Source organism: Sphingomonas sp. Leaf22 (assembly GCF_001421715.1).
In the GTDB taxonomy this organism is placed as follows: Bacteria; Pseudomonadota; Alphaproteobacteria; order Sphingomonadales; family Sphingomonadaceae; genus Sphingomonas.
Map to the genome: position 1 here is coordinate 57,672 of NZ_LMKP01000005.1, position 48,304 is coordinate 105,975.

General features: G+C 66.8%; 52 protein-coding genes (1 of these 52 running past the window's edge). 23 read left to right on the forward strand and 29 right to left on the reverse strand.

Annotated elements, in window-relative coordinates:
* The 3 genes from ASE70_RS03900 to ASE70_RS03910 form a co-directional block, all read left to right on the forward strand.
* A protein-coding gene (locus ASE70_RS03900) for an efflux RND transporter periplasmic adaptor subunit (RefSeq protein WP_082450629.1) crosses the window boundary here: on the forward strand, window positions 1-865 show its 3' portion. Its footprint begins 278 nt before the window's first position; the window shows 865 of its 1,143 coding nt (coding positions 279-1,143); the start codon falls outside the window, past its left edge; its stop codon occupies window positions 863-865.
* A 3-nt stretch (window positions 866-868) separates the two neighbouring features.
* Window positions 869-4,054 carry an efflux RND transporter permease subunit gene (locus ASE70_RS03905; protein WP_056501585.1) on the forward strand — a complete coding sequence of 1,062 codons (3,186 nt, stop codon included), beginning with the start codon at window positions 869-871 and terminating at the stop codon, window positions 4,052-4,054.
* 120 nt (window positions 4,055-4,174) lie between these two features.
* On the forward strand, window positions 4,175-5,014 hold the full coding sequence (locus ASE70_RS03910; protein ID WP_082450632.1) for a hypothetical protein: 840 nt from the start codon (window positions 4,175-4,177) through the stop codon (window positions 5,012-5,014).
* A 96-nt stretch (window positions 5,015-5,110) separates the two neighbouring features.
* Here ASE70_RS03910 and nadA read toward each other — a convergent pair whose 3' ends face one another.
* From nadA to ASE70_RS03935, 5 genes are all read right to left on the reverse strand, one after another.
* Window positions 5,111-6,106 (reverse strand): quinolinate synthase NadA, encoded by a 996-nt coding sequence (gene nadA / locus ASE70_RS03915; protein WP_055996524.1) that lies wholly within the window; start codon window positions 6,104-6,106, stop codon window positions 5,111-5,113.
* A 174-nt stretch (window positions 6,107-6,280) separates the two neighbouring features.
* Entirely contained in the window at window positions 6,281-6,997 is a 717-nt protein-coding gene (locus ASE70_RS03920) for a DUF4230 domain-containing protein (RefSeq protein WP_056501587.1), read from the reverse strand.
* Window positions 6,982-7,839, reverse strand: a complete 858-nt coding sequence (locus tag ASE70_RS03925; RefSeq protein ID WP_056501589.1) for an MBL fold metallo-hydrolase — start codon at window positions 7,837-7,839, stop codon at window positions 6,982-6,984. Before ASE70_RS03925 ends, ASE70_RS03920 begins: the two co-directional genes overlap by 16 nt.
* Before the next feature lie 126 nt (window positions 7,840-7,965).
* Window positions 7,966-9,582 (reverse strand): M56 family metallopeptidase, encoded by a 1,617-nt coding sequence (locus ASE70_RS03930; RefSeq protein WP_056501592.1) that lies wholly within the window; start codon window positions 9,580-9,582, stop codon window positions 7,966-7,968.
* Complete coding sequence (locus ASE70_RS03935; protein WP_056398396.1) at window positions 9,579-9,947, reverse strand: BlaI/MecI/CopY family transcriptional regulator; 369 nt, start codon at window positions 9,945-9,947, stop codon at window positions 9,579-9,581. Before ASE70_RS03935 ends, ASE70_RS03930 begins: the two co-directional genes overlap by 4 nt.
* Window positions 9,948-10,337: 390 nt before the next feature.
* On the opposite strand from ASE70_RS03935, the gene ASE70_RS03940 reads away from it, so the two are divergent.
* From ASE70_RS03940 to aqpZ, 4 genes are all read left to right on the forward strand, one after another.
* A complete protein-coding gene (locus ASE70_RS03940; RefSeq protein ID WP_082438909.1) occupies window positions 10,338-10,682 on the forward strand; it encodes a hypothetical protein in 345 nt (114 codons plus the stop codon).
* 24 nt (window positions 10,683-10,706) lie between these two features.
* Window positions 10,707-12,059 carry a mechanosensitive ion channel gene (locus ASE70_RS03945; protein WP_056501594.1) on the forward strand — a complete coding sequence of 451 codons (1,353 nt, stop codon included), beginning with the start codon at window positions 10,707-10,709 and terminating at the stop codon, window positions 12,057-12,059.
* Window positions 12,056-12,340 carry a CsbD family protein gene (locus ASE70_RS03950; protein WP_056501598.1) on the forward strand — a complete coding sequence of 95 codons (285 nt, stop codon included), beginning with the start codon at window positions 12,056-12,058 and terminating at the stop codon, window positions 12,338-12,340. Before ASE70_RS03945 ends, ASE70_RS03950 begins: the two co-directional genes overlap by 4 nt.
* Before the next feature lie 75 nt (window positions 12,341-12,415).
* Window positions 12,416-13,225, forward strand: coding sequence for an aquaporin Z (gene aqpZ / locus ASE70_RS03955; RefSeq protein ID WP_056501601.1), 810 nt, complete (start codon window positions 12,416-12,418; stop codon window positions 13,223-13,225).
* A gap of 107 nt (window positions 13,226-13,332) precedes the next feature.
* Here aqpZ and grxD read toward each other — a convergent pair whose 3' ends face one another.
* The 9 genes from grxD to ASE70_RS04000 form a co-directional block, all read right to left on the reverse strand.
* A complete protein-coding gene (grxD, locus tag ASE70_RS03960; RefSeq protein WP_056398467.1) occupies window positions 13,333-13,656 on the reverse strand; it encodes a Grx4 family monothiol glutaredoxin in 324 nt (107 codons plus the stop codon).
* A 32-nt stretch (window positions 13,657-13,688) separates the two neighbouring features.
* Window positions 13,689-13,931: a BolA/IbaG family iron-sulfur metabolism protein gene (locus ASE70_RS03965; protein ID WP_055996542.1), complete on the reverse strand. Its 243-nt coding sequence runs from the start codon at window positions 13,929-13,931 to the stop codon at window positions 13,689-13,691.
* Window positions 13,931-14,254, reverse strand: coding sequence for a DUF1476 domain-containing protein (locus tag ASE70_RS03970; RefSeq protein WP_056398408.1), 324 nt, complete (start codon window positions 14,252-14,254; stop codon window positions 13,931-13,933). Before ASE70_RS03970 ends, ASE70_RS03965 begins: the two co-directional genes overlap by 1 nt.
* 331 nt (window positions 14,255-14,585) lie before the next feature.
* On the reverse strand, window positions 14,586-15,581 hold the full coding sequence (locus tag ASE70_RS03975) for an NADPH:quinone oxidoreductase family protein (protein ID WP_200925594.1): 996 nt from the start codon (window positions 15,579-15,581) through the stop codon (window positions 14,586-14,588).
* Complete coding sequence (leuD, locus tag ASE70_RS03980; protein WP_056501602.1) at window positions 15,544-16,173, reverse strand: 3-isopropylmalate dehydratase small subunit; 630 nt, start codon at window positions 16,171-16,173, stop codon at window positions 15,544-15,546. Before leuD ends, ASE70_RS03975 begins: the two co-directional genes overlap by 38 nt.
* A gap of 126 nt (window positions 16,174-16,299) precedes the next feature.
* Window positions 16,300-17,736 (reverse strand): 3-isopropylmalate dehydratase large subunit, encoded by a 1,437-nt coding sequence (gene leuC / locus ASE70_RS03985; RefSeq protein ID WP_056501605.1) that lies wholly within the window; start codon window positions 17,734-17,736, stop codon window positions 16,300-16,302.
* A 437-nt stretch (window positions 17,737-18,173) separates the two neighbouring features.
* Window positions 18,174-18,809, reverse strand: coding sequence for a CoA transferase subunit B (locus ASE70_RS03990; RefSeq protein WP_056398418.1), 636 nt, complete (start codon window positions 18,807-18,809; stop codon window positions 18,174-18,176).
* 4 nt (window positions 18,810-18,813) lie between these two features.
* Window positions 18,814-19,707: a 5'-nucleotidase, lipoprotein e(P4) family gene (locus ASE70_RS03995; RefSeq protein WP_056501703.1), complete on the reverse strand. Its 894-nt coding sequence runs from the start codon at window positions 19,705-19,707 to the stop codon at window positions 18,814-18,816.
* Window positions 19,708-19,931: 224 nt separating this feature from the next.
* On the reverse strand, window positions 19,932-20,633 hold the full coding sequence (locus ASE70_RS04000; protein WP_082450638.1) for a CoA transferase subunit A: 702 nt from the start codon (window positions 20,631-20,633) through the stop codon (window positions 19,932-19,934).
* A 127-nt stretch (window positions 20,634-20,760) separates the two neighbouring features.
* On the opposite strand from ASE70_RS04000, the gene ASE70_RS04005 reads away from it, so the two are divergent.
* Window positions 20,761-22,413, forward strand: coding sequence for a thiamine pyrophosphate-binding protein (locus ASE70_RS04005; RefSeq protein WP_056501609.1), 1,653 nt, complete (start codon window positions 20,761-20,763; stop codon window positions 22,411-22,413).
* 480 nt (window positions 22,414-22,893) lie between these two features.
* Here the strand turns inward: ASE70_RS04005 and ASE70_RS04010 are convergent, their stop codons facing one another.
* The 3 genes from ASE70_RS04010 to thiS form a co-directional block, all read right to left on the reverse strand.
* A complete protein-coding gene (locus ASE70_RS04010; RefSeq protein WP_056501611.1) occupies window positions 22,894-23,238 on the reverse strand; it encodes a hypothetical protein in 345 nt (114 codons plus the stop codon).
* Window positions 23,239-23,387: 149 nt separating this feature from the next.
* Window positions 23,388-23,570 carry a CsbD family protein gene (locus ASE70_RS04015; protein ID WP_055996560.1) on the reverse strand — a complete coding sequence of 61 codons (183 nt, stop codon included), beginning with the start codon at window positions 23,568-23,570 and terminating at the stop codon, window positions 23,388-23,390.
* An 89-nt stretch (window positions 23,571-23,659) separates the two neighbouring features.
* Window positions 23,660-24,664: a sulfur carrier protein ThiS gene (gene thiS, locus ASE70_RS04020; RefSeq protein WP_082450641.1), complete on the reverse strand. Its 1,005-nt coding sequence runs from the start codon at window positions 24,662-24,664 to the stop codon at window positions 23,660-23,662.
* A gap of 107 nt (window positions 24,665-24,771) precedes the next feature.
* On the opposite strand from thiS, the gene aroQ reads away from it, so the two are divergent.
* From aroQ to ASE70_RS04045, 5 genes are all read left to right on the forward strand, one after another.
* Window positions 24,772-25,206, forward strand: a complete 435-nt coding sequence (aroQ, locus tag ASE70_RS04025; RefSeq protein ID WP_056501613.1) for a type II 3-dehydroquinate dehydratase — start codon at window positions 24,772-24,774, stop codon at window positions 25,204-25,206.
* Between the two features lie 42 nt (window positions 25,207-25,248).
* Window positions 25,249-25,761 (forward strand): acetyl-CoA carboxylase biotin carboxyl carrier protein, encoded by a 513-nt coding sequence (gene accB, locus ASE70_RS04030; RefSeq protein WP_056501616.1) that lies wholly within the window; start codon window positions 25,249-25,251, stop codon window positions 25,759-25,761.
* Window position 25,762: 1 nt separating this feature from the next.
* The gene (gene accC / locus ASE70_RS04035; protein ID WP_056501620.1) at window positions 25,763-27,112 is read left to right on the forward strand and encodes an acetyl-CoA carboxylase biotin carboxylase subunit; all 1,350 of its coding nucleotides are present in this window, start codon (window positions 25,763-25,765) and stop codon (window positions 27,110-27,112) included.
* A 180-nt stretch (window positions 27,113-27,292) separates the two neighbouring features.
* Window positions 27,293-27,628 (forward strand): arsenate reductase (glutaredoxin), encoded by a 336-nt coding sequence (gene arsC, locus ASE70_RS04040; protein WP_056501624.1) that lies wholly within the window; start codon window positions 27,293-27,295, stop codon window positions 27,626-27,628.
* Between the two features lie 533 nt (window positions 27,629-28,161).
* Window positions 28,162-29,745 carry a phospholipase D-like domain-containing protein gene (locus tag ASE70_RS04045; protein WP_056501627.1) on the forward strand — a complete coding sequence of 528 codons (1,584 nt, stop codon included), beginning with the start codon at window positions 28,162-28,164 and terminating at the stop codon, window positions 29,743-29,745.
* Between the two features lie 357 nt (window positions 29,746-30,102).
* Here the strand turns inward: ASE70_RS04045 and ASE70_RS04050 are convergent, their stop codons facing one another.
* Window positions 30,103-30,339, reverse strand: coding sequence for a hypothetical protein (locus ASE70_RS04050; RefSeq protein WP_056400153.1), 237 nt, complete (start codon window positions 30,337-30,339; stop codon window positions 30,103-30,105).
* Window positions 30,340-30,584: 245 nt separating this feature from the next.
* On the opposite strand from ASE70_RS04050, the gene purL reads away from it, so the two are divergent.
* The 4 genes from purL (at window position 30,585) to bfr (ending at window position 34,887) form a co-directional block, all read left to right on the forward strand.
* Window positions 30,585-32,807: a phosphoribosylformylglycinamidine synthase subunit PurL gene (purL, locus tag ASE70_RS04055; RefSeq protein ID WP_056501630.1), complete on the forward strand. Its 2,223-nt coding sequence runs from the start codon at window positions 30,585-30,587 to the stop codon at window positions 32,805-32,807.
* Window positions 32,808-32,817: 10 nt separating this feature from the next.
* Window positions 32,818-34,041, forward strand: a complete 1,224-nt coding sequence (locus tag ASE70_RS04060; RefSeq protein ID WP_056501633.1) for a DUF418 domain-containing protein — start codon at window positions 32,818-32,820, stop codon at window positions 34,039-34,041.
* An 81-nt stretch (window positions 34,042-34,122) separates the two neighbouring features.
* Window positions 34,123-34,293: a (2Fe-2S)-binding protein gene (locus ASE70_RS04065; protein WP_055996590.1), complete on the forward strand. Its 171-nt coding sequence runs from the start codon at window positions 34,123-34,125 to the stop codon at window positions 34,291-34,293.
* A gap of 102 nt (window positions 34,294-34,395) precedes the next feature.
* Complete coding sequence (gene bfr, locus ASE70_RS04070; RefSeq protein ID WP_055996593.1) at window positions 34,396-34,887, forward strand: bacterioferritin; 492 nt, start codon at window positions 34,396-34,398, stop codon at window positions 34,885-34,887.
* A 279-nt stretch (window positions 34,888-35,166) separates the two neighbouring features.
* On the opposite strand, the gene ASE70_RS04075 is transcribed toward bfr, so the two are convergent.
* Both ASE70_RS04075 and ASE70_RS04080 read right to left on the reverse strand, forming a co-directional pair.
* Window positions 35,167-35,574 carry an Hpt domain-containing protein gene (locus ASE70_RS04075; RefSeq protein ID WP_235512302.1) on the reverse strand — a complete coding sequence of 136 codons (408 nt, stop codon included), beginning with the start codon at window positions 35,572-35,574 and terminating at the stop codon, window positions 35,167-35,169.
* A 104-nt stretch (window positions 35,575-35,678) separates the two neighbouring features.
* The gene (locus ASE70_RS04080) at window positions 35,679-36,953 is read right to left on the reverse strand and encodes a NupC/NupG family nucleoside CNT transporter (RefSeq protein ID WP_056400166.1); all 1,275 of its coding nucleotides are present in this window, start codon (window positions 36,951-36,953) and stop codon (window positions 35,679-35,681) included.
* A 131-nt stretch (window positions 36,954-37,084) separates the two neighbouring features.
* Here ASE70_RS04080 and ASE70_RS04085 point away from each other — a divergent pair, with 131 nt between their 5' ends.
* The 3 genes from ASE70_RS04085 (at window position 37,085) to ASE70_RS04095 (ending at window position 39,482) form a co-directional block, all read left to right on the forward strand.
* Window positions 37,085-37,756, forward strand: a complete 672-nt coding sequence (locus ASE70_RS04085; RefSeq protein WP_156347392.1) for a queuosine precursor transporter — start codon at window positions 37,085-37,087, stop codon at window positions 37,754-37,756.
* Between the two features lie 431 nt (window positions 37,757-38,187).
* Window positions 38,188-39,084 carry an acetylglutamate kinase gene (gene argB / locus ASE70_RS04090; RefSeq protein WP_055996602.1) on the forward strand — a complete coding sequence of 299 codons (897 nt, stop codon included), beginning with the start codon at window positions 38,188-38,190 and terminating at the stop codon, window positions 39,082-39,084.
* 95 nt (window positions 39,085-39,179) lie between these two features.
* The gene (locus tag ASE70_RS04095; protein ID WP_056501636.1) at window positions 39,180-39,482 is read left to right on the forward strand and encodes a YggT family protein; all 303 of its coding nucleotides are present in this window, start codon (window positions 39,180-39,182) and stop codon (window positions 39,480-39,482) included.
* Here ASE70_RS04095 and ASE70_RS04100 read toward each other — a convergent pair.
* From ASE70_RS04100 to ASE70_RS04110, 3 genes are all read right to left on the reverse strand, one after another.
* The gene (locus tag ASE70_RS04100; RefSeq protein ID WP_056501639.1) at window positions 39,479-39,679 is read right to left on the reverse strand and encodes a helix-turn-helix transcriptional regulator; all 201 of its coding nucleotides are present in this window, start codon (window positions 39,677-39,679) and stop codon (window positions 39,479-39,481) included. The two genes, ASE70_RS04095 and ASE70_RS04100, sit on opposite strands and share 4 nt — an antisense overlap.
* Window positions 39,672-40,085 carry a hypothetical protein gene (locus ASE70_RS04105; protein ID WP_056501643.1) on the reverse strand — a complete coding sequence of 138 codons (414 nt, stop codon included), beginning with the start codon at window positions 40,083-40,085 and terminating at the stop codon, window positions 39,672-39,674. Before ASE70_RS04105 ends, ASE70_RS04100 begins: the two co-directional genes overlap by 8 nt.
* A 65-nt stretch (window positions 40,086-40,150) precedes the next feature.
* Window positions 40,151-41,020, reverse strand: a complete 870-nt coding sequence (locus ASE70_RS04110; protein ID WP_056501646.1) for a 3-hydroxyacyl-CoA dehydrogenase NAD-binding domain-containing protein — start codon at window positions 41,018-41,020, stop codon at window positions 40,151-40,153.
* A gap of 87 nt (window positions 41,021-41,107) precedes the next feature.
* Between ASE70_RS04110 and ASE70_RS04115 the strand changes: the two genes are divergently transcribed.
* The gene (locus tag ASE70_RS04115) at window positions 41,108-42,169 is read left to right on the forward strand and encodes a DUF1176 domain-containing protein (protein ID WP_056501649.1); all 1,062 of its coding nucleotides are present in this window, start codon (window positions 41,108-41,110) and stop codon (window positions 42,167-42,169) included.
* 83 nt (window positions 42,170-42,252) lie between these two features.
* Here the strand turns inward: ASE70_RS04115 and ASE70_RS04120 are convergent, their stop codons facing one another.
* Genes ASE70_RS04120 through gluQRS form a run of 6 tightly spaced genes read right to left on the reverse strand, consistent with a single transcriptional unit; the run spans window position 42,253 to window position 47,033 of the window.
* Window positions 42,253-43,092 (reverse strand): endonuclease/exonuclease/phosphatase family protein, encoded by an 840-nt coding sequence (locus ASE70_RS04120; protein ID WP_235519582.1) that lies wholly within the window; start codon window positions 43,090-43,092, stop codon window positions 42,253-42,255.
* On the reverse strand, window positions 43,089-44,060 hold the full coding sequence (egtD, locus tag ASE70_RS04125) for an L-histidine N(alpha)-methyltransferase (RefSeq protein ID WP_056501652.1): 972 nt from the start codon (window positions 44,058-44,060) through the stop codon (window positions 43,089-43,091). The genes ASE70_RS04120 and egtD overlap by 4 nt, the downstream gene beginning before the upstream one ends.
* Entirely contained in the window at window positions 44,060-45,316 is a 1,257-nt protein-coding gene (gene egtB / locus ASE70_RS04130; RefSeq protein WP_056501656.1) for an ergothioneine biosynthesis protein EgtB, read from the reverse strand. Before egtB ends, egtD begins: the two co-directional genes overlap by 1 nt.
* Window positions 45,317-45,325: 9 nt before the next feature.
* Complete coding sequence (locus tag ASE70_RS04135) at window positions 45,326-45,892, reverse strand: cob(I)yrinic acid a,c-diamide adenosyltransferase (RefSeq protein WP_056501659.1); 567 nt, start codon at window positions 45,890-45,892, stop codon at window positions 45,326-45,328.
* Between the two features lie 4 nt (window positions 45,893-45,896).
* Complete coding sequence (locus ASE70_RS04140) at window positions 45,897-46,124, reverse strand: twin transmembrane helix small protein (RefSeq protein WP_056501661.1); 228 nt, start codon at window positions 46,122-46,124, stop codon at window positions 45,897-45,899.
* Between the two features lie 9 nt (window positions 46,125-46,133).
* Entirely contained in the window at window positions 46,134-47,033 is a 900-nt protein-coding gene (gluQRS, locus tag ASE70_RS04145) for a tRNA glutamyl-Q(34) synthetase GluQRS (protein ID WP_056501714.1), read from the reverse strand.
* Window positions 47,034-47,089: 56 nt separating this feature from the next.
* Between gluQRS and ASE70_RS04150 the strand changes: the two genes are divergently transcribed.
* On the forward strand, window positions 47,090-47,656 hold the full coding sequence (locus ASE70_RS04150; protein ID WP_055996628.1) for an HNH endonuclease: 567 nt from the start codon (window positions 47,090-47,092) through the stop codon (window positions 47,654-47,656).
* Window positions 47,653-48,099 (forward strand): DUF3291 domain-containing protein, encoded by a 447-nt coding sequence (locus ASE70_RS04155; RefSeq protein ID WP_156355965.1) that lies wholly within the window; start codon window positions 47,653-47,655, stop codon window positions 48,097-48,099. The genes ASE70_RS04150 and ASE70_RS04155 overlap by 4 nt, the downstream gene beginning before the upstream one ends.
* Window positions 48,100-48,304 lie beyond the last annotated feature (205 nt).

Below are 48,304 nucleotides of genomic sequence, written 5' to 3' on the forward strand. Positions count from 1 at the left end.
CGTCGCGCTCAACCACAATCTCGGCGAAGCCGTCGCGCGCGGCCAGACCCTCGCCGTGATCGAAAGCCGTGAGGCGGCGCAGATCAAGGGCGAGGTACAGGCCGCCCGCGCCCGCCTGACGCTCGCCAACAGCAATCTCGCCCGCGAACAGCGGCTGTTTGCGCAAAAGGTCACGCCCGAACAGGATCTGATCGCCGCCCGCACCGCCGCGACCGAGGCGCGCATCGCGTTGACGCAGGCGAGCGCCATGATGGCCGCGACCGGCGGCGGGGGCGGCAGCCTCAACCGCATCGGCATCGTCGCCCCGATCGGCGGACAGGTGATCGCCCGCCCGGTGGTACTGGGTCAGACCGTCGCGGCGGACGCCGAACTGTTCCGCGTCGCCAACCTGTCGCGAGTCGCGCTGTCGCTCAGCCTGAAGCCCGAAGATGCCAGCCGTATTGCGCCGGGTAATGTCGTCACCGTCACCGCGCCGGGCCGCGAAACGACCGCCCGCATCCGCTTCGTCTCGCCCGCGCTCGACCCCGAAACGCGGCTGGTTCCCGCCATCGCCACGCTCGACAACCGCGGCGGGCAGTGGCGGCTGGGCGAACCGGTGACCGCCGCGATCCGCCTGACCGGCAGCGAAGGCACCGGCGCGATCCGCGTGCCGACCACGGCGGTGCAGACCGTCGAGAATCGCTCGGTCGTGTTCGTCCGCACGCCCACCGGGTTCAGGGCGGTTCCCGTCGAACTCGGCACCGCATCGGGCGGCGCGGTGGTCGTTCGCACGGGGCTGTCGGGCGACGAACAGATCGCCACCACCGGCAGCTTCACGCTCAAGGCCGAACTCGGCAAGGGTGAAGCCACCCATGCGGATCACTGATCGATGATCGCCCGTATCGTCGCATGGTCGGTCGCGCAGCGTTGGCTGGTGCTGCTGCTGACCCTCATCGCCACCGCCATCGGCGCATGGTCGCTCTATCGCCTGCCGATCGACGCCGTGCCCGACATCACCAACAATCAGGTGCAGATCAACGTCCGCGCCCCCGCCCTCTCGCCCGAACTGGTCGAGAAACAGGTCTCGTTCCCGATCGAGACCGCGCTCGCCGGCACGCCGGGCCTCGACTATACCCGCTCCTTGAGCCGCAACGGCTTCGCGCAGATCACCGCCGTCTTTTCGGAGGACACCGACACTTATTTCGCGCGGCAACAGGTCGGCGAACGGTTGCAGGGGGTGCAGGAAAGCCTGCCACCCGGCGTCACCCCGGAAATGGGGCCGATCGCGACGGGCCTTGGCGAGGTGTATATGTACACCGTCCGGCTGCAGCACCGCGGCGACGACCTGCACAAACCCGGCGAGCCCGGCCAGCAACCCGATGGCAGCTATATCACGCCCGAGGGCGAACGGCTGGTCAGCGAAGAGGACAAGGCGACCTATCTGCGCACCGCGCAGGACTGGATCGTCACCCCGCTGCTCAAGACCGTGCCGGGCCTCGCCGGGGTCGATTCGATCGGCGGCTATGCGAAACAGTTCCTCGTCGTCCCCGATATCCAGCGGCTGGCGGCGCTGAACCTGACGCTGACCGAGCTCGGCACCGCGCTGGAACGCAACAACAGCAGCGTCGGCGGCGGCTTCGTCGATCGCGGTGGCGAGGGGCTGGCGGTACGCTCCGACGCGCTGGTGCGCAGCGCCGCCGACCTGTCGCGCATGGTCATCGCCACCCGCGAAGGCGTGCCGATCACGCTCGATCAGGTCGCGACCGTGCGGACCGGGCAGGCGGTGCGGATGGGATCGGCGTCCGAAAACGGCACCGAAGTCGTCGTCGGCACCGCGATCATGCGCATCGGCGAGAACAGCCGGACCGTCGCTACCGCCGTCGCCGACAAGCTCCAATCGATCAACGCCTCGCTGCCACCCGACGTGGTGGTGCAGCCGGTGCTCGACCGTACCGCACTGGTCAACGCGACCATCGCCACCGTCGGGAAAAATCTTTCCGAAGGCGCGGTGCTGGTCATCGTCGTGCTGTTCCTGCTGCTCGGCAATTTCCGCGCGGCGGTGATCGCGGCATTGGTCATCCCGATCACGATGCTGCTGACCGGGTTCGGCATGTTGCACGCGGGCGTGTCGGCCAATCTGATGAGCCTCGGCGCGCTCGATTTCGGGCTGATCGTCGACGGCGCGGTCATCATCGTCGAGAACGCGATGCGGCGTCTGGCCGACCGGCAACATCACGAAGGCCGGCTGCTGACCACCGACGAACGGCTCGACACCGTGACGGCGGCGGCGCGCGAGATGATCCGGCCATCTGTTTACGGACAGGCGATCATCATCCTCGTCTACCTGCCCTTGCTGACGCTGTCGGGGGTCGAGGGGCGGACGTTCGTGCCGATGGCGCTGACCGTCATCATCGCGCTCGCCTTCGCCTTCGTGCTGTCGCTGACCTTCGTCCCCGCCATGATCGCGCTGTTGCTGTCGCGCCGGATCGAGGAAAAGGACGGCCGGATCGTCACGTGGCTCAAGGCGCGCTACGAACCCGGACTCGACCGCGCGATGAAGCGCCCGTCGCTGACGATCGGTGCGGGCATCGCCAGCCTGATCGTTGCGCTGCTCGCCTTCACCGGGCTGGGGCAGGTATTCCTGCCGCAACTCGACGAAGGCGATCTGCTGATCCAGGCGCTGCGCATCCCCGCGACCTCGGTCCAGCAGAGCCAGGCGATGCAGGTCCCGATCGAACGGATGATGTCGCGACAGCCCGAGGTGCGCTTCGTCTATTCGAAGACCGGCACCGCCGAACTCGCGTCGGACCCGATGCCGCCCAACGCGACCGACATGTTCGTGATCCTGAAACCCCGGTCCGAATGGCCCGACTCCCGTCTGCCCAAGGCCGAACTGGTCGAGCGGATCGAACACGAGCTGTCGAAGATCCCCGGCAATGCCTATGAGATCACCCAGCCGATCCAGATGCGCTTCAACGAACTGATCGCGGGGGTGCGCGGCGACATCGCGGTAAAGGTCTTCGGCGACGATTTCGACGCGATGAACCGCACCGCCGAACAGATCGCCGGCGTCCTGCGCCAGACGAAGGGCGCGGCGGACGTGAAGGTCGAACAGACGACGGGTTTACCGATGCTCGACATCCGCGTCGACCGCATGGCGATGGCGCAGCGCGGCGTCACCGCGCAGGACGTGCAGGACGTCATCACCGCCACCATCGGCGGGCGGCCATCGGGCGTGATCTTCGAAGGTGACCGGCGGGTGCCGATCGTCATCCGCCTGTCCGACAGCCAGCGCGCCGACCTGCAACTGCTGGAGCGCGTGCCGGTGCCGATCGCGGGCGGCGGCAGCGTACCGCTGTCGAGCGTGGCCGAGATCCGCGTCGTCGATGGACCGAACCAGATCAGCCGCGAAAACGGCAAGCGCCGCGTCGTGGTGCAGGCCAATGTCCGCGGCCGCGACGTCGCCTCGGTCGTCGCCGATGCGCAGGAGGCGATCGCAGCAAAGGTCCGGCTGCCTTCGGGCAGTTATCTGGAATGGGGCGGTCAGTTCGAAAACCTCGCTTCCGCCACCGCCCGGCTGAAACTGATCGTCCCCGCCTGTTTCGTGCTGATCCTGTTGCTGTTGTACGGCGCGCTGCGCTCGGTCCGTGACGCGGCGATCGTGTTCACCGGCGTTCCCTTCGCGATGGTCGGTGGCGTGCTGCTGCTCTACGCGCGCGGCATCGATTTCTCGGTGTCGGCGGCGGTCGGTTTCATCGCGCTGTCGGGGATCGCGGTGCTCAACGGGCTGGTGATGGTCAATTCGATCCAGCACCTCGCCGCCGGCGGCCTGGCGCGGGCGGAGGCGGCGCGGACCGGGGCGATGCTCCGCCTGCGGCCGGTCGCGATGACCGCGCTGGTCGCCAGCCTCGGCTTCGTGCCGATGGCCCTTGGATCGGGGGCGGGGGCGGAGGTGCAGAAACCGCTCGCCACCGTCGTCATCGGCGGGCTGATCTCCGCCACGCTGCTGACGCTGTTCGTTCTGCCGACGCTCTATGCCCGGTTCGGCGAACGGCGTGGCATGGCAAATCCCTGACCATTTTCGGCGCGCCGGCACCCCCCGGCGCGCCGATTAGTCGGAGCAGAACGAAAAATAATGGAACCAACATGCCAGTAGCAGTTGGCAACCGAATATAATGTTGCGAGTTTGCTCGCCATGACGACGCAATCCCCTGATATCGCCGACGTATCCTTTACGTCGCGCCTGCTCCCTCTGGTTTGCGCCTGCGCACAAATCCTCACCCCCCTGCTGCCGATGATCGGCATCGGCCGGACGATCGGCGAACAGTCGAACGCCGTCCGCACGCTGGTCACGCCGGCCGGATGGGCGTTCGCGATCTGGGGGGCCCTCTACACCGGCACCCTGGTGTTCGCGCTGTATCAGGCGCTGCCCGCCCAGCGCGACAATGCGCTGATCGCCCGGTTGCGCGGCCCCGCCGCCGGCGCGTTCTTCGGCAACGCGCTATGGGCCGCCTATGTGCAGGTCGCCGGCCTGGGCGTGCCATCGGTCGCGATCATCCTGTTCACGCTGCTGTGCCTGCTCAAAAGCTATCGCATCCTCGCCGCATGGCCATCGGGCTTCACCACCGGGGAGCGGTGGTGCGCGGTCCTGCCGCTGACCGCACTGGCCAGCTGGCTGACCGTCGCGTCGATCGTCAACATCACCGCGACGTTGCGCGCGCACGGCGTCTATTTCGGCGGCGAAACGCCGTTCATCGCTGCGGCGGTGGTGGTCGTCGGTGGCGCGATCGCCTCGGCGGCACTGGTCGCCGGCCGGGGTTGCCCGCCCTATGCGCTGGTCTTCTTCTGGGCGCTGTCGGCGATCTGGGGATCGGGCGGCCAGCGATCGGCGCTGGTCGCGATCGGCGTGGTGATCGCCACGCTGCTGGTGCTGATCGGCACCATCACCGGCCTGCGCAATGGCGGCTTCGCCCATTGGCTGGGCCGCGGGGTGCCGCGCGCGACGGACGAAATCCGGAACCGGGCCCGCGTGTGAATCGCGACCGCTCCCGCACCGGCGGGGGTAGCCGCCGGCCCGTACCGCCGATGGCATGACGACCCGGCATCTGGCACCCGTGCCGCTACGCCGCCGTCACCCCGCGCGCAGCGGTCCCAGATCGCCCAGCCCCACCGTGCCGCTGGCCATCGCCAGCATCCGGTCGAGCGATACCTTGGCCCGCTGGCGCAAGCCCTCCTCGATCTCGATCCGCGGCGACAGGTCGCGCAGCGCGATATAGAGCTTCTCCAGCGTGTTGAGCGCCATATACGGACAGATATTGCAGTTGCAGTTCCCGTCGGCACCCGGCGCGCCGATGAATTGCTTGTTCGGCAACGCCTTTTCCATCTGGTGGATGATGTGCGGCTCGGTCGCGACGATCAGCGTGTCGCCGGGGAAGTCGGCGGCATAGGCGAGGATGCCGCTGGTCGACCCGACATAATCGGCATGGTCGAGGATGATCGCCGGGCATTCGGGATGCGCCGCGACCGGCGCGCCGGGATGCTGCGCCTTGAGCTTCAGCAGCTCGGTCTCGCTGAACGCCTCGTGCACGATGCAGACGCCCGGCCAGAGCAGCATGTCGCGCCCGGTCTTGCGCATCAGATACCCGCCCAGATTGCGGTCGGGACCGAAGATCACCTTCTGATCGGCCGGCAACTGCGCCAGAATCTTTTCGGCCGACGACGACGTCACGATGATGTCGGACAGCGCCTTCACCTCGGTCGAACAGTTGATGTACGTCAGCGCGATATGGTCGGGATGCTTGGCCCGGAACGCCGCGAACTGGTCGGGCGGGCAGCTGTCCTCCAGCGAACAGCCGGCATCCATGTCGGGCAGGATCACCGTCTTGTCGGGCGACAGGATCTTGGCCGTTTCCGCCATGAAGCGCACGCCGCAAAATGCGATGACATCGGCATCGGTCGCCGCCGCCTTGCGGCTGAGGTCGAGGCTGTCGCCAACGAAATCGGCGAGGTCCTGAATCTCGGGACGCTGGTAATAATGGCCGAGGATGACGGCATTGCGCTCACGGCGCAGCCGGTCGATCTCGGCCAGCAGGTCGGTGCCGGTGGGCATTTCGGTGCGCGCGTTCATTGTCGTCTCCTGTGAACCTGCCCGTAGGTCGGTCCCGACCGCACCGCAAGCGGCACGTCCTCCCCTCCCTGACAAGGGAGGGGTCGGGGGTGGGTCGGCCCGCGAGGGAACGGAAAAGCTCTACAACCGGTCTACCCACCCCCAACCCTCCCTTGTCAGGGAGGGGAGCAAACGTCACCGAAGATTGGCGACGACCTCGGCCGGGTCCGCCGAAACATCCCAACGCTCGTTGTTCCGAACCGCCCGTTCGGCCGGAAAGGTCACCACGACCCGCACATTCCGCTCGCCCGCCGCCGCCAGCGGCGCGGCCAGCAACCGGGCCAGCCCGGCGCGGGCCATTTCACGCGCCTGCGCCAGCCGCTCGGGACTGCGCGCCTCGCGTTCGGCGCGCGTTTGTGCCACCGACGACACGCGCTGCGACAGCGCCGCCGCCGCCTCGCGCGTGACGTACAACCCGTTGGTCTGAATCAGCGTCCGGGCCGCTTCGTCGACGTTCGGCCGCGCGACTGTTAGCTCGGGCGCATCGACCACCAGCGTCCGGGTATCGGCCGACCAGCTCAACTGCCCGTCCCCGATCCCGCCGACATCGACGAAATAATCGACCGAATATGGCATCTTGACCACCTGATCGGATCGCAGCCAGCCAAAGCCGCGCACGTCGCTCGCCGTCGCCTGCAACGTGCCCGACAGCGACGCGACCTTCAGTGCACTCGCCCCCGACAACCGCGCGGTGATGATCCGCGTCACCGCCTGTCCGCTGTCCGGCTCGGTCGTGACGGTATAGCGCTCTTCATAACGTTGCCACAGCAGCCAGCCGCCGACCGCCAGTGCCAGCAGCACGACGACTGCGACGACCAGCCGCAGCGCCTGCGGCCTTACCTGCGATGCCATGCCTCGCCCTCCTGCCGCACCATTCCCCGCCGCTCCATATCGATCAGATGCGCCAGCACCGACCGCTGCGCCGCACCGACCAGCCCCGGTGCCAGTCCGACATACATGCCCGCGACCATCGCCGGCACGTCCTGCGTACCGCGCTCGATCGCACGCAAAATCTGTCCCTCGCGCTGCTTACGATGGCCGAGCATACTGCGCACCAGCCGCTGCGGCGTCGCGACCATGTCACCGTGCGCCGGGTAATAGACGCGGTCGTCGCGGTCGAGCAGCTTGGCAAGGCTCGCCATGTAATCGCCCATGTCGCCATCGGGCGGCGACACGATCGTCGTCGACCAGCCCATGACGTGGTCGCCACTGAACAGCGCACCGCTTTCGGGCAAGGCAAAGGCGAGGTGGTTCGACGTATGGCCCGGCGTCGCCACCGCGACCAGCGTCCACCCGTCGCCCGCCACCGCCTCGCCATCGGCCAGCACCCGGTCGGGGCGATAATCGATGTCGAACGCCGCATCCGAACGCGGCCCTGCATCGTCCATCGTCAGCGGCGCGCAGCCGATGATCGCCGCGCCGGTCCGCTCGGCCAGCGGTGCCGCGCCCGGACTGTGATCGCGGTGGGTATGGGTACACAGGATCGCGGCGACCTCTCGCTTGCCGACCGCCGACAGGATCGCGTCGAGATGGACGTCGTCGACCGGTCCCGGATCGATCACCGCCACCACCCCCGTGCCGCCGACCACGAAGCTCTGCGTGCCGCTATGGGTGTAGGGCGAAGCATTGCGCGCCAGCACGCGCGTCACCAGCGGTTCGAGCGGCTGGGCGATACCGGGGGGAAAGTCGGCCATTGCTTCGGCAGATGGCGGTGCCCCCCCGGTTATGCAACCGCTGCAGACGATATGGGGACCGGCCCACGGTAAAGCGGCCGGTCCCCTTTCCACCGAACGAACGGGGCAGGACGTTCGGGGAAGCGGTTAATCCTTGTCATCCATCTCGGCCTGCAATTCGGTCATGCCTTCACGAATGCCAGCCACGGCTTCCCGGCGCTGCTCGGCCGAGAGGCTCAGGTCGGCATCGATCGACACGAGCGCCGCCTTCAACCCCGCCATTGCCGCGCGCAGGCCGGAGGCGGCCGCCACTGCCGCCTGGCGCTCGGCATCCGCACCCTGTACCTCGGCACGGATGCCGGCGGTCGCCGCCCGGCGACTGGCGGCTTCGGCCTGACGCTCGGCAAAGGCGGCGGAGCGCTCGGCAAACGCTGCGTCGCGGGCGGCGAAGGTCGCGATCTGCCGCACCCGGTCCTTGCAGACGATGATTTTGGTCCGCCCGTTCTCGGTACGGGTGATCGTGGTCTCGCGGTTGCCGCCGGGCGTGGCGCCGATGCCGCAATTGGCATTGGCGATCTCGGGAATCTCGGTCAGGCTCTCGCTCAGCACCTTGTCGTCCTCGCCGATCTGACGGATCACGATCTTGCGGACCTGCCCGTCGCGAACCGGGGAGACGGGCGGCACCGCGACTGGCCCAGCCGGCCCAGCCGGAAGCGCAGGCTGCGCCGGGGCCGCCTGTGCCGGCACGATCGCCGCGACCGGGGCGAGCACCGCCGCCGCCTTCTCCTCGACTGCTGCGATCTCGACGCCGGTCGCATCCTCCATCTTGCCGCGCAGCGTCTCGGCCGCCTGCGTCCCCGACGCGGTGATCCCCAGCCCCAGCACGGCCAGCGCCAGCGTCGCGCCCCCGGCGATCCGCCTGGTGGCGGGCGACATCACCCGATGCTTCGACAACATGACAAGCCTCCCTTTCAGTTCATGGACGCCGTGCAGGTGGCAGGCAGCCGACAACCCCTGCCCATGCGCGGACTTGACGATGGCGGTGGCATAGGCGTGGCGGACGCCGGGCGTGGCGCGGGCCAGCACCATCGCGTCGCACGCCATCTCCTGATCGGCGCGGAAGGCGCGAAAGGCGCGCCACGCGACCGGATTGAACCAGTGGCATCCCAGCACGACCAGCGCGACCCAGTTGGCGAGCAGGTCGCCGCGCGCATGATGGCCCAGCTCGTGCGCCAGCGCCAACGCCTGTTCGCGCTCGTCATAGCGTTCGCGGAAATCGACCGGCATCGCGACGTAGCGGTGCACCACGCCGAAGGCGAGCGGCCCGGCGGCATGGCGCGTCTCGATCATCTTGACGTGGCCGTTCGCCAGCCCTTTGGCCCGCCCCGACGCCAGCACCTTCGCACAGAAGCGGCGATGCTGGACGACATGCCACGTGACGAACGCGATGGCGCCCAGCAGCCACAGCGCGACCACCGCCAGCGGCACGTCGGCCATGCCCCAGCCCTGCGGCGCCGCCGGGATTTCGGCGACCGGTACGCCCAGCATCACCACCCCCGGCTCGGTCGCGGCCCCGATCGGCGCGATATCGACCGGCCGCCACGCATCGGGAATCGGCGGCAGGATCATGCGCAGCGCCGGCAGCGCCCACAGCGCATAAGCCGCCTGCGGACCGAACCGCCGCGCGACCGGACCGCGCAGCATCAGCACCAGCAACATCAGCAGCGTCGCCGCCGCGATCGTCTCCACCGCCCATCCGATCATTGTTTCAGCGCCTTCAACAGAGCCTCGATCTCGTCGATTTCCTTCGCGCTTAACTGGTCGCGTTCGGCCAGATGCGCGACGAGCGGGGTCAGGCTGCCACCGAACAACCGGTCGATGAACTTCTGCGATTCCCCCGCGACATATTCCTCACGCGCGACCAGCGGGCGATAGCGGTAGCGCCGCCCATCCTCCTCCGCGCCGATCACGTCCTTGGCGAGCAGCCGGCCGAGTAGCGTCTTGACGGTGTTCGCGCTCCAGTCGCGCAGCGGGGCGACGCGTTCGACCACCTCCTGCGCGGTGAGCGGGTTCTTGTCCCAGAGCACTTCCATCACGGCATGCTCGGCATCGCTGATTCGTTCGGCCATGAACGATGACTACACCCGTGGTCATAACGTTTACAAGTGTAATTTACATGCGGTCCCAGCCCTGTCGAAACGGCTTACACGTTGCACCCGTGGTGAAGCCCGATTAACCGCACCGCCCGGCCGAAATCGGCATTTTCCGGAACTGGCACGCGACCTGCATGGTTACCGGCACCCGACGCGTTCGCGCTTCAATCGGGCGGGCCGGCCCCTGCCGGTCCGCCCACCCGGGTCCGGCGATACCGTACCGAACCGCGTCGCACCCGCCGCTTTCCGGCACAAAAACCGCAATATTCCGCCAGTTTTCCCGAAGTACTTGGTACTATGGTGCATATATACCTGGGATACATCCAAGTTCAGCATGGTTAATTCCGCTTCTAAAGGGGAAATATCATGCGGATCGCAAGCATTGTCGTGGCTTCCACGGCAATAGGATTGTCGCTGTCGGGTTGCGTGAACCCGTCGGCGCGGATCGCGTCGTCACTGGAAGGCTATGGGTTTCAACCCGATCAGTCGCAATGCGTCGGCGACCGGCTCGAAGCCAATTTGTCGCTCGGCCAGTTGCAGCAACTGGGGCGCGCCGCCCGTGCCGCCCGCGAAGGCGACACCACGCCCGGCCGGCTGACCGTCAGCGACTTCGTCCGCGCCGCCGCTGCGGTCAAGGACCCGAAAGTCCCGCTGGAAGTCGCCCGCGCCGCTGCCGGGTGCGGCGTCCTCACCAATCCGCCGGCGCTCTGACGCCCTACCATATTGGAAATCGTCATGAACGACGTAACCTATGCGGGCGGCACCGTCGTGTCGCACGGCCGCGAATTCGGCTCGCAACTGCTTTTCTACGCTGAACAATGGGGTCCGCGCATCCTTGCCGCGCTGGTCATCCTCGGTATCGGCTGGCTGATCGCGCGCGGCATCAAATGGGGTGTCGCCAAGCTGGTGAACCGCACCCCGCTGGCGCGTCACGCCAACGAACCGGGCCATGTCGAACGCCATCCCGACAGCATCGGCGCACAGGTCGGCGACGCCGCCTATTGGGTCGTGCTGCTGGTCACGCTGTTCCTCGCCGTCCAGCCGCTGGGCCTGACCGGCGCGACCGGCCCGCTCGGCGACATGCTGCGCGGCTTTGGCCAGGCGGTACCGCACATCATCGGGGCCAGCCTGATCTTCTTCCTCGGCTATGTCCTTGCAAAGGTCGCGCGCAAGGCCGTGGAGGCGATCGTGACCGCCAGCCATGTCGAACGGCTGTCGTCGCGCCTTGGCGACGCGACGCCCGCCGATCCGGCGATGCTCGCCCGGACGCTGGGTGCGATCGTCTTCGCGCTCATCATCATTCCGGTGGCGATCGCCGCGCTCGATACGCTGAACATCGCCGCGATCTCGCAACCGGCGACGGCGATGCTGCGCATCATCCTCGACGCCATCCCGCATGTCATCGCCGCCGCACTGATCCTCGCCGTCGCCTATGCGATCGGCAAGTTCGCCCAGCGCCTGCTGACCCAGTTCCTTGGCACCACCGGCTTCGACCGCGCGATCGGCGCGACCGGGCTGTGGCAGCAGGCGACCAGCGAGTCGGCGGGCAGCACTGCCGGGTTCCGGCCATCGAAGCTGGTCGGCAACGGCGTCTTCGTCGCCGTGCTGATCTTCGGGTTGATGGAGGCGTTCCGCCAGCTCAGCTTCGACTATGGTTCGCAGATCATGGCCGAAGTGCTGACGCTGTTCGGACAGGTCGTGTTCGGATCGGTCATCATCTTTGCCGCGGTCGTCATCGCCCGTCTGATCGGCCATGCGATCGAACGCAGCGGCGACGGGGGCGCGCGTGCCGCTGCTCCGGTCGTCCGGGTCGCGATCATCGTGCTGGGCACCGCGATCGGCCTGCGCTTCATGGGGCTGGCCGACGACATCATCAACATGGCGTTCGGCCTGCTGTTCGGTGCGGTCGCGGTCGCCTTCGCCCTCGCCTTCGGTCTCGGCGGACGCGAACCGGCCCGCCGCGCCGTCGCCCGGCTGCTCGACCGGGACGACAAATCCGCCCGCGACACCGCCCGTCCGGCCGATCCGGCCGCGACCGGCGAGCGCCCGGACTATTCCAACCGCTTCAATCAAGGAGACGACCTATGAACACCGACACCCTGACCGGAACCGCGACCGACCTTGGCGGCAAGCTGAAGGAAGGCATCGGCGCCGCCACCGGCGACAAGACGTTGCAGAGCCAGGGCAAGGCCGACCAGCTCGGCGGCAAGGTCCAGCAGACCTATGGCGAAGCGAAGGACGTGGTCGAGGATACGATCCGCCCGGTGATCGACTATGTCCGCCAGTTCGTCCGCGAACGCCCGTTCGCCTCGGCGGCACTGGGCGGCGTGCTCGGCATCGCGCTCATCAACACCCTGCGCGGCAAATAACCGGGAAGGGCGGGGGGTCGCAGCGACACCCCGCCCGCCTGCCATCGCCATCATCGCACTGTAAGGACACATGACATGACCGACGATATCGGCATCCGTCCCCGTCCTGTCGCCGCCGCCCGGCGGCTCGCCGCCGAAGCGTTCGGCACCTTCTGGCTGGTCGTCGGCGGCTGCGGTGCCGCCGTCCTCGCCGCGGGCAGCAACGTGCCCGGATCGATCGGACTGCTCGGCGTCTCGCTCGCGTTCGGCCTGACCGTCTTCACCATGGCGTTTGCGGTCGGCTTCATTTCCGGCGGCCATTTCAATCCGGCGGTCAGCGTCGGGCTCGCCGTTGCCGGCCGCTTCCCGGCGCGCGACCTGCCGCTCTACATCGTCGCGCAGCTGATCGGTGCGACGCTGGGGGCCGGCGTCGTGGCGCTGATCGCGGCGGGGCAGCCCGGCTTCGACCTCGTGTCCAGCGGTCTTGCGGCCAATGGCTATGGCGCGCACTCGCCCGGCAGTTATTCGATGACCAGCGCGTTCGTCATCGAAGCGTTGCTGACCGCCGGCTTCCTGCTGGTCATCATCGGCGCGACCGACGCGCGATCGGCGGCCCCGTTCGCTCCCTTGGCGATCGGTCTGGCGCTGACGCTGATCCACCTGATTTCGATTCCCGTGACCAATACCTCGGTCAATCCGGCGCGCAGCACCGGTCCGGCACTGTTCGTCGGCGGCTGGGCCCTGTCGCAGCTCTGGCTGTTCTGGGTCGCCCCGCTGGCCGGTTCGGTCGTCGCCGGTATCGCCGGTCGCTGGCTCTTCGCCCATCAGCCGCGCGACCAGTCGCCCGGCCCGATCGGCGACATGCCGATCGAACGGATGGTCGAACGCGACCGCGCCGAACGATAAGCCAACTCGACACGAACAGGCCCGACCGCATCGCCATGCGGCCGGGCCTGTTTGTTCATGCGGCACCACGCGAAGCCGCGCTACTGCCCGGAACCGGAAGGCGTCGCTTAAGCCGCCTTGTCGCCGCCCAGCAATTCGGCCAGCTCGCCGCTCTCGTACATCTCCATCATGATGTCCGACCCGCCGACAAACTCGCCATTGACGTACAACTGCGGGATGGTCGGCCAGTCCGAATAGGCCTTGATGCCCTGCCGGATGCCCTGATCCTGCAACACGTCGACGCTTTCGAACTGGGTGTTCAGGTGGTTCAGGATCGCCACGGCCCGGCTCGAAAAGCCGCACTGCGGGAACAGCGGGCTACCCTTCATGAACAGCACCACCGGGTTGCTCTGCACCACCGCATCGATGCGGGCGTTGGTATCGTCGGTCATCGTCATATCCTTCTCGTCGCCCGGCGGGCGCGTCATGCCTGTGGAGTGGGGACGCCGGTCGTCAGTTGCAATGCGTGCAGTTCGCCGCCCATCCGCTCGCCCAGCGCGGCATAGACCGCGCGTTGCTGTGCGATACGCGGTTTCCCACGGAAACTCTCCGACACGACCCGTGCCGCATAATGGTCGCCATCGCCTGCCAGATCGGTGATCTCGACCACCGCATCGGGGATGGCGGCGACGATCAGCGCCTCGATCGCCTGTGCCTCCATCGGCATTACATGCTCTCCAGCAGCTGCCGGCGGGCTTCGACCGCGCAATCGGCCATCGCCTGGCGAATGTCCGACTCGCCGCAATCGACTCCGGCGGCGGCCAGATCGGATATCAGCTTGCGGATCACGTCCTCGTCGCCGACTTCCTCGAAATCGGCCTGCACCACCGACGTCGCATACGCATCGGTTTCGGCCGGGGTCAGTTCCATGCGTTCGGCGGCCCATTGGCCGACCAGCTTGTTACGCCGCGCGGTCACGCGAAACGCCATTTCCCCGTCACGGGCGAATTTGGCTTCGAAAGCGCGCTCCCGGTCGTCGAACGTCGTCATGGCAATCCCCTAATGGTCCCTCCCTCGCGAGATAGGACGCAGCCGGGTTCCGCGCAACGGCGTCGCGTTTCGGGGCGCTGCTCGGTGAACAGAAGGGATTCACGCGGAGGCGCGGAGGAAGGAGATCAATGCGCGCAGAGGCGCAAAGGACGCAAAGGGATGGCCATTGTCGCGATCACCCGCCGCGCCAGCGGCCTTTGGCTTTCAGGGCAACAGGGCGAGAGGCCTCGCCAGACATGCTGCGATCATCGCGCCCCCAACCCCTCTGCGCCTTTGCGCCTCTGCGCGAAAAAACACCTTCTTCTACTCCGCGCCGCCGCGTGAACCCAATCTACGGCACCACCACGAGCTTCCCGACGACCCGACGCGCCGCCAGTGCAGCGATCGCCTCACCCCCGCGCTCCAGCGGAAACACGCCCGTAACCTTCGGTGCGATCGCCCCCTCGTCCCATAACCGGAACAGCGTCGCCACATGCGCCGCATTCGCCGCCGGATCGCGCATCGCGAACGCGCCCCAGAAGACGCCGCATACATCGCAACTCTTCAGCAGCGTGAGATTGAGCGGCAGCCTCGGTATCCCCGCCGGGAACCCGACGACCAGATAGCGCCCTTCCCACCCGACGCTCCGCAGCGCCGGTTCGGCATAGTCGCCGCCGACCGGATCGAACACGATGTCCGCGCCCTGCCCGCCGACCGCTACCTTGAACGCGTCAGCCAGCGCCTTCGACGCAGCCTTGTCGAGCGGTGCGTGAGGATAGACGACGACCTCGTCCGCCCCCGCGCTGCGCGCCGCCGCCGCCTTCTCCTCCGAAGACACCGCCGCGACCACCCGCGCGCCGAACGCCTTGCCCAGCTCGATCGTCGCCAGCCCGACCCCGCCCGCAGCCCCCAGCACCAGCAACGTCTGCCCCGCGGCGATCCGCCCGCGATCGACCAGCGCGTGGATCGCGGTGGCATAGGTCAGCAACAGCGCCGCGCCGTCTTCGAAACTGCGGTCCGGTGGCAAGCGGTGAAGCGCGGAGGCGGGCAGCGCCAGTTTCCCGACCATCCCGCCATGGCCGGTGACCGCGATCACCCGGTCGCCGACCGCCCAACCCGCGACACCCTCGCCGACGCTCTCGATCACACCCGCCACCTCGCCCCCCGGCGCGAACGGGCGCGGCGGGCGGAATTGGTAGCGATCCTCGATGATCAGGACGTCGGGATAGTTGACGGCACAGGCGCGGACGGCGACGACGACCTGCCCCTTGCCCGCCACCGGCTCCGGCAATTCGCCGATCGCAAGCGTATCAGGCCCGCCCGGCTCCTTCGACAGCAACGCCCGCATCACCGCTTCTCCCATTGAGCCACGGTCGGGCATTCGCCACGCCGGACTCATATTTCGAAATCGCGGTATCTTGTGCCAGCGTCATGCCGATCTCGTCCAGCCCTTCCATCAGGCACCGGCGACGAAACGGATCGAGGTCGAAGGCGAAGCGATCCTGATACGGCGTGGTGACGGTCATCGTCTCCAGATCGACCGCGATCGGCTGATCCTTCGCCACGTCGACCAGCCGGTCGATCGCCGCTTGCGGCAGCACGACGGTGACGATCCCGTTCTTGATCGCGTTCCCGGAAAAAATGTCGGAAAAGCTCGGCGCGATCACCGCCTTGACGCCCATGTCGCCCAACGCCCATGCGGCGTGTTCACGGCTCGAACCACAACCGAAATTCTCGCCCGCGATCAGGATCGGGCTGCCGGCATAGCGCGGATCGTCGAAGATATTGCCGGCTTCCGCCCGCACGCTCTCGAACGCGCCCTTGCCCAGCCCCTCACGCGTCGTGGTCTTCAGCCAGTGCGCCGGAATGATGATGTCGGTGTCGATATTCTTGGCACCCCATGGATAGGCGCCGCCCTCGACCTGCGTGATCGCTTCCATCCTATGCTCCGTCGCGCGGCACGACCAGCTTGGCCACCACCGGCCGCACGCTCGATGCATAGGCCGCCGCGACTCCGCTCAGCACCGCGCCCGCGATCAGCGCCATCAACACCTTCTTCATACGCTTTACTCCGTCACCAGTTCGCGGACATCGGCCAGCCGCCCGGTCACCGCCGCCGCCGCCGCCATCGCCGGGGACAACAGATGCGTCCGTGCGCCCGGTCCCTGCCGCCCTACGAAATTGCGGTTGCTGGTGGAAGCGCAGCGTTCGCCCGGCGGCACCTTGTCCGGGTTCATCGCCAGGCACATCGAACAGCCCGGTTCGCGCCATTCGAAGCCCGCTTCGGTAAAGATCCGGTCCAGCCCCTCGGCCTCCGCCTGTCGCTTGACCAGCCCCGACCCCGGCACGACCAGCGCCTGCTTGATCCCGCCCGCGACATGGCGACCCTTCACGACGCTGGCGGCGGCGCGCAGATCCTCGATCCGGCTGTTGGTGCAGCTGCCGATGAAGATGTAGCTGACCGGAACGTCCTGCATCCGCGTGCCCGGCGTCAGCCCCATATAGTCGAGCGATTTCTGCGCCGCGACGCGCTTGCTGGCATCGGCGAAGCTGTCGGGCGACGGCACCACGCCGGTGATCGGCACGACATCCTCGGGGCTCGTGCCCCAGGTCAGCGACGGTGCGATATCGCTGGCGTGCAACTGGACAACGCGATCGTACCGGGCATCGGCGTCGGTCGGCAGCGTCCGCCAGTAATCGACCGCCCGGTCCCAATCGGCCCCGGCCGGGGCCATCGGCCGCCCCTTCAGATACGCGAAGGTCGTCTCGTCGGGCGCGATCAGCCCGGCGCGCGCCCCGCCCTCGATCGACATGTTGCTGATCGTCAGCCGCCCCTCGACCGACAGGCCGCGAATGACCTCGCCGGTATATTCGACGACATAGCCGGTGCCGCCCGCCGCGCCGATCTTGCCGATGATCGCCAGCACGACGTCCTTGGCCGACACGCCATAGCCCAGCGTCCCGTCGACGCGGATTTCCATCGTCTTCGATTGCTGCAGCAACAGCGTCTGCGTCGCCAGCACATGTTCGACCTCGCTGGTGCCGATCCCGAACGCCAGCGCGCCCAGCGCCCCGTGCGCGCTGGTATGGCTGTCGCCGCACACCAGCGTCGTTCCCGGCAGGGTAAAGCCCTGTTCCGGCCCGACGACATGGACGATGCCCTGCGCCGCCGCCGTCGCGTCGATATAGCGGATGCCGTATTCGGGCGCGTTCTTCTCCAGCGCCGCCAGCTGGCTGGCACTGGCCGGATCGGCGATCGGCAGGCGGTTGCCCTGTGCGTCGACCCGTGCCGTCGTCGGCAGGTTGTGATCGGGCACCGCCAGCGTCAGGTCGGGCCGCCGCACCCGCCGTCCGGCGGCGCGCAGGCCCGCAAACGCCTGCGGACTGGTGACTTCATGGACGAGATGCCGGTCGATATAGATCAGGCAAGTGCCGTCATCGCGGCGTTCAACGACATGGTCGTCCCAGATCTTCTCGTACAGGGTTTGCGGACGGTTGCTCATGGCCGCGCGTTAACCGAAAATAGTCGTCAACAAAAGGCCGCACGACATTTTATTACCGATATCCCCGGACTGCATAAGGGCGCATCGAGCCTGTGGAACAGTAGGAAAAGGTTGGTTCACGCGAAGGCGCGAAGACGCGAAGGGAGAAAAGAGAATTCGCGCAAAGGCGCAGAGGACGCAGAGAGGTTGGGGACGTGGCGGTCACCACCTGTCCGGCGAAGCCTCTCTTCCTTTTGCCGCAAGCACCGAACGCCGTTGTCGCGGCGGACTTTATCGCAAACGCAGTGCTTTGCGCCCTTCGCGCTTCTGCGCGAACGAATTCTGCTACTTCTTCCTCCGCGTCTCCGCGCCTCCGCGTGAAACCCCTCTTCTTACCCAGCGCCCACCGCGAACGTCACCCCAGCCTTCCCGCAAAGGACGTCCGTGGCGAGGCGAGGCTACCCCTCGTACGCGGCCGTCGTCTTCGCCCGAACCTCGTCCGCGCTCACCCCCGGTGCACATTCGATCAGCCGGAACGGGCTGTCATGGTCGGCCCGCTGGAACACCGCCAGATCGGTGACGATCATGTCCACCACGTTGCGCCCGGTCAGCGGCAGGGTGCATTCGGGGATGAACTTCGGATCGCCGTTCTTGGACGTGTGTTCCATCACGACGATGATCTTCTTGACCCCGGCGACCAGATCCATGGCCCCGCCCATGCCCTTCACCATCTTGCCCGGAATCATCCAGTTGGCGATGTCGCCGGCTTCCGACACCTCCATCGCGCCCAGCACGGTCAGGTCGATATGCCCGCCGCGGATCATCGCGAAGCTGTCGGCGCTGCTGAAATAGGCCGATTGCGGCAATTCGCTGATCGTCTGCTTGCCGGCGTTGATCAGGTCGGGGTCCTCCTCGCCGGCATAGGGGAACGGGCCGATGCCCAGCATGCCGTTTTCCGACTGCAACGTCACCTCGACGCCATCCGGGATGTGATTCGCGACCAGCGTCGGGATGCCGATCCCCAGATTGACGTAGAATCCGTCCTTCAGCTCGCGCGCGGCACGCGCCGCCATTTCATCGCGGGTCCAGGCCATGCGGTTACTCCTTGCGCGCGCCGGGATCGGTCCAGCGCAGATCATTGGGGAAAACATCGTCGAAATCACCGGCCAGCGCGGTGCCATAGACCGGGTTGGGCAGCACGAACCAGCCATTGCCCCATAGCGGGGCGATGGCCGGCGAATCGGCGGCGGCGCGACGCTCGACCGGTTTCAGCCCGGTGTTGAACAGGTCGCTAAAATCGCCCAGCTGATCGCCGACCAGCGCCACGACGCAGTATCGGCTGGCGATCAGCGCCCGCCGCGCATCCTTGCCCGACCCGCCCGGCGCGTCCCCCTTCAGGAACAGCGTCTCGCCGTGCTTGGCGGGGCCGAGGCCCGCGCGGTTCAGCACGCCTTCGGTGAACTCGGCGGTCGCGGCGTTGCGGTTGGTGTTGAACACCACGGTCACCCCCGCCGCGCGCAGTGCCGCCAGCCCTTCGACCGCGCCCGGCACGGCGCGGGTCGCGCGCCCGTCCGATCGCTCCCACCGTTCCCAGCGCGCGGCATCATAGCCAAGGCCGCCGCGCGCATCCGAATATTCATACCCGGTGTTCAGCAGCACGGTTTCGTCGACATCGAACACGACCGCCGGCTTGCCGGTGCAGGGCCACTGCGCCGGCTGCGCGAGCGTCGCATTGGCGGCAAGGACCGCCGACAACGGCATCCGCCGGAGCGTCGTCCGGTCGCGCAGATACTGGTTCACATAGCGGACCAGCCCGGCATAGGCCTGCCGGCTAGCCGCCGCCGCCTCCCCCGACCCATAGAGATACTGCATCCCCGCCGGCACGCCCGACACGGTCGCCAGCGCGACCGGCGCGGCGGACTGGTTGCCCACCGCAACGACGCAGCCCGACAGCGCGAAGGCAGCGAAACCGAGGGTAAGCGCGCGGCTCACCACACTCGTCACCCCGGACTTGATCCGGGGTCCCGCTTCTTCTTCCACAGCGGGAGAGTAGCGGGACCCCGGATCAAGTCCGGGGTGACGCAGTGAGAGGGCGAGTGCCCCGCCCCCACCCGTATCCCCGCGGAGGCGGGGATCCAGAGCCAAAGGTACCGCCGGCAGTGACCCGCAATCCTGGATTCCCACCTTCGCGGGAATACGGAAAGACCACAACCCCATCAGACCCGCTCCCGCACCGTGCGGAATTCGATCTGCTTGTCATAGGGCGCGCCGACGATCATCCGCTTCACATAGATGCCCGGCAAATGGATCGCATCGGGGTCGAGCGACCCGACCGGCACGACTTCCTCGACTTCGGCCACGCAGAAATTGGCGGCGGTCGCCATCGGCTGGTTGAAATTGCGCGCGGTCTTGCGAAAGATCAGGTTGCCGGCCTCGTCGGCTTTCCACCCCTTGATGATCGACAGGTCGGCGCGAATACCGCGTTCGAGGATATAATCCTCGCCGTCGAACTGCTTCACTTCCTTGCCTTCGGCGATCAGCGTGCCGACCCCGGTCTTGGTATAAAATCCCGGAATACCCGCCCCGCCCGCGCGACAACGTTCGGCCAGCGTCCCCTGCGGACAGAATTCGACCTCCAGCTCGCCCGACAGATACTGCCGTTCGAACTCCTTGTTCTCACCGACATAGCTCGAAATCATCTTGGCGACCTGCCGGCTGCGCAACAGCTTGCCCAGACCCTGTCCGTCGATTCCGGCATTGTTGCTGGCGATGGTCAGCTTCTGGACGCCCGACGCCTGAATCGCGTCGATCAGCCGTTCGGGAATGCCGCACAGGCCGAACCCGCCCGCGCAGATCGTCATCCCGTCGTGGAGCAATCCCTCCAGCGCCGCCTCGGCACTCGGGTACAGCTTGTTCACTCGCTCTCTCCCAACTGGTCGCGTCGCCGATGTCGCAGGGTCGACCGGGCGGGTCAAGAACCTGAACCGCCCTTCAACTTCGCCGCCCGCTCTGGCGTCGACCGGTGGCCCGCGATAGCGTGGGGCCATGACAACTCCACGACCCGGCGGCCGCATCCTCGTCGATGCCCTTGTCACTTATGGCTGCGACCGCATCTTCCACGTCCCCGGCGAAAGTTTCCTCGCGGTCCTCGACGCGCTGCACGACACGCCCGCGATCGATCTGGTCACCTGCCGGCAGGAGGGCGGGGTCGGCTTCATGGCCTGTGCCGATGCGGTGCTGACCGGCCGGCCGGGCGTCGCGTTCGTCACGCGCGGCCCCGGTGCCACCAACGCGTCGATCGGCGTGCATGTCGCGATGCAGGATTCGATTCCGATGCTGCTGTTCATCGGCGACGTCGATCGCGGAATGCGCGACCGCGAAGGATTTCAGGAGGTCGATTTCCTGACGATGTTCGCCCCGCTCGCCAAGCTGGTGCTGCGCATCGACGATCCCGCGCGCATCCCCGAATATATCGCCCGCGCGTGGCGCACCGCCACTTCCGGCCGTCCGGGGCCCGTGGTGATCGCGCTGCCCGAAGACATGCTGGTCGAGGAAGCGGTGGCGGTCGACCGCCCGCCGCTAGCGAAACTCGAAACGATGCTCGACCCCGCCAACTTCGGTGACCTGCTCGACCGATTGCGCCGGGCCGAACGTCCGGTCGCGATCGTCGGCGGTGCCGGCTGGGACAAGGCGACCGGTGCCGCCTTTGCCGCCTTCGCCAAGCAATGGGGCATCCCCGTCGCCGGCGCCTTCCGCCGACAGGACGCCATCGCCAACGACACCCGCGCATGGGCCGGCAATCTCGGCTACGGCCCCTCGCCCAAGCTGGTCCAGCGCATCAAATCCGCCGACCTGCTGCTGGTCGTCGGTGCCCGCCTCGGCGAAGCCACCACCGACGGCTATACGCTGGTGACCCCCGACCATCCCGGCCAGACGCTGATTCACGTCCACCCCGACCCGGCCGAGCTCGACCGTGTCTACCGCGCCGACCTCGCCATCGTCGCCGACCCGTTCGCCTTCGCCGACATGCTGACCCAAGCCGAACCGCCGGCGCAACCCGCGCCCGCCGCTGCCGAAGCCCATGCCGAATGGCTGGCATGGTCGACCCCCGCCCCCCGCGACGTGACCCTCGACCTCGGCCAATGCGTCGCGGCGATGCGCGAGCGCCTCTCCGGCCACGACACGATCATCTGCAACGGCGCAGGCAATTTCTCGGGCTGGTGGCATCGCTACTGGCACTATGGCTGGTCGGGCACGCAGCTCGCCCCGACCTGCGGCGCGATGGGCTATGGCGTCCCCGCCGCCGTCGCCGCCGCCTTGCGCGAACCCGACAAACTGGCGGTCGCGATTGCCGGCGACGGCGACTTCCTGATGAACGGACAGGAACTCGCCACCGCCGTCCAGACGCAAGCAAACCTGCTCGTCATCCTCGTCGACAATGGCGGCTACGGCACGATCCGCATGCATCAGGAACGCGAATATCCCGCACGCCTCAGCGGCACCGCGCTTCACAACCCCGACTTCGCGGCGCTGGCCCGTGCCTATGGCGCGTGGTCCGAAACCGTCGAGACGACCGACCAATTCGCCCCCGCCCTCGACCGCGCGCTGGCGCGGACCGGTGTCCGCCTGCTCCACTGCAAGACCGAGATCGAGATCATCACCCACAGCACGACGATCGCCGCCATCCGCAATCGTTAACCTCGCCCGCTGCGGTACCCCGGACCATGCGGGATCGACATTCAGTTCGCTGCGCGTAAGGAATAGCGTTCCATCCCCTTTCGTCACTCCCGCGCAGGCGGGAGTCCATATACGCCAGCGTCGCGGATCGAGCCGAACCGTTGGCGTTTATGGATTCCCGCCTGCGCGGGAATGACGAAATTCCGTGGTTATCGCTGAAGGTCGATCGGCCCTAGTTCGAGACCTCTGCAACCGTCGCGCGTCGAGGCGCCCCCCCCCGTACCCCCGCGCAGGCGGGGGTCCAGAGCCAAGCGAAACAACCACTTGCGCTTGTGACACTGGCCCCCCGCCTGCGCGAGGGTACGCTGATGGATCAGCGATCGCGACCTTTGCAGGGATCGCGAACACATCCGGCCTGACGGTCATGAACCTCTGTCGGCCCACCCGGACCCGCGTCGGGCAGCAATTCCGATCGAACCGTTCGATCACACCGCCCCGGCGCTACTCCACATCCGCCGCCAGCCGGTCCAGCCACGCCTGCGCCTGCTTGCGCTCGCCCACCGCCTGCGGCCCGACGGGCCCGCGCGATTTCAGGAATGCGTGGTACAAGGCGAAGGGCGGCATCCCCAACTGCTCGCGCATCGCGTCGATCTCCTCGCCGATCTGGACCAGTTCGTCGACGACCGGGGCGATCGCCGCGCGGGTACGGCGATCGCGGTTGTGATCGAACAGCCCCTGCCTGCCCAACGCCGCCGCCGTCAGCGCCGCGATCAGCGCATCGCGATAGTCGCTCTCGCGCTCGACGCGCAACGTTTCGGTACGGGCAAGTCGATCCGCTCTGGCCATCCCCGTTCCTATCGCGTCCGCGGCCGACCCGCAACGCGCGGCCTGCCGCAACCCGACGCCTCCGAAAACGAAAAGAGCCGCCCCGGTTTCCCGGAGCGGCCCTGTCGCACCATCCGCCAACTACCCGGCGGTACGCAGTGCGGATCGGCTCAGATCTTGTCGCCGAGCGCGCCCTTGACGCTGCCCTTGACGTCCTGTCCGGTGCCCTTGGCCTGCTGGGCCTCGCCTTCGGCTTCCAGACGCTCGTTGTCGGTCGCCTTGCCTACGGCTTCCTTGACGTTCCCGGCGATCTTGTTGCCGGCGGCGGCCAGCTTGTCGGTGAGTTCACCCATGAAAGGCTCCTGTAGGTTGGCGAGGTTTCCCTCGTTGGATTGCGATTATACAAAGCGCAACCGCACCCACCGGTTCCATTAAACTTACTTCATATCAGGCCCGCCAGCGGGCTCGACGGATCGGCATAGCGCCGCCGCTGCATCCGGCCCGCCAGATAACCCATGCGCCCCGCCTCGACCGCGGCCTTCATCGCGCGGGCCATCAGCACCGGGTCCCTGGCCTCGGCGATGGCGGTGTTCATCAGCACACCGTCGCAGCCCAGCTCCATCGCCACCGCCGCATCGGACGCCTGTCCGACACCGGCATCGACCAGCACCGGCACCTTCGCCCCCTCGACGATCAGGCGGATCGTCACGAGGTTCTGGATGCCCAGCCCCGACCCGATCGGCGCGCCCAGCGGCATGATCGCGACCGCGCCCGCATCCTCCAGCCGCTTGGCCGCGATCGGATCGTCGACGCAATAGACCATCGGCAGGAAACCCTCCTTGGCCAGCACCTCGGTCGCGCGCAGCGTCTCGACCATGTCGGGATACAGCGTCCGTGCCTCGCCCAGCACCTCCAGCTTGACCAGGTCCCAGCCGCCCGCCTCGCGCGCCAGCCGCAGCGTACGGATCGCGCTGTCGGCGTCGAAGCAGCCGGCGGTGTTGGGCAGGTACGTGACCTTTTTCGGATCGATATAATCGGTCAGCATCGGTGCCTTGGGGTCGCTGACGTTCACCCGGCGCACCGCGACCGTGACGATCTCCGCGCCCGATGCCGCGACGGCGGCGGCATTCTGTTCGAAATCCTTGTACTTGCCGGTGCCGACGATCAACCGCGACCGGAACGTCCGCCCCGCCACGCTCCACGTATCGGCATCCTTCCGCGCGACATGATCGCCGCCGCCGACGAAATGCACGATCTCCAGCTCGTCGCCATCCTCGACCTTCACGTCCTTCAGCGTCGAACGCGGCACGACCTCCAGATTGCGCTCGACCGCCACCTTTTCGGCGACCAGCCCGATCTGCGCGGCCAGCTCGGCGATGGTCAGCCCGTCGCGAACCCGCATGTGATCGCCGTTGACCGTGATGCTGATGGTGCCGTCGCTATGCATGTCGTCTCCTGCGGGCGCGCCGTTCTCTCGACTTACCGGGCCCGGTCCGGCTATGGTGCGCTGCATATAGGGAGGGCGGACAAGCCCCCGCAACCGAAAGCACCGCCTTGTCTGCCACCGTCTTCGTCCTCAACGGCCCGAACCTGAACCTGCTGGGCCTGCGCGAACCCGACATCTACGGGTCGGACACGCTCGACGACATCGCCGGGATGCTCGAGGATCGCGCCCGCGAACTGGGGTTGCAGATCGACCTGCGCCAGTCGAACCACGAAGGGCATCTGGTCGACTGGCTGCACGAGGCACAGGCGGAGGGTGCCAAGGCGGTGCTGCTCAACGCCGGTGCCTATACCCATAGTTCGATCGCGCTCCACGACGCGATCAAGGCGGTGAAGACCCCGGTGATCGAGGTCCATCTGTCCAATCCGCATAGCCGCGAGGATTTTCGCCACGTCAGCTTCGTCGGCCGTGCCGCACGCGGCACGGTGGCCGGGTTCGGCGCGCTGTCCTATCTGGTCGCGCTTGAAGCGGCCGCCCGCATCTGACAAGGGCGCGGTTTCTATAAGAATACACCATTGGGGGTTACCATGGCAGACGACAATCAGGGCGAAGGAACGCCGTTCACCAGCCACGCGATGCGCGTCGACATCGACCTCGTCCGCGCGCTGGCGCAGGTGCTCGACGAAACCGACCTGACCGAGGTCGAGGTGGAGGACGGCGCGCGCAAGGTCCGCGTGGTGCGCAAGCCCGCGCCGGTCGCACAGGCGACCTATGCCCCGGCCTATGCACCGCAACCCGCGCCGCAGCTTGCCAGCGCCGCGACGACCACGATCGAGGCCGGCGCCGCCGCCCAACCGATCAGCGCCGTGCCGCCGGTCACCTCGCCGATGGTCGGCACCGTCTATCTCGCCGCCAATCCCGATGCGAAGCCGTTCATCGCGGTCGGGCAAAAGGTCGCGGCCGGCGATACGCTGGTCATCATCGAAGCGATGAAGGTCATGAACCCGATCGTCGCCCCCGCCGCCGGCACCGTGACGCAGGTCCTCGTGTCGAACGGCCAGCCGGTCGAATTCGACCAGCCGCTGGTGGTCGTGGAATAACATGCCCGAAATCAAGAAACTGCTGATCGCCAACCGCGGCGAGATCGCGCTCCGCATCCACCGCGCGTGCCATGAAATGGGCATCAGGACGGTCGCGGTCCATTCGACCGCCGATGCCGATGCGATGCATGTCCGCCTCGCCGACGAAGCCATCTGCATCGGACCGCCGGCGGCGACCGACAGCTATCTCAACATCCCCAACATCATCTCGGCCGCCGAGATCAGCGGCGCGGACGCGATCCATCCGGGCTATGGCTTCCTGTCGGAAAACGCCAAGTTCGCCGAGATCGTCGAGCTGCACAACCTGATCTTCGTGGGGCCGAAGCCCGAACATATCCGGGTGATGGGCGACAAGGTCGAGGCGAAGCGGACCGCCGGCAAGCTCGGCCTGCCCCTCGTCCCCGGCTCCGACGGCCCGATCGCGGACGTCGACGAGGCCAAGGCGATCGCCGCGTCGATCGGCTATCCGGTCATCATCAAGGCCGCATCGGGCGGCGGCGGGCGCGGCATGAAGGTCTGCGCCAGCGAGGACAGCCTCGAAACGCTGATGCAGCAGGCGGGCAGCGAAGCGAAGGCGGCATTCGGCGACGCCACCGTCTATATGGAGAAATATCTCGGCAACCCGCGCCATATCGAGTTCCAGGTGTTCGGCGACGGCAACGGCCATGCCATCCATCTGGGCGAGCGCGACTGCTCGCTGCAACGCCGTCACCAGAAGGTGCTGGAGGAAGCGCCCTCGCCCGTCCTCGGACAGGCCGACCGCGACCGGATGGGGAATATCTGCGCGAAGGCGATGGCCGATATGGGTTATCGCGGCGCGGGTACGATCGAATTCCTGTGGGAAGACGGCGAGTTCTATTTCATCGAAATGAACACCCGCCTGCAGGTCGAACATCCGGTGACCGAGATGATTACCGGCCTCGACCTGGTTCGCGAACAGATTCGCGTCGCCGAAGGCCATGGTCTGACCTGCCACCAGGAACAGATCCGCTTCACCGGCCACGCGATCGAATGCCGCATCAATGCCGAGGACCCGCGCACCTTCGCGCCGTCGCCCGGCACGGTGAAGCATTTCCACGCCCCCGGCGGCATGCACGTCCGCGTCGATAGTGGGCTGTATGCGGGCTACAAGGTACCGCCTTATTACGACAGCATGATCGCCAAGCTGATCGTCTATGGCACCACCCGCGAACGCTGCCTGATGCGCCTGCGCCGCGCGCTGGAGGAATTCGTGATCGAGGGGATGAAGACCACCATCCCGCTACATCAGGCGCTGCTCGACGACCCCGAATTCCAGCAGGGCGACTATACGATCAAGTGGCTCGAAGAATGGCTGGCAAAGAACGACTGACGTAAAATCCTCCCCGCCCGCGGGGAGGATGACGCCAAAATCCTCCCCGGCACGGGGAGGGGGACCATGCGCAGCATGGTGGAGGGGGGTGTCCACGGACGCAACCGTGGTGAAGCGGGCCAGCCCCCTCCGCCACCGGCTACACTGACGCCCCCCTCCCCACCATCTGGGGAGGAAAGCATGAAAGCCACGATCTACCACAACCCCCGCTGCTCGAAGTCCCGCGCAGCCCTGACGTTCCTGACCGAAGCCGGCACCGACGTCACCGTCATCGAATATCTGAAAACCCCGCCGACGCGCGCGCAACTGGCCGACCTGTTCCACCGCGCCAACCTTACCCCCCGCCAAACCCTGCGCACCGGCGAACCCGAAGCCGGACCGCTGAAGAACGCCACCGACACCGCCATTCTCGACGCGATGGCCGAGCACCCCATCCTGATCGAACGCCCGATCGTCGAAACGTCCAAGGGCGTCGTCATCGCCCGTCCGCCGGAGCGGGTGCACGACATCCTGTAACCACCTCCCCACCGCCTCACCCGAGACCTCTGCGAAAGCCGCGCGCCAAACCAAACCGAGCCGTACCCCGGCGAAGGCCGGAGTCCAGTTGGGAAGGTTTTTCCGTAATGTACGAACGTCCCCCAACTAGGCCCCGGCCTTCGCCGGGGTACGGTCAGAGGAGTTTCGCTAAGGTCTCGGCTTGACCCGGAGTGACGACAGATCGACGCCCCCCATCGTCCTTCCCGCGAAGGCGGTAATCCATAAACGCAACCCTAGCGCCTCCAGCTCGAACCCAAGCGTATAGGAGCCCTCACCCTCACGGGAACGAAGGCAAGCGCACCAACATCCGCCCTTTCCTACATGCCCCCGCCCTGCCAGCATCGCTCTCCCGCTCTTTCCCATCGTCCGCCCGCCGCCCGCTCCAACCCGCGTCCGCCCCCGCGCGCCACGAACCGCGCACGAGTGTGACCTTTGTGACCTTTGGCCGTGTCCCACCGCACGAACCGCCGCTAACGCTTGGAACCGTCACGATAGGATGCCATGGCGGGCGCATGGCTCTTCACACCCCTCCGCTCGAACCCGGCCGCAATTGCTGGCGGATCGAGCGCGCGACCCGCGCGACCGTGCTGGTCGATGCCGACAATTATTTCACCCACGCCCGCGACGCGATGCTGAAGGCAAAGAAGCAGATCCTGCTGATCGGCTGGGACTTCGACGCGCGCATCCGGTTCAAGACCGATCCCGACAGCGAAGGCCCGGAAAAGGTCGGCGAATTCATCAGCTGGCTGGTCCGCCGGACGCCGGGGCTGCAAATCCATATTCTGCGCTGGGACACCGGCGCGATCAAGACGCTGTTCCATGGTCGCACTCTGGTGCGCATTGCCAAATGGATCGCCGATCCGCAGGTCCATATGCGCCTCGACGGGCATCACCCGATCGCCGGATCGCATCATCAAAAGGTCGTGGTGATCGACGACAGCGTCGCCTTTTGCGGCGGCATCGACATGACCGTCGACCGGTGGGACACGCGCGAGCACCTCGACAACGATCCCCGCCGCCTCGAACCCGACGGCACCCCCTATCAGCCATGGCACGACGTCACGACGGCGCTCGAAGGGCCGATCGCCGCCGCGCTGGGCGACATGTGCCGGCACCGCTGGGCGGTGTCGGGGGGCGATGCCCTGCCCGCGCCGACCGGCACCGGCGATTGCTGGCCGACCGGGCTCGACGCCGACTTCAGCGAAATCGACGTCGCCATCGCCCGCACCATTCCCGAAATGGCCGAACAGGAACCGGTGCACGAGATCGAGACGCTCTATCTCGACCTGATCGCCCGCGCCGAACGGTTCTTCTACGCCGAAAGCCAGTATTTCGCCTCGCGCAAGGTCGCGGAAGCGATCGCCCGGCGGCTGGAAGAAGCCGATGGTCCCGAGGTCGTGATCGTTAACCCGACCACCGCCGAAGGCTGGCTCGAACCCGTCGCGATGGATTCGGCGCGCGCCCGGCTGTTTCAGGCATTGAAGGAACGCGACCGCCACGACCGGCTGCGCATCTACCACCCCTTCACCGCCGGCGGCACCGCCATATATGTCCATGCCAAGGTGACGGTGATCGACGACCAGCTACTGCGCGTCGGCTCGTCCAACTTCAACAACCGCTCGCTGCGCCTCGACACCGAATGCGACGTCACCGTCGATGCCACCCGCCACGTCAACGCCAACGAACGCCGCACCATCGCCGGCATCCGCGACTCCTTGCTCGCCGAACATCTCGGCACCGATTGCAAGACGATCGAGGCCACGCTGGAGCGCACCGGTTCGCTGATCGCGACGATCGAGGAACTGCGCGGCGAAGGCCGCTCGCTGCGCCCCTATGAAGTGCCGGACCTGAGTGCGGTCACCGAATGGCTGGCGGACAACAAGATCCTCGATCCCGAAGGTCCGGGCGAGATGTTCGAGGGGCTGTCACAGCGTACACCGCTGCTCAAAAAGCTGAAGAAGCACCGCCCGCATCTCCACCGCGCCGACCATACGCTGTCGCCGGTCATGACGGCGGTCGCGGTCGGCGGCACCGTTGCCGGCGGCACGCTGATCGGTATGATGCTGTGGCAGGCGTGGAAGAAGCGGGGGGACTAGCCGCTCGTCTTCCGGTCAGGAGACCGCGTGATGCTTTGGGTGCTCGCCGGATCGACATGGGCGATCGCGCTGCTGTCGCTCATCGCGCTTCGCTACGAGGTTCCGATCCGCTTACGGCAAGCGGTAGGGATCGTCGCGCTTGTTCCGCTAGCGATCTTGGCGTGGCGCTGGTGGTCGGGAACGGCATCGCCGGATCTCGGCCCCCGCCTTCTTCGTCATGTTGGGCGGACTGTTCTGCGACGACCTTGTTACCAAAATCGGGGAACGTCGGTGGGCCGCGCCGGACTACGCTACCGGGCAAGGTACGAACTGAAAACCGAAGCGGGGACCGAACCGGCCCCCGCCCCGCAACCGGACTTAGTTGCTGTCCGAATTGTCGTCGGTGGCGATGATGACGCCGCCGGCAACGATCGCGGCTGCCAACAGTGCGAACACGATGCCGCCACCGGCCAGCTTCTGGCCACCCTTGGTCGGGGCCGACGCACGGACCGACTTCGCAACCGACAGCGACTGTGCGTTCGATGCGGCGTTGGCGGCGACCGGGGCTGCGACCAGCGTGGTTGCGGCGATTGCCGTCAGAAACTTCGAAACCATTCAAATTCTCCCTTGCTCGGCATCACGCCCTGCTACGCCAGCGACCGGCGATGCGGATCACCGACGTCTAGCGCCATGCAAGGTTCCCACAGCAAAGGGGTTAACCGAAGCGGATTTACATCCAGCGGCGCATAATTGTTCTGGCGCTGTACCTATTTTGCAACGCAACAGAACCGGCGGAAACACGGCAGCAACGATCACAAACCGGCTGGCACCGCCCGCGCGCGCACGCTAGAGGCACGCCCATGACCCAGATCACGCCCGAGATCGTCGCCGAACACGGCCTGAGCCCCGAAGAATATGAGCGTGTCCTGCACGCGATGGGCCGTGCGCCGAACCTCACCGAACTCGGCATCTTTTCGGTCATGTGGTCGGAACATTGCAGCTATAAATCCAGCCGCATCCACCTGAAGAAGCTGCCGACGACCGGGCGTCAGGTCATCTGCGGCCCGGGCGAGAATGCCGGCGTCATCGACATCGGCGACGGACAGGCGGCGATCTTCAAGATGGAGAGCCACAACCACCCGTCGTACATCGAACCCTATCAGGGGGCGGCGACCGGGGTCGGCGGCATCCTGCGCGACGTGTTCACCATGGGCGCGCGCCCGATCGCGAACCTCAACGCGCTGCGCTTCGGCCGGCCCGATCACCCGAAGATGCGCCACCTGATCTCCGGCGTCGTCCACGGCATTGGCGGCTATGGCAATTGCGTCGGCGTGCCGACGGTGGGTGGCGAGGTGAATTTCCACCCGGCCTATGACGGCAACATCCTCGTCAACGCGATGACCGTCGGCGTCGCCGATACCGACAAGATCTTCTATTCGGCCGCCAGCGGCGTCGGCAATCCGATCGTCTATGTCGGCTCCAAGACCGGCCGCGACGGCATCCATGGCGCGACGATGGCCTCGGCCGATTTCGGCGAGGATGCCGAGGAAAAGCGCCCGACCGTGCAGGTCGGCGACCCCTTCACCGAAAAGCTGCTGATCGAGGCCTGCCTCGAACTGATGGCGTCGGACGCGATCGTCGCGATCCAGGACATGGGCGCGGCAGGCCTCACCTCCTCCTCGGTCGAGATGGCGTCGAAGGGCGGGGTCGGCATCGAACTGGTCATGGACGACGTGCCGCAGCGCGAGCGCGGCATGACCCCGTACGAGATGATGCTGTCGGAAAGCCAGGAGCGGATGCTCATGGTCTTGAAGCCCGGCCGCGAGGATTTCGCCCGCGCGATTTTCGACAAATGGGAGCTCGACTTCGCCGTCATCGGCCATGTCACCGACACCGGCCGGATGGTGTTGAAGTGGCAGGGTGAGGTCGTGGCGGACATTCCGCTCGCCCCGCTCGCCGACGATGCGCCGCTCTACGACCGGCCGCACGTGCCGACGCCCAGGCCCGCCGAACTGACGAACGTGCCCGAATGCACCGATCCGGCCGCCGATCTCGTGAAGCTGATGGGATCGCCCGACATCGCCAGCCGCCGCTGGATCTGGGAACAGTACGACCATATGGTCGGTGCCGACACGGTGCAGCGTCCCGGCGGCGACGCGGCGGTGGTGCGGGTGCACGGCACGCGCAAGGCGCTGGCGATGACCACCGACTGCACCCCGCGCTATTGCTTCGCCGATCCGGTCGAGGGCGGGAAACAGGCGATCGCCGAGGCGTATCGCAACCTGACCGCCGTCGGTGCGACGCCGCTGGCCGTCACCAACTGCCTCAACTTCGCCAACCCGCAGCGCCCGGAGATCATGGGCCAGATCGTCGGCTGTCTCGACGGCATGAGCGAGGCGTGCCGCGCGCTCGACTTCCCGATCGTATCGGGCAACGTGTCGCTCTATAATGAATCGAAGGCGACCGGCGGCGGTTCGGCGATCCTGCCGACCCCGGCGATCGGCGGCGTCGGCCTGCTGGCCGATTGGGAAAAGTCGGCGACGATCGCGTTCAAGCAGACCGGCGACATCATCCTGCGCGTCGGCGACCGCACCGGGCCGCTCGGTCAGTCGCTCTGGCTGCGCGAACTGCACGGCCGCGAGGAAGGTCCGCCGCCGCCGGTCGATCTCGACGCCGAACGCAGCACCGGCGGCTACATCCGTCAGGCGATCCTGTCGGGCAAGATCACCGCCTGTCACGACGTCAGCGATGGCGGCGTCGCGGTGACGGTGGCGGAGATGGCGCTGGCCGGCAATATCGGCGCGATCCTCGACCGCAAGCTGCCCTTCGACGACATCGCCCGCTCGCTCTTCGCCGAAGATCAGGGCGTCTATATCGTCACCGTCCATGACCATGCCCTGCTCGAATTCCTGCAGGGCGCGGAAAAGGCCGGGGTCGATGCCGAACCGATCGGCCGGACGATCGGCAGCCGCATCATCTTCGAACTGACCGATGGCGATTTCGCCGTGTCGCTCGACGACCTGCGCAAGGCGCATGAAGGCTTTTTCCCGGCACTGATGAACGGCGACGCCGCCCTTGCCTGACCCGGCGCCCATGGGCCGTATCGCGACGATCGATACGGTCCGGGGCGTCGCGGTCATGGGAATATTGTTCCTCAACATCCTCGCCTTCGCCCTGCCCGAGGCGGCCTATATCAGCCCGCGCGCCTATGGCCTGAACGGCGCGGCCGACCGCGTCGCCTATTATGCCGTGCTGATCCTGTTCGACGGCAAGATGCGCGGGCTGTTCTCGTTCCTGTTCGGCGCGTCGCTGCTGCTGGTCACCGACCGGGCAGAGGCGGCCGGGCGCGATGCGGCGGCGGTCCATTACGCCCGGATGGGCTGGCTGTTCGTGCTCGGCCTCGCCCATGCCGCGCTGTTGTGGCGCGGCGACATCCTCGCCCATTATGCGCTGATCGGATCGGTTGCCTATGCGTTCCGCGCGCTCGGCCCCGGACGGCTGCTGGCATTCGGCATCGCCTTCGCGGCTGTCGATGCGCTGCTGATGGGCTCGATCCCGCTCGCCTATCTGTCGATGCAGGCGAGCGACGGCGCGACGGCCGTGCAGAATCTGCGCGATTTCCGGAACGCGTTCGGCGTCCCCGCTCCCGCCGTCCTTGCCCAGGAGCTTGCCCTGTATCGGGGCAGCTACGCCGGCATCCTCGCGCACAATCTGGCGGAGATCGGCGAAAGCCTCGGCAACACGCTCATCATCGGCTTCGAAACCCTCGCCTATATGCTGTTCGGCATGGCCGCGCTGCGCAGCGGGATGCTCGACGGCCGCTGGTCGCGTCGCCGGCTATGGCGATGGGCGATCGGCGGGATGGGGATCGGCCTGCTCGGCTATGGGGCGATCGCGGTCTGGATCGCATCGCGCGACCTCGACGTGCTGGCCATCGTCGCCGGGCCGATCGCGCTCGCCACCCCGGTTCGCGCGATCATGATCCCCGGCTGGGCGGCGACGATCGTGCTGCTGGCCGCCGGCAGCGGCCCCGTCGCACGTCGATTCGCCGCTGCCGGGCGGATGGCGCTCAGCAACTATCTCGCCACCAGCATCGTCATGTGCTTCCTCTTCTACGGCTGGGGCCTCGGCCAGTTCGGTCACTGGTCGCGCGCGTCGCTCTATCTGCCGGTGTTCGCGATGTGCGCGGCGATGCTGCTCTGGTCGCCATGGTGGCTGGCCCGCTTTCGCTACGGCCCATTCGAATGGCTGTGGCGCTCGCTGGCGCGGCGGCAATGGCAACCGATGCGCAGTTCGTCGACGACCCCGACACGATGAATTGATGCGAATGATCCGCAATAATTGTTGCGAACGATTTTCACTACCAGTATGACCGACCCAACGGAGCGAGGGTCGAACATGGTCGTATGCGTCTGTAATGCCATTCGGGAACGCGATGTGCGGGAGGCCGCGCGCGGTGGCGCGAACAGCGCCTGCCAGGCATATCGCGCGCTGGGATGTCAGGCGAAATGCGGTCAATGCGTGCCGTTCGCGCGAGCCATTATCGATGCGGAACGCGCGGCTGCGTAGCGTTCGCACCTGCGCAAACCCTCGGAAATCAGCCATTTTGATGCTGTCCCTGTTGCACCAAACCGCGTAAGTCCCGTCCATCACAGGATAAGGACGAACGACGTGAAGGGCGACGCAAAGGTCATCGAATTTCTGAACGAGGCACTCCGGAACGAGCTGACCGCGGTCAACCAATATTGGCTGCACTATCGCCTGCTCGACCATTGGGGCGTCTACAAGCTCGCCCAGTTCGAACGCCACGAATCCATCGACGAGATGAAGCACGCCGACCGTCTGGCGGAGCGCATCCTGTTCCTCGACGGCCTGCCCAACTTCCAGCTGCTCGGTCGCCTGCGCGTCGGTGAAACGGTCGAGGAAATCCTCAAGGCCGATCTCGCGATCGAAGTCGAAGCGGTCGCGCAGCTGCGCGAGGCGGTCGCCTATTGCGAGAGCATCCGCGATTTCGTCAGCCGCGATCTGTTCGCGGAAATCCTGATGAACGAGGAAGAGCATGTCGACACGCTCGAAACCCAGTTCGAGATGATCGAGCGGATGGGCATCCAGAATTACATCCAGCTCAACGCCAAGTCGGAATACGACAAGCACGGGCTCTGATACGGACGGTCGCCCGCGGCGTGCGGGCGACCTTACGCCCCCTTCGGCACCCCGGTTTCACGCCGGGGTGGCGCTCTTTCGGTGCCGGACGGCAGGGCCTCGGATCAGGTCCGCAGCACTACAGGCCGATCACCCACGTTGAAGCGAACGTCATCCCAGCGCAGGCTGGGATCGCCCGGTGATAGTACGCGGCAGGAGCCCCGCGAGGCCCCAGCCTCCGCTGAGGCGACGTTTTCGATAGGGTGAGTCAGACTCCAACGGGACAGCCGACCCCCGCCCCTACAGCGCGACCGGCCGCTTGCCGAACCCGGTCGACTTGCGCTGCGCCAGCGGGTTGCTGTCGCGGTCGAGCGACGCCAGCGTCGCCTGAAACGTCGGGCGCAGCCGCGCGACATGTTCCAGCGCCTCGGTCGGCTCGTCATGCGTCTCGACGCATTTGCGGGCGATCAGCTCGATCCCCTCCGCCATATCGGCCAGCGTCTCCGCGCCGAACTGCCGCGATTCACCCTTTAGCGTATGCGCGGGCAGGACCATCGCCACCGCATTCTGTTCGCGCATCGCCTGTTCGATCGCCAGCAGCGACTTCAGCCCATCCTCGCGGAAATATCCGAGAATGCGGATGAAATTCGCGCCCAGTTCTGCCCGCGTCTGCGTCAGTACCCGCTGATCGATCAGCCCGTCGTTCATGACCATCCCCGTCACCCAATCCGCACGCCGTGTCCGGCATGGACGAGCACCCGTATTGAAATGGCGTAAACAGACGGTTGACGCGGCGGGTCACCGCCGCCTTTTCAAGCGAGTAGCAGCCCCGCCAGCGCCGCCGACATCAGATTCGCGAGACTGCCGGCGATCAAGGCGCGGATGCCGAGCCGCGCGATCATCGGCCGCTGATTGGGCGCGAGGCTGCCGGTCACCGCCATCTGGATCGCGATCGACGAGAAATTGGCGAAGCCACACAAAGCGAAGGTGATGATCGCGATCGTCCGCGTCGACAATTGTCCGCCCGCTTCCCCGAGCGAGATATAGGCGACGAATTCGTTCAGCACGACCTTCTGCCCGAACAGGCCGCCCGCGATGCCCGCTTCGTTCCACGGCACGTTCAGCAGGAACATCAGCGGCGCGAAGACATAGCCGAGCAACCGCTGGAAGCTCAGGTCGGCGATCCCGAACCAGTTGCCGACCCCGCCGAGCAGACCGTTGGCCAGCGCCACCAAAGCGACGAACGCCAGCACCATCGCGCCGACCGCCACCGCCAGCTTCACGCCGGTTTGCGCCCCCTGTGCCGCCGCCATGATGATGTTGGCCGGGCGCTCTTCGTCATGCGTCGCCTCTGCCAGCGCGATCGAATCCGCCTCGCGCCCGATCCGGTCGGCATCGCCCAGCGGCAATTCCCCGGCGGGTGGCTCGGGCGTGTCGGGCATGATGATCTTGGCCATCAGGATGCCGCCGGGTGCCGCCATGAAGCTGGCCGCCAGCAGGAAATCGATGCGGATGCCCATCGATGCGTAGGCCGCCAGGATCGTGCCGGCGACGCCCGCCATGCCGCTGGTCATCACCGTGAACAGCTGCGCCGGGGTCAGCCCCGCCAGATAGGGCCGGATGACCAGCGGCGATTCGCTCTGTCCGACGAAGATATTGGCGGCGGCGCACAGCGACTCGACCTTGCTGACGCCGATCACCTTTTCGATGCCGCCGCCGATCCAGCGGACCACCAGCTGCATGATGCCCAGATAATAGAGGATCGACACCAGCGAGGCGAAGAAGATGATGACCGGCAGGGCGGCGATCGCGAAGCTGGTCCCGCCGATTTCCGGCCGCGCCAACGGGCCGAACAGGAACGACGTCCCGGCATTGGCATAGGCGAGCAGGTTGGCGACGCCCCCCGACAGGAACCCCAGCACGCCCTTCCCCCATGGCGTGTAGAGCACCAGCACCGCGATCCCCACCTGCAACGCGAACGCCGCACCGACCACGCGCAACCGGATCGCGCGGCGGTTGGTCGATAACGCAAAGGCGATGCCGAGGATCACGACGATGCCGGCGATGCCGATGAGGAAACGTGTCATGTAAGCGAAGTACCCTGCCCCGCCGCCCGCCCGGACGGCCCCAAACCGTCGCGATATGCCATGCCGGTGTCGCGGGGGCCAGCGGTGACAAACGCTTTTGCCATCGGCAGTTTTCGGGACTAGCAAGGGCCATGACGACACCTGCAACGACGATACCTGCAACGCCAGCGCCGGCGACGATCACCATACCCCGCGCGCTGTTCATCTTTTCGATCTTCTACGGCGGCATGGTCTGCATCGCCGGGGTGCTCGGCAACAAGCAGGTCGCGATCGGCCCGCTGGCGGTGGAGGCGGGCATCTTCGCCTTCCTGCTGCTGGTCGTGGTGTCCAGCGCGGTCGCCGAACTGTACGGCGCGTCGCGCGCGAAGCATCTGGTCTGGTTCGGGTTCCTGCCGCTGCTGGCGTCGATGCTGCTGGTCGCGATCGTCCTCGAACTGCCCGCCGCCCCCAGCATGGAGGCTGACCGGCTCGCCGCCTTCGACCTCGTCATGCGCTCCAACCTGCGCATCTGGATGGCGGGTATCGTCGCGTACGGCGTGTCGCAGACGCTGAACGTCACCATCTTCGGCTGGCTGAAGCGCGGGCGGGGCAAGCTCCTCTGGCTGCGCGCAGCGATCGCCAGCGTCCTGTCGCAAATCGTCGACACGCTGATCTTCATCTCGGTCGCCTTTTACGGCGTGTTCCCGATCGGGCAGCTGGTCGTCGGGCAGATGCTGGCCAAGGTCACGTTGTCGATCGTCCTCGTCCCGCCGCTGATCTACGCGTTCGTCGCATTGGGACGGCGGCTGGATCGGGAGAGGTAAAGGAATTCGGTTTCACGGGAAGGCGCGGAGACGCGAAGAAGTGGTTTTGGTTTCGCGCAGAGGCGCAAAGAACGCAAAGGGTTTGTGGGGCAGGCAGGGTCAGCCTGTCATGCAAAGCGTTGGGGGAGCTACCCGCCACCCGCCTGCTGGTACGACCCAACGACAATCATTGCAGATCGAAACGACCACCCCATCGTCGCCCCGGACCTGATCCGGGGCCCCGCTTCTACTTCTTCAGCGGCAGAATAGAAGCGGGACACCGGATCAAGTCCGGGGTGACGTAGCATCTGGCTGCCACGAGAACGCCAGTTGCCGCCCCTCTGCGCCCTTTGCGCATCTGCGCGAAAACCCACTTCCTTCTCCACCCCTCCGTTCCTCCACGTGAACCCAACTTCTTCCCTCTTCCGCACGACCCCGCTAAAGGCGCGGTCATGACCCACGCTCCCGATCCGAAGATGCTCGCCAAGGCGGAAACGCTGACCGAGGCGCTGCCGTATCTGCAACGATATGCCGGCCGCACCTTCGTGGTGAAATATGGCGGGCACGCGATGGGCGATCCCGAACTGGCGCGCGATTTCGCCGAGGATGTCGTGCTGCTCAAGCAGGTCGGCATCAACCCGGTCGTGGTCCATGGCGGCGGGCCGCAGATCGGGGCGATGCTCAAGCGGCTGGGCGTCGAATCGCGGTTCGTCGATGGCCTGCGGGTCACCGATGCGGCGACGGCCGAGGTCGCGGAAATGGTGCTGGCGGGCAAGATCAACAAGGAAATCGTCGCGTGGATCGCGCAGGCCGGCGGCAAAGCGGTCGGCATTTCCGGCAAGGACGCCCGGCTGGTCACCGCCGAAAAGGTCGGACGCAGCGAACCCGATCGGTCGCAGGGGATCGAACGCCATGTCGATCTGGGCTTCGTCGGCACGCCGGTCGCGGTCGACCCGACCATTCTCCACAGTCTGGCACGCGACGGCTTCATCCCCGTCGTCGCACCGGTGGCGCTGGGGGCCGATGGCGAGACCTACAACATCAACGCCGACACCATGGCCGGGGCCATTGCGGGCGCGATGGGCGCGTCGCGCTTCTTCCTGCTGACCGATGTCGCGGGCGTGCTCGACAAGACCGGCGAATTGCTGAGCGACCTCAACCCCGCCCGCATCGCCGAGCTGAAGGCCGACGGCACGATCAAGGGCGGGATGATCCCGAAGGTCGAGACCTGCGTCAACGCGGTCGCGCAGGGCGTCGATGCCGCCGTCATCCTCGACGGGCGCGTGCCGCACGCCATGCTGCTCGAAATCTTTACCGAACAGGGTGCAGGAACGCTGGTCCGCGCCTGAAACGGGACCGGATCGCGCCGCGATCCGACCGCTGAAGGCTTGGAGCCGGGCGCGCGCGTCCCTATAGTCGAGAACCATTCGCGAAAGGCCAAGCGTTGAACGTCCTGCTCGATATCATTCAGGTGCTGCTGAACGTTCTGTGGTGGATCATCGTCGTGCAGGCGATCCTGTCGATCCTGATCTCGTTCAACGTCATCAACACCCATAACGACTTCATCCGCTCGCTGTATCGCGGGCTGATGACCGCGACCGAGCCGGTCTATCGTCCGATCCGGAAGATCCTTCCCGATTTCGGCGCGCTCGACTTCGCGCCGTTCGTGGTGCTGGTGCTGATCGGCATCCTGCAGGGCATCGTCCTGCCCGCGATCGCGCGCAACACCGGGGCGCTGTTCATCTAACCCTTTGCCGGGCTGACGAAGACCGCCTCGATCGGCAGCCCGAACAGTTCGGCGATGCGAAAGGCCAGCGGCAGCGACGGGTCGTAGCGGCCCGTCTCGATGGCGTTGACGCTTTGCCGCGACACGTCGAGTCGCTCGGCCAGATGCTGCTGCGACCAGCCCCGCTCGGCGCGCAGCGCCTTCAGATGGTTATCCACGCGCGCGTTCCCGGAACGCCGCGATCCCCCGGATGCAGACGGCCAACCCGATCGCGCCGAACCAGATCGTCGCGGCAAAATAGCCCTGCACATGGCCGATCAGCCCGAACCCTTCGAGGAAGCCCATCGCCGTCATGATTGACAGCGTGACCCCGGTCGCGATCAGTTGATCCCGGACCATTTGCGCGCGCAGATATTCGTCGCGCATCTCGACCAGCAACCGACCGATCACCACGAACACCAGCGCGATCGGCACCGCCGGCAGGATCGCGGCGAACCATGCCAGCGCGCCGGTGGGCGGACTGTAGCGGAACCACAGATTCACTCCCACCAGCGCGACACCATAGAGCATCATGACGACGGTCAGGCGGGCGGTGTAGCGCTTGATCTCAGACGGGACAGGCATGTCAGCATCCTCCACTGTTGTGAAGGACGCTTTACATGACAAGCTCGCTTTACGTCAAGCGTCCTTTACCTCGTCGGCACCGGCTCCTCGCCCGAATAATCGTAGAAGCCGCGCTTCACCTTCCGTCCGTACCAGCCGGCTTCGACATATTTGACCAGCAGCGGCGCGGGCCGGAACTTGGGATCGCCGGTCCCCTCGAACAGCACGCGCGTGATTTCAAGACAGGTGTCGAGCCCGATGAAATCGGCCAGCGTGAACGGCCCCATCGGGTGGTTGAGCCCGAGCTGGCACGCCGCATCGATATCCGAAATCGTCGCCACGCCCTCGCCCAGCGCGAAGCACGCTTCGTTCAGCATCGGCATCAGCACGCGGTTGACGATGAAGCCCGGCGCGTCATTGGCATGGACGATCCGCTTGTTCAGGCTCTGGCCGAACGCCTCGACCGCCGCGACCGTCGCGTCGCTGGTGGCAAGGCCGCGGATCAGCTCGATCAGCCCCATGACCGGTACCGGATTGAAGAAATGCACGCCCATGAACCGCGCCGGATCGGGCGCGGCCTGCGCCAGCCGGGTGATCGGGATCGACGAGGTATTGCTCGCAAGGATCGCCGTGTCCGACAGCGCCTTGCCCACGCTCTCGAAAATCTGCCGCTTCACCGCCTCGCGCTCGGTCGCCGCCTCGATCACCAGATCGCACGGACCCATCGCCGCCAGATCGCCTACGGCCTCGATCTGGCCGAGCGCGGCATCGGCATCGCCCTGTGCGATCTTTTCCTTGGCAACCGCCCGCGCCAGTTGCCTGGCGATGCCGTCCTTGCCGGCCTGCGCGCGGTCGACCGATACGTCCGACAGCAGCACGCGATAGCCCGCCTGCGCCGCGACCTGGGCGATCCCCGCCCCCATCTGGCCCGCGCCGATCACGCCAATCGTCTTCATCCTCAACGTCCTCTCGTTACGACTTTCGCGTCCTGAACGCGGGAATAGCGGGTTTCGGTCAGCGGTCCATGCCGGTATCGCACACCCATGCGCCGTTTCCTGCCCCTTGCCCTGCCGCTGCTGCTCCCCGCCTGCAATGCCGGCGCGCCGGTGCCCGAACCGACCGCGTCGCCGGTCGCCGCGCCCATGCCGCCGACCGACACCGCTGCCCGGCCCAGGCCGTTGCCGCTGAAGACCTTCGACGACTGGGCGGCGGGCTGCGACAATGGCGCGACCTGTCAGGCGGGATCGCTGGTCCCCGAAGAGGGCGACCCGCCGGCACTCACGCTGTCGATCGAGCGCGCCGCCGCCCCCGACGGCAGCTTCACGATCCGCCTGCGCGGCGAAGCCCCCGCCCTGCCGCTGACCGCGCAGGTCGATGGCGAAGCGGTCGCGCGCGGCGGGACGACGCACGACGATACGACCGAACTGACCGGCGAACCCGCCCTGGCCCTCGCCCGCAAACTGGCGAATGGCGGCACGGTCACCATCGTCGACGCCGCCGGCCGGGCGCTCGCCACGCTCCCGCTGAAGGGGGCCGCCGCCGCCCTGCGCTGGATCGACGCGCAACAGGGGCGCGACGGCACCACCGGCGCACTGGTCGCCAGGGGGCCACGTCCCGATACCCGCCCCGCCCCCGCGCTCCCGGGCGTCCGCGCGCCGGTGATCCGGGGCGAATCAGCATTGCTTGACCCGTTGCTAGTCACCCAGATGCGCGCGGCGGCGAAGTGCGATACCGACGACCTGCCCGACGCGACGACCAAACCGCTCGGCGACGGGCAGACGCTGGCGATCGTGCCCTGCACGGTCGGTGCCTATAACGTGCTGTCGGCGCTGTCGGTGGTGACGCGCGGGGCAGCGGTCCCGGCGACGTTCGACGCGCCGCCGGCCGGCGACGCGCCCGACGAACAGTCGCTGGTGTTCAATGCCGTCTTTGCCGACGGTATCCTCACCGCCGATGCGCGCGCGCGCGGGCTCGGCGACTGCGGCGTCAAGCAACGTTACGCATGGGACGGCAGCCGTTTCCGCCTGATCGAACAGCGCGAGATGGAGCAATGCCGCGGCAATATCGACTATATCCGCACCTGGACCGCGCGGCTGATCCGCTGACGATGACCCCTCTCCCGGCGGGAGAGGGAGGGAGCGGCGGAGCCGCGAAAGGGTGAGGGTGATGCGCTTCGAACGGAAGCACCCTACCGCGCCAACGTCACCACCACCGGATAATGATCCGAGGGAAACACGTCGCCCCGCCGCGTATCGATCGTCGTCGCCCGCTTCACCGCGAACCCCCGCGTGAAAATCCAGTCGATGCGGCGATCGGGCTTGCCGGTAAAGCCATAGAACGTCGCCTCGGGACCGGTCCGCACCGGTGCCGCGACCCACGCATCGCGCAACGCCTGCGCCATCCGGCGATAGGTCGGGGTGTCGGGCACGGTGTTGAAGTCGCCGGTCACCACCACCGGCAAATCTCCGGCGATCGCCGGGATGCGCGCCGCCAGCAGCGCCGCGCCCTTCTCGCGCGCCGCCTCGTCCTCGGCACGATAGGGCAGATGCGTGTTGAACATCGCGAAGCGTGTGCCGTCCTTCGCGCGAAACACCGCCCATGTCACCATGCGCGGCAGCGGGTGGCCCCAACTGATGCTGCCCGGCACTCCGGGCGTATCGGACAGCCAGAAATTACCCCAGCGTTCGACCTGCAACCGGTCAGCGCGATAGAAGATGCCCATATGCTCGTCATCGGGGCTTCCGGAGCCGCTGCGCCCGACCCCGATCCAGCGATAGCGCGGCAGGCGCGCGACGACGTCGTCCCCCTGCCGTTCGAACAGTTCCTGCGTCCCGATCACGTCCGGGCTGGCGCGGCGGATCGTCGCGGCGGTCAGGTCGCGGCGCAATTCCCATCGGTTCGCGCCGTCGTCGGGGGACGGCAGCCGGATGTTGAGGCTCATGACCGTCAGGTCGCGGGCCGATGCCGGCGCGACGACCGTCAGCATTGCCAGCAATGCCGCGACGATGCGGATCACTATGCGGATCACGGCGCGATCGGCATTGCCCTTGCTTCGGCGAGGATCACGCAGAACGTGCCGTCGCCACACCATTGTTGTACCGGAGTCCATCCGCCGCTGCGTAGCAAAAGCCGGGCGTCGCGGTCGCCATATTTATGGCTGTTCTCGGTGTGGATCGTCTCGCCCGCCTGCATCGCGAACGAACGGCCATCGACGGTGAAGGACACGTCGCGCGTAGCGCGCAGATGCATCTCGATCCGGGCGGCATCGTCGTTCCAGCGGGCTTCGTGCGCGAATGCCTCGACCGGGATCGTTCCCGCCAGCTCGCGGTTGATCCGGTCGAGCAGGTTCAGGTTGAACGCCGCCGTTACCCCCGCCGCGTCGTCATAGGCGGCGACCAGCGTGCCCTGATCCTTGATCCGGTCGATGCCGATCAAGAGCATCGCCCCCTCGCCCAGCCAGTCGCGCATCGCCCGCAGCAACGTGCCGGCGGCGAGCGGCTCCATATTGCCGATCGTCGATCCCGGAAAGAATCCCAGCTTCGGCATGTCCGCCACTTGCGGCGGAAGCGGCACGGGATGCATGAAATCAGCCTCGACCGGCAGCACCGGCAATCCGGGGAATTGGCTGGCAAGCACCGCTGACGACGAACGCAGGAAATCGCCCGAAATATCGATCGGGACATAGGCGGCCGGTTCGATGCAGTTGAGCACGATCGGCGTCTTCACCGACGAACCAGATCCGAACTCGACCACTGCAACGCCTTCGCCGACCGCCCCGACCAGTTCGGGGCAGATCGTCTTCAGTATCGCCGTTTCCGCGCGTGTCGGATAATATTCGGGCAGCGCGGTGATGTCCTCGAACAGTTCCGACCCCTTGCGGTCATAGAACCAGCGCGCCGGAATCGCCTTTTGCCCGAGCGTCAGCCCGGCCAGTACGTCGGCACGAAAGGCGGGATCGGCACGGGTCGCCATCGGCACATCGTCGCTACGCAGCATCACAGGTCCTTTGCGAGCCGGACGCCGGTAAATTGCCAGCGCTGGTGAGGGTAGAAGAAATTGCGGTAGGAGGCGCGCGCATGACCACGCGGCGTGGCGCACGAGCTCCCGCGCAACACGAACTGCCCGCTCATGAACTTACCGTTATATTCGCCGACCGCGCCATCGACCGTGCGAAAGCGCGGATAGGGGCGGTACGCGCTGCCGGTCCATTGCCACACGTCCCCGAAAAAGGCCGGTCCGCCGGTCGACGGGCGCGGTTCGACGGCATGGGCATGGTCCAGCTGGTTGCCGCCCGCCGGGTCATGGCGCGCGGCGGCGACCTCCCATTCGAATTCGGTCGGTAGTCGCGCCCCGGCCCAGGTCGCATAGGCATCGGCTTCGAAAAAGCTGACATGCGTCACCGGCGCGGCCGGATCGATCGCGCGCCGTCCATCGAGGCCGAAGCGGGTCCAGACCTCCCCCTTGCGCTCCCAATATAGCGGTGCCTCGATCCGGTTGGCCTGTACCCATGCCCAGCCATCGGCCAGCCACAGCCGCGCATCGGCATAGCCGCCATCGGCGATGAACGCGGCCCATTCGCCATTGGTGACGGTGCGGTCGGCAATCGCGTGGCGGTGGAGCAGCACGTCGTGGCGCGGCCCTTCGCAATCGAACGCAAAGCCGCTGCCGTCATGCCCGACCTGGGCGATGCCGCCGCCATGCTCGATCCAGCCGGTCGGTGCCGGCATCGCCACCGGGCGCTTCGGCTCGGGCGCGAACATCGCCGGTTCCAGCGGGTTTTCGCTGAAATGATGGAGGATATCGGTCAGCAGCAATTCCTGATGCTGCTCTTCATGGTTGCAGCCGAGCGCCACCAGTTGCTGCGCTTCGTCGGGCAGATCGGGCAGCGCCGCCAGCAGCGCGGCATCGACCGCCGCGCGATAGGCGCGCACTTCGTCGAGGCTGGGGCGCGTCACCATGCCGCGCCGTCCGCGCGCATGACGCCGACCCTCGGCCTCGTAATAGCTGTTGAACAGGAACGGGAAGCGTTCGTCGTGCAGCGTATAGCCCGGCACGTGATCGCGCAGGACGAAGGTTTCGAAGAACCACGTGGTGTGCGCCAGATGCCATTTGGCGGGGGACGCATCGTCCATCGACTGCACGGTCGCATCGGCGTCGGACAGTGGCGAGGTCAGCGCATCGGTGAGCGCACGAACCCTGGCATATCGGGATACGAGCGCCTGGTCGGGCAGGTTGACCGGTGTCGCTCGCATGGAAAGCTCCTATGCCGGCTGGTGATCCCCGCCTGGCACCCACAAAACGTCCCCGCCGCCGCTTTGGTTCACCCATCGGGCGTACACGAACAGCAAATCTGACAAGCGATTGATATAGGCTAATAAATTATGGTTTAGGTCCGCTCCGTACGAAGCGGCCACGACCGCCCGCTCGGCCCGTCGGACGATCGCCCGCGCCAGATGCAGTGCCGCCCCCGCCGCCGTCCCGCCGGGTAGGATGAAACTGGTCAACGGCGACAGATCGGCGTTCATCCGGTCGATCGCCTCTTCCAGCGCCGTCACCTGCCCCGGCACGATGCGCAGCGCGCCAGCAATACCCGGCGGCGTGGCCAGGTCCGCGCCGAAGTCGAACAGGTCGTTCTGCACCCTGCGCAACAGCGCGCCTTCCTGACCGGTGCCCAGCGCGACCGCCGCGACGCCGATTGCCGAATTGGCTTCGTCGACATCGCCGATCGCCTGCATCACCGCCGCGTCCTTGGCGACGCGCGATCCGTCGACCAAGCCGGTGGTCCCGGCATCGCCGGTGCGGGTGTAAATCTTGTTCAGCTTGACCACGGCGTCAGGTGCGCCCGGACATGAACAGCAGAACAACGACGATCAGGATCGCGACCGCCTGAAACAACACCCGCGCCTGCATCATCTTGTTCGATTTCAGCGCCTGTTCGCTCGGCCCCTCGCCGCGCGCGGTGGCGGTTCCTTCGGCAAGGAACGATACGATGCCGCGGATCAGCGCGACGACGACCGCGATCATCGCCGCGATCAGCAACAGGACCAGAAAGGTGTTCATGTATCCAAGCTAAGCATTCGCCAGCGCGAATCCAGTGGGAAGTCGCCCGTCGCGCAGATCGTCGGCCAGCGCCCGCCCGTCGATGCCGCCGTCGCGCAGCGCCGCCAGCGTCGGCGCGCCGTTGCGCTTGGCCAGCCGCTGCCCGTCGGGACCCAGCAGCAGCGGGTGATGCCGCCAAACGGGCACGGGCAGGTCGAGCAGCGCCTGCAACAACCGGTGAACATGCGTCGCCGCGAACAGGTCGATCCCGCGCACGACATGCGTCACGCCCTGCGCGGCGTCATCGACGGTGACCGCCAGATGATAGCTGGTCCCAGCATCCTTGCGCGCCAGCACCACGTCGCCCTGTGCCAGCGGATCGGCGCTTACCCGCCCGGCAAGCTCATCGATCCAGTCGAGCGGCCCGGCCAGCGCCACCGCCTGCGCCATGTCGATCCGCCACGCATGCGGCTCCCCCAGCCGCGCCGCCGCGACGTCCGCAGGGATCGCCCGGCACGTCCCCGGATAGACGACACCATCGACGCCATGCGGTGCCGACGCGCTCGCCGCAACCTCGCGCGCGATATCGGCGCGGGTACAGAAACAGGGATAGACCAGTTCCAGCGCCCGCAACCGGTCGAGCGCGGCGCGATACAGCGCCATCCGCGCCGACTGGAACACCACCTCCCCGTCGCAATGCAGCCCGAGCCATTCGAGATCGGCCAATATCCCCGCAACATGCTCGGGCCGGCTGCGCCCGCCATCGATATCCTCGATCCGCAGCAGCCACCGCCCGCCATCCCGGCGCGCGCGATCGTGCGATTCGATCGCGGCCAGTGCATGGCCGGCATGGAGTGCCCCCGTGGGACTCGGCGCAAAGCGGGTGACGACCCTGCCCGTTTGACTTTCGGCATTGCCCCGTGCTGTCATGTGCCCGTCATCGTTGCCGATCATATCGGCGACGACGTTTACGCGAGGGGGACTTCATGTACCATCCCGATCGCCTCCGCCATCCCGATGGCTGTCCCGCGCTGGTGCTCAACGCGGACTATACGCCGTTGAGCTATTATCCGCTCAGCGTCTGGCCATGGCAGACTGCGGTAAAGGCCGTGTTTCTCGACCGGGTCGACATCGTCGCCCAATATGACCGCGAAGTGTGCAGCCCGACCGCGCGCATCAAATTGCCGTCGGTCATCGCGCTCAAACAATATGTGAAGCCGTCCGAATTTCCGGCCTTCACCCGCTTCAACCTGTTCCTGCGCGACCGGTTCAGCTGCCAATATTGTGGCGCGACGCATGACCTGACCTTCGACCATGTGATTCCCCGCGCACAGGGCGGCCGGACGACGTGGGAGAACGTCGCCACTGCCTGCGCGCCGTGCAACCTGCGCAAGGGCGGGCGCACTCCGAAACAGGCGGCGATGCCGCTGCATGTCCGGCCGACCCGACCGACTAGCTGGCAGTTGCAGGAACAGGGCCGCCGCTTTCCACCCGGCCATCTGCACGAAACATGGCACGACTGGCTCTATTGGGATGTCGAGCTCGACGCGTGACCTTCATCAGCATCACCCGGCTGCGCATCCGCGCCGCGCGGTTTCTGCCGGCGTTCCTGATCGATACATGGCTGTCGATGCGGCAGGTCAAGCGCGCGGCGGGCTATCGCGGCGGCGCGCTGCTCGCCGATCGCGATCGCGCTTATTGGACGATGACCGCTTGGGACGACGCGGCGGCGATGCGCGCCTACATGACCTCGGGCGCGCACCGCCGGGCGATGCCGAAGCTGATGCGCTGGTGCGATCAGGCGAGCATAGCCCACTGGACGCAGGATGACGGTGCGCTGCCCGACTGGCACGAGGCCGATCGCCGGATGCGGGACGAAGGCCGCGTATCGAAGGTGCATCACCCGGCGGCAGGGCATGACCCGATGACGTTCCTGTCCCCACGCGTCACCGCCGGGCTTGACCTCTCACCTCGCCCCCCGTCTCCCCGGACTTGATCCGGGGCCCCGCTACTTCTGGACCGTCGCGAAAAGCGGGCCTCCCGGGTCAAGCCGGCACCGTTGCGCAACTCGTAAGCTTCGCCAAAAACGCACCGTACCCCCGCGCAGGCGGGGACTGTTTACACGAGGCGCGTTTTGGATTCTTCTGTGTTCCTTTGATTTGGACGGCGAGGACAGGATGCGTTGTCCAGCGTGCGAGGGG

What these genes read in the sequence shown, in the direction of transcription:
- ASE70_RS03905 (WP_056501585.1), top strand. Translation starts at nt 869, where the DNA reads ATGATCGCCCGTATCGTCGCATGGTCGGTCGCGCAGCGTTGGCTGGTG.
- ASE70_RS03910 (WP_082450632.1), top strand. Translation starts at nt 4,175, where the DNA reads ATGACGACGCAATCCCCTGATATCGCCGACGTATCCTTTACGTCGCGC.
- nadA (WP_055996524.1), bottom strand. Translation starts at nt 6,106, where the DNA reads ATGAACGCGCGCACCGAAATGCCCACCGGCACCGACCTGCTGGCCGAG.
- ASE70_RS03920 (WP_056501587.1), bottom strand. Translation starts at nt 6,997, where the DNA reads ATGGCATCGCAGGTAAGGCCGCAGGCGCTGCGGCTGGTCGTCGCAGTC.
- ASE70_RS03925 (WP_056501589.1), bottom strand. Translation starts at nt 7,839, where the DNA reads ATGGCCGACTTTCCCCCCGGTATCGCCCAGCCGCTCGAACCGCTGGTG.
- ASE70_RS03930 (WP_056501592.1), bottom strand. Translation starts at nt 9,582, where the DNA reads ATGATCGGATGGGCGGTGGAGACGATCGCGGCGGCGACGCTGCTGATG.
- ASE70_RS03935 (WP_056398396.1), bottom strand. Translation starts at nt 9,947, where the DNA reads ATGGCCGAACGAATCAGCGATGCCGAGCATGCCGTGATGGAAGTGCTC.
- ASE70_RS03940 (WP_082438909.1), top strand. Translation starts at nt 10,338, where the DNA reads ATGCGGATCGCAAGCATTGTCGTGGCTTCCACGGCAATAGGATTGTCG.
- ASE70_RS03945 (WP_056501594.1), top strand. Translation starts at nt 10,707, where the DNA reads ATGAACGACGTAACCTATGCGGGCGGCACCGTCGTGTCGCACGGCCGC.
- ASE70_RS03950 (WP_056501598.1), top strand. Translation starts at nt 12,056, where the DNA reads ATGAACACCGACACCCTGACCGGAACCGCGACCGACCTTGGCGGCAAG.
- aqpZ (WP_056501601.1), top strand. Translation starts at nt 12,416, where the DNA reads ATGACCGACGATATCGGCATCCGTCCCCGTCCTGTCGCCGCCGCCCGG.
- grxD (WP_056398467.1), bottom strand. Translation starts at nt 13,656, where the DNA reads ATGACCGACGATACCAACGCCCGCATCGATGCGGTGGTGCAGAGCAAC.
- ASE70_RS03965 (WP_055996542.1), bottom strand. Translation starts at nt 13,931, where the DNA reads ATGCCGATGGAGGCACAGGCGATCGAGGCGCTGATCGTCGCCGCCATC.
- ASE70_RS03970 (WP_056398408.1), bottom strand. Translation starts at nt 14,254, where the DNA reads ATGACGACGTTCGACGACCGGGAGCGCGCTTTCGAAGCCAAATTCGCC.
- ASE70_RS03975 (WP_200925594.1), bottom strand. Translation starts at nt 15,581, where the DNA reads ATGCGGGCGTTGCTGTCGAAGGAGCCGGGCGGGCCTGATACGCTTGCG.
- leuD (WP_056501602.1), bottom strand. Translation starts at nt 16,173, where the DNA reads ATGGAAGCGATCACGCAGGTCGAGGGCGGCGCCTATCCATGGGGTGCC.
- leuC (WP_056501605.1), bottom strand. Translation starts at nt 17,736, where the DNA reads ATGAGCAACCGTCCGCAAACCCTGTACGAGAAGATCTGGGACGACCAT.
- ASE70_RS03990 (WP_056398418.1), bottom strand. Translation starts at nt 18,809, where the DNA reads ATGGCCTGGACCCGCGATGAAATGGCGGCGCGTGCCGCGCGCGAGCTG.
- ASE70_RS04005 (WP_056501609.1), top strand. Translation starts at nt 20,761, where the DNA reads ATGACAACTCCACGACCCGGCGGCCGCATCCTCGTCGATGCCCTTGTC.
- ASE70_RS04010 (WP_056501611.1), bottom strand. Translation starts at nt 23,238, where the DNA reads ATGGCCAGAGCGGATCGACTTGCCCGTACCGAAACGTTGCGCGTCGAG.
- ASE70_RS04015 (WP_055996560.1), bottom strand. Translation starts at nt 23,570, where the DNA reads ATGGGTGAACTCACCGACAAGCTGGCCGCCGCCGGCAACAAGATCGCC.
- thiS (WP_082450641.1), bottom strand. Translation starts at nt 24,664, where the DNA reads ATGCATAGCGACGGCACCATCAGCATCACGGTCAACGGCGATCACATG.
- accB (WP_056501616.1), top strand. Translation starts at nt 25,249, where the DNA reads ATGGCAGACGACAATCAGGGCGAAGGAACGCCGTTCACCAGCCACGCG.
- accC (WP_056501620.1), top strand. Translation starts at nt 25,763, where the DNA reads ATGCCCGAAATCAAGAAACTGCTGATCGCCAACCGCGGCGAGATCGCG.
- arsC (WP_056501624.1), top strand. Translation starts at nt 27,293, where the DNA reads ATGAAAGCCACGATCTACCACAACCCCCGCTGCTCGAAGTCCCGCGCA.
- ASE70_RS04045 (WP_056501627.1), top strand. Translation starts at nt 28,162, where the DNA reads ATGGCTCTTCACACCCCTCCGCTCGAACCCGGCCGCAATTGCTGGCGG.
- ASE70_RS04050 (WP_056400153.1), bottom strand. Translation starts at nt 30,339, where the DNA reads ATGGTTTCGAAGTTTCTGACGGCAATCGCCGCAACCACGCTGGTCGCA.
- purL (WP_056501630.1), top strand. Translation starts at nt 30,585, where the DNA reads ATGACCCAGATCACGCCCGAGATCGTCGCCGAACACGGCCTGAGCCCC.
- ASE70_RS04060 (WP_056501633.1), top strand. Translation starts at nt 32,818, where the DNA reads ATGGGCCGTATCGCGACGATCGATACGGTCCGGGGCGTCGCGGTCATG.
- ASE70_RS04065 (WP_055996590.1), top strand. Translation starts at nt 34,123, where the DNA reads ATGGTCGTATGCGTCTGTAATGCCATTCGGGAACGCGATGTGCGGGAG.
- ASE70_RS04075 (WP_235512302.1), bottom strand. Translation starts at nt 35,574, where the DNA reads ATGAACGACGGGCTGATCGATCAGCGGGTACTGACGCAGACGCGGGCA.
- ASE70_RS04080 (WP_056400166.1), bottom strand. Translation starts at nt 36,953, where the DNA reads ATGACACGTTTCCTCATCGGCATCGCCGGCATCGTCGTGATCCTCGGC.
- ASE70_RS04085 (WP_156347392.1), top strand. Translation starts at nt 37,085, where the DNA reads ATGACGACACCTGCAACGACGATACCTGCAACGCCAGCGCCGGCGACG.
- argB (WP_055996602.1), top strand. Translation starts at nt 38,188, where the DNA reads ATGACCCACGCTCCCGATCCGAAGATGCTCGCCAAGGCGGAAACGCTG.
- ASE70_RS04105 (WP_056501643.1), bottom strand. Translation starts at nt 40,085, where the DNA reads ATGCCTGTCCCGTCTGAGATCAAGCGCTACACCGCCCGCCTGACCGTC.
- ASE70_RS04110 (WP_056501646.1), bottom strand. Translation starts at nt 41,020, where the DNA reads ATGAAGACGATTGGCGTGATCGGCGCGGGCCAGATGGGGGCGGGGATC.
- ASE70_RS04115 (WP_056501649.1), top strand. Translation starts at nt 41,108, where the DNA reads ATGCGCCGTTTCCTGCCCCTTGCCCTGCCGCTGCTGCTCCCCGCCTGC.
- egtD (WP_056501652.1), bottom strand. Translation starts at nt 44,060, where the DNA reads ATGCTGCGTAGCGACGATGTGCCGATGGCGACCCGTGCCGATCCCGCC.
- egtB (WP_056501656.1), bottom strand. Translation starts at nt 45,316, where the DNA reads ATGCGAGCGACACCGGTCAACCTGCCCGACCAGGCGCTCGTATCCCGA.
- ASE70_RS04140 (WP_056501661.1), bottom strand. Translation starts at nt 46,124, where the DNA reads ATGAACACCTTTCTGGTCCTGTTGCTGATCGCGGCGATGATCGCGGTC.
- gluQRS (WP_056501714.1), bottom strand. Translation starts at nt 47,033, where the DNA reads ATGACAGCACGGGGCAATGCCGAAAGTCAAACGGGCAGGGTCGTCACC.
- ASE70_RS04150 (WP_055996628.1), top strand. Translation starts at nt 47,090, where the DNA reads ATGTACCATCCCGATCGCCTCCGCCATCCCGATGGCTGTCCCGCGCTG.